The 56187-nt window shown below is 60.9% G+C and carries 57 protein-coding genes and 1 tRNA gene (2 of these 58 only partly in view); 29 read left to right on the top strand and 29 right to left on the bottom strand.

Annotation, left to right across the window (positions count from 1 at the left end):
* Positions 1–164 carry the 3' portion of a SlyX family protein gene (locus tag F7R20_RS09095; protein ID WP_003205050.1) on the top strand. 43 nt of this gene lie to the left of the window's left edge, so the window shows 164 of its 207 coding nt (coding positions 44–207); its start codon lies off the left edge, out of view; the stop codon is at positions 162–164.
* A 77-nt stretch (positions 165–241) separates the two neighbouring features.
* Here F7R20_RS09095 and F7R20_RS32060 read toward each other — a convergent pair whose 3' ends face one another.
* Positions 242–847: a cold-shock protein gene (locus tag F7R20_RS32060; RefSeq protein ID WP_003205048.1), complete on the bottom strand. Its 606-nt coding sequence runs from the start codon at positions 845–847 to the stop codon at positions 242–244.
* A gap of 394 nt (positions 848–1241) precedes the next feature.
* Between F7R20_RS32060 and F7R20_RS09085 the strand changes: the two genes are divergently transcribed.
* From F7R20_RS09085 to F7R20_RS08995, 19 genes are all read left to right on the top strand, one after another.
* Positions 1242–1712: a Dps family protein gene (locus tag F7R20_RS09085; protein ID WP_003205047.1), complete on the top strand. Its 471-nt coding sequence runs from the start codon at positions 1242–1244 to the stop codon at positions 1710–1712.
* Positions 1713–1920: 208 nt separating this feature from the next.
* Positions 1921–2262 carry a ribbon-helix-helix domain-containing protein gene (locus tag F7R20_RS09080; protein WP_003205045.1) on the top strand — a complete coding sequence of 114 codons (342 nt, stop codon included), beginning with the start codon at positions 1921–1923 and terminating at the stop codon, positions 2260–2262.
* Between the two features lie 221 nt (positions 2263–2483).
* Positions 2484–2705, top strand: a complete 222-nt coding sequence (locus tag F7R20_RS09075; RefSeq protein WP_003178589.1) for an FmdB family zinc ribbon protein — start codon at positions 2484–2486, stop codon at positions 2703–2705.
* Positions 2706–2780: 75 nt separating this feature from the next.
* Positions 2781–4556: an aspartate--tRNA ligase gene (aspS, locus tag F7R20_RS09070; protein WP_003205043.1), complete on the top strand. Its 1776-nt coding sequence runs from the start codon at positions 2781–2783 to the stop codon at positions 4554–4556.
* 120 nt (positions 4557–4676) lie between these two features.
* Complete coding sequence (locus tag F7R20_RS09065; protein ID WP_003205041.1) at positions 4677–5423, top strand: YebC/PmpR family DNA-binding transcriptional regulator; 747 nt, start codon at positions 4677–4679, stop codon at positions 5421–5423.
* Positions 5424–5586: 163 nt separating this feature from the next.
* A complete protein-coding gene (gene ruvC / locus F7R20_RS09060; RefSeq protein WP_003178595.1) occupies positions 5587–6111 on the top strand; it encodes a crossover junction endodeoxyribonuclease RuvC in 525 nt (174 codons plus the stop codon).
* Positions 6112–6226: 115 nt separating this feature from the next.
* Positions 6227–6835: a Holliday junction branch migration protein RuvA gene (ruvA, locus tag F7R20_RS09055; protein WP_003205039.1), complete on the top strand. Its 609-nt coding sequence runs from the start codon at positions 6227–6229 to the stop codon at positions 6833–6835.
* Positions 6836–7897 (top strand): Holliday junction branch migration DNA helicase RuvB, encoded by a 1062-nt coding sequence (gene ruvB, locus F7R20_RS09050; protein WP_003178599.1) that lies wholly within the window; start codon positions 6836–6838, stop codon positions 7895–7897.
* A gap of 127 nt (positions 7898–8024) precedes the next feature.
* Entirely contained in the window at positions 8025–8492 is a 468-nt protein-coding gene (gene ybgC / locus F7R20_RS09045) for a tol-pal system-associated acyl-CoA thioesterase (protein WP_003205037.1), read from the top strand.
* Positions 8482–9177, top strand: a complete 696-nt coding sequence (gene tolQ / locus F7R20_RS09040; RefSeq protein WP_003205035.1) for a protein TolQ — start codon at positions 8482–8484, stop codon at positions 9175–9177. The genes ybgC and tolQ overlap by 11 nt, the downstream gene beginning before the upstream one ends.
* 23 nt (positions 9178–9200) lie before the next feature.
* Complete coding sequence (tolR, locus tag F7R20_RS09035) at positions 9201–9653, top strand: protein TolR (protein WP_161796096.1); 453 nt, start codon at positions 9201–9203, stop codon at positions 9651–9653.
* Positions 9653–10732 carry a cell envelope integrity protein TolA gene (gene tolA / locus F7R20_RS09030; protein WP_003205033.1) on the top strand — a complete coding sequence of 360 codons (1080 nt, stop codon included), beginning with the start codon at positions 9653–9655 and terminating at the stop codon, positions 10730–10732. The genes tolR and tolA overlap by 1 nt, the downstream gene beginning before the upstream one ends.
* On the top strand, positions 10729–12030 hold the full coding sequence (gene tolB / locus F7R20_RS09025) for a Tol-Pal system beta propeller repeat protein TolB (RefSeq protein ID WP_003205031.1): 1302 nt from the start codon (positions 10729–10731) through the stop codon (positions 12028–12030). The genes tolA and tolB overlap by 4 nt, the downstream gene beginning before the upstream one ends.
* Positions 12031–12082: 52 nt before the next feature.
* Positions 12083–12580 (top strand): peptidoglycan-associated lipoprotein Pal, encoded by a 498-nt coding sequence (pal, locus tag F7R20_RS09020; RefSeq protein ID WP_003205029.1) that lies wholly within the window; start codon positions 12083–12085, stop codon positions 12578–12580.
* 6 nt (positions 12581–12586) lie between these two features.
* Positions 12587–13426 carry a tol-pal system protein YbgF gene (ybgF, locus tag F7R20_RS09015; protein WP_003205027.1) on the top strand — a complete coding sequence of 280 codons (840 nt, stop codon included), beginning with the start codon at positions 12587–12589 and terminating at the stop codon, positions 13424–13426.
* A 167-nt stretch (positions 13427–13593) separates the two neighbouring features.
* On the top strand, positions 13594–14241 hold the full coding sequence (gene queE, locus F7R20_RS09010; protein ID WP_003205025.1) for a 7-carboxy-7-deazaguanine synthase QueE: 648 nt from the start codon (positions 13594–13596) through the stop codon (positions 14239–14241).
* Between the two features lie 19 nt (positions 14242–14260).
* Positions 14261–14935, top strand: a complete 675-nt coding sequence (gene queC / locus F7R20_RS09005) for a 7-cyano-7-deazaguanine synthase QueC (RefSeq protein ID WP_161796660.1) — start codon at positions 14261–14263, stop codon at positions 14933–14935.
* Between the two features lie 63 nt (positions 14936–14998).
* Positions 14999–15074: transfer RNA gene (locus F7R20_RS09000), tRNA-Lys, on the top strand.
* Between the two features lie 244 nt (positions 15075–15318).
* Positions 15319–16002, top strand: a complete 684-nt coding sequence (locus F7R20_RS08995; protein ID WP_003205022.1) for a hypothetical protein — start codon at positions 15319–15321, stop codon at positions 16000–16002.
* 5 nt (positions 16003–16007) lie between these two features.
* On the opposite strand, the gene F7R20_RS08990 is transcribed toward F7R20_RS08995, so the two are convergent.
* The 5 genes from F7R20_RS08990 to F7R20_RS08970 all read right to left on the bottom strand — a co-directional run bounded on the left by F7R20_RS08990 (position 16008) and on the right by F7R20_RS08970 (position 21490).
* Positions 16008–17195 (bottom strand): cyanate transporter, encoded by a 1188-nt coding sequence (locus F7R20_RS08990; RefSeq protein WP_003205021.1) that lies wholly within the window; start codon positions 17193–17195, stop codon positions 16008–16010.
* Positions 17196–17427: 232 nt separating this feature from the next.
* Positions 17428–18339 carry a copper homeostasis membrane protein CopD gene (gene copD / locus F7R20_RS08985; protein WP_003205019.1) on the bottom strand — a complete coding sequence of 304 codons (912 nt, stop codon included), beginning with the start codon at positions 18337–18339 and terminating at the stop codon, positions 17428–17430.
* A 4-nt stretch (positions 18340–18343) separates the two neighbouring features.
* Complete coding sequence (gene copC, locus F7R20_RS08980; RefSeq protein WP_003205017.1) at positions 18344–18730, bottom strand: copper homeostasis periplasmic binding protein CopC; 387 nt, start codon at positions 18728–18730, stop codon at positions 18344–18346.
* Between the two features lie 53 nt (positions 18731–18783).
* Positions 18784–19704, bottom strand: a complete 921-nt coding sequence (locus F7R20_RS08975; protein ID WP_003205015.1) for a copper resistance protein B — start codon at positions 19702–19704, stop codon at positions 18784–18786.
* A gap of 10 nt (positions 19705–19714) precedes the next feature.
* Entirely contained in the window at positions 19715–21490 is a 1776-nt protein-coding gene (locus tag F7R20_RS08970) for a copper resistance system multicopper oxidase (protein ID WP_003205013.1), read from the bottom strand.
* Positions 21491–21806: 316 nt separating this feature from the next.
* Between F7R20_RS08970 and nadA the strand changes: the two genes are divergently transcribed.
* Positions 21807–22865 (top strand): quinolinate synthase NadA, encoded by a 1059-nt coding sequence (nadA, locus tag F7R20_RS08965; protein ID WP_003205010.1) that lies wholly within the window; start codon positions 21807–21809, stop codon positions 22863–22865.
* Between the two features lie 140 nt (positions 22866–23005).
* Here nadA and F7R20_RS08960 read toward each other — a convergent pair whose 3' ends face one another.
* From F7R20_RS08960 to F7R20_RS08925, 8 genes are all read right to left on the bottom strand, one after another.
* Positions 23006–23494 (bottom strand): RDD family protein, encoded by a 489-nt coding sequence (locus tag F7R20_RS08960; RefSeq protein ID WP_003205008.1) that lies wholly within the window; start codon positions 23492–23494, stop codon positions 23006–23008.
* A 94-nt stretch (positions 23495–23588) separates the two neighbouring features.
* A complete protein-coding gene (locus F7R20_RS08955; protein WP_003175786.1) occupies positions 23589–23801 on the bottom strand; it encodes a cold-shock protein in 213 nt (70 codons plus the stop codon).
* Positions 23802–24195: 394 nt separating this feature from the next.
* Complete coding sequence (gene gcvT / locus F7R20_RS08950) at positions 24196–25320, bottom strand: glycine cleavage system aminomethyltransferase GcvT (protein ID WP_003205006.1); 1125 nt, start codon at positions 25318–25320, stop codon at positions 24196–24198.
* 39 nt (positions 25321–25359) lie between these two features.
* Entirely contained in the window at positions 25360–26736 is a 1377-nt protein-coding gene (locus tag F7R20_RS08945; protein WP_003205004.1) for an L-serine ammonia-lyase, read from the bottom strand.
* Positions 26737–26925: 189 nt separating this feature from the next.
* Entirely contained in the window at positions 26926–29775 is a 2850-nt protein-coding gene (gcvP, locus tag F7R20_RS08940; protein ID WP_003205002.1) for an aminomethyl-transferring glycine dehydrogenase, read from the bottom strand.
* Between the two features lie 10 nt (positions 29776–29785).
* Positions 29786–30169 (bottom strand): glycine cleavage system protein GcvH, encoded by a 384-nt coding sequence (gene gcvH, locus F7R20_RS08935; protein ID WP_003205000.1) that lies wholly within the window; start codon positions 30167–30169, stop codon positions 29786–29788.
* A gap of 335 nt (positions 30170–30504) precedes the next feature.
* A complete protein-coding gene (locus F7R20_RS08930; protein WP_003204998.1) occupies positions 30505–32013 on the bottom strand; it encodes a sigma-54-dependent transcriptional regulator in 1509 nt (502 codons plus the stop codon).
* 132 nt (positions 32014–32145) lie between these two features.
* On the bottom strand, positions 32146–33051 hold the full coding sequence (locus tag F7R20_RS08925; protein ID WP_003204995.1) for a LysR family transcriptional regulator: 906 nt from the start codon (positions 33049–33051) through the stop codon (positions 32146–32148).
* A gap of 113 nt (positions 33052–33164) precedes the next feature.
* Here F7R20_RS08925 and F7R20_RS08920 point away from each other — a divergent pair, with 113 nt between their 5' ends.
* Both F7R20_RS08920 and F7R20_RS08915 read left to right on the top strand, forming a co-directional pair.
* Complete coding sequence (locus F7R20_RS08920; protein ID WP_003204993.1) at positions 33165–34043, top strand: MBL fold metallo-hydrolase; 879 nt, start codon at positions 33165–33167, stop codon at positions 34041–34043.
* 145 nt (positions 34044–34188) lie between these two features.
* On the top strand, positions 34189–34803 hold the full coding sequence (locus F7R20_RS08915; RefSeq protein WP_003204990.1) for an NAD(P)-dependent oxidoreductase: 615 nt from the start codon (positions 34189–34191) through the stop codon (positions 34801–34803).
* 121 nt (positions 34804–34924) lie between these two features.
* Here the strand turns inward: F7R20_RS08915 and F7R20_RS08910 are convergent, their stop codons facing one another.
* The 11 genes from F7R20_RS08910 to F7R20_RS08855 all read right to left on the bottom strand — a co-directional run bounded on the left by F7R20_RS08910 (position 34925) and on the right by F7R20_RS08855 (position 47420).
* Complete coding sequence (locus F7R20_RS08910; protein ID WP_161796659.1) at positions 34925–35254, bottom strand: GlpM family protein; 330 nt, start codon at positions 35252–35254, stop codon at positions 34925–34927.
* Between the two features lie 28 nt (positions 35255–35282).
* A complete protein-coding gene (gene aauR / locus F7R20_RS08905) occupies positions 35283–36611 on the bottom strand; it encodes a two-component response regulator AauR (RefSeq protein WP_003204987.1) in 1329 nt (442 codons plus the stop codon).
* On the bottom strand, positions 36608–38512 hold the full coding sequence (aauS, locus tag F7R20_RS08900) for a two-component sensor histidine kinase AauS (RefSeq protein ID WP_003204985.1): 1905 nt from the start codon (positions 38510–38512) through the stop codon (positions 36608–36610). Before aauS ends, aauR begins: the two co-directional genes overlap by 4 nt.
* A 77-nt stretch (positions 38513–38589) precedes the next feature.
* Positions 38590–39324: an amino acid ABC transporter ATP-binding protein gene (locus F7R20_RS08895; RefSeq protein WP_003204983.1), complete on the bottom strand. Its 735-nt coding sequence runs from the start codon at positions 39322–39324 to the stop codon at positions 38590–38592.
* On the bottom strand, positions 39321–39992 hold the full coding sequence (locus F7R20_RS08890; protein WP_003204981.1) for an amino acid ABC transporter permease: 672 nt from the start codon (positions 39990–39992) through the stop codon (positions 39321–39323). The genes F7R20_RS08895 and F7R20_RS08890 overlap by 4 nt, the downstream gene beginning before the upstream one ends.
* Positions 39992–40738: an amino acid ABC transporter permease gene (locus tag F7R20_RS08885; RefSeq protein ID WP_003204979.1), complete on the bottom strand. Its 747-nt coding sequence runs from the start codon at positions 40736–40738 to the stop codon at positions 39992–39994. The genes F7R20_RS08890 and F7R20_RS08885 overlap by 1 nt, the downstream gene beginning before the upstream one ends.
* A 190-nt stretch (positions 40739–40928) precedes the next feature.
* Entirely contained in the window at positions 40929–41843 is a 915-nt protein-coding gene (locus tag F7R20_RS08880) for a glutamate/aspartate ABC transporter substrate-binding protein (RefSeq protein ID WP_003204977.1), read from the bottom strand.
* Between the two features lie 448 nt (positions 41844–42291).
* Positions 42292–43830 carry a glycerol-3-phosphate dehydrogenase gene (glpD, locus tag F7R20_RS08870; protein WP_003204975.1) on the bottom strand — a complete coding sequence of 513 codons (1539 nt, stop codon included), beginning with the start codon at positions 43828–43830 and terminating at the stop codon, positions 42292–42294.
* 315 nt (positions 43831–44145) lie between these two features.
* Complete coding sequence (locus F7R20_RS08865) at positions 44146–44901, bottom strand: DeoR/GlpR family transcriptional regulator (RefSeq protein ID WP_003204973.1); 756 nt, start codon at positions 44899–44901, stop codon at positions 44146–44148.
* Between the two features lie 85 nt (positions 44902–44986).
* A complete protein-coding gene (gene glpK / locus F7R20_RS08860) occupies positions 44987–46492 on the bottom strand; it encodes a glycerol kinase GlpK (RefSeq protein WP_003204972.1) in 1506 nt (501 codons plus the stop codon).
* A gap of 76 nt (positions 46493–46568) precedes the next feature.
* A complete protein-coding gene (locus tag F7R20_RS08855; RefSeq protein WP_003204970.1) occupies positions 46569–47420 on the bottom strand; it encodes an MIP/aquaporin family protein in 852 nt (283 codons plus the stop codon).
* 321 nt (positions 47421–47741) lie between these two features.
* Here F7R20_RS08855 and ybaK point away from each other — a divergent pair, with 321 nt between their 5' ends.
* Both ybaK and F7R20_RS08845 read left to right on the top strand, forming a co-directional pair.
* Positions 47742–48212, top strand: a complete 471-nt coding sequence (gene ybaK / locus F7R20_RS08850; RefSeq protein WP_003204968.1) for a Cys-tRNA(Pro) deacylase — start codon at positions 47742–47744, stop codon at positions 48210–48212.
* A 174-nt stretch (positions 48213–48386) separates the two neighbouring features.
* Complete coding sequence (locus F7R20_RS08845; protein ID WP_003204966.1) at positions 48387–49169, top strand: PhzF family phenazine biosynthesis protein; 783 nt, start codon at positions 48387–48389, stop codon at positions 49167–49169.
* Between the two features lie 177 nt (positions 49170–49346).
* Here F7R20_RS08845 and F7R20_RS08840 read toward each other — a convergent pair whose 3' ends face one another.
* Both F7R20_RS08840 and argF read right to left on the bottom strand, forming a co-directional pair.
* Positions 49347–50456: an ABC transporter ATP-binding protein gene (locus F7R20_RS08840; RefSeq protein WP_003204965.1), complete on the bottom strand. Its 1110-nt coding sequence runs from the start codon at positions 50454–50456 to the stop codon at positions 49347–49349.
* Complete coding sequence (argF, locus tag F7R20_RS08835) at positions 50453–51373, bottom strand: ornithine carbamoyltransferase (protein WP_003204963.1); 921 nt, start codon at positions 51371–51373, stop codon at positions 50453–50455. The genes F7R20_RS08840 and argF overlap by 4 nt, the downstream gene beginning before the upstream one ends.
* A 403-nt stretch (positions 51374–51776) precedes the next feature.
* Between argF and F7R20_RS08830 the strand changes: the two genes are divergently transcribed.
* The 3 genes from F7R20_RS08830 (at position 51777) to grxD (ending at position 54735) form a co-directional block, all read left to right on the top strand.
* A complete protein-coding gene (locus F7R20_RS08830; RefSeq protein WP_003204960.1) occupies positions 51777–52064 on the top strand; it encodes a hypothetical protein in 288 nt (95 codons plus the stop codon).
* Positions 52065–52195: 131 nt separating this feature from the next.
* Entirely contained in the window at positions 52196–54304 is a 2109-nt protein-coding gene (locus F7R20_RS08825) for a molybdopterin oxidoreductase family protein (RefSeq protein ID WP_003204958.1), read from the top strand.
* 89 nt (positions 54305–54393) lie between these two features.
* Positions 54394–54735 (top strand): Grx4 family monothiol glutaredoxin, encoded by a 342-nt coding sequence (gene grxD, locus F7R20_RS08820; RefSeq protein ID WP_003204956.1) that lies wholly within the window; start codon positions 54394–54396, stop codon positions 54733–54735.
* Positions 54736–54902: 167 nt separating this feature from the next.
* Here grxD and bfr read toward each other — a convergent pair whose 3' ends face one another.
* Both bfr and F7R20_RS08810 read right to left on the bottom strand, forming a co-directional pair.
* Positions 54903–55376: a bacterioferritin gene (gene bfr / locus F7R20_RS08815; RefSeq protein ID WP_003204954.1), complete on the bottom strand. Its 474-nt coding sequence runs from the start codon at positions 55374–55376 to the stop codon at positions 54903–54905.
* Between the two features lie 208 nt (positions 55377–55584).
* Entirely contained in the window at positions 55585–55803 is a 219-nt protein-coding gene (locus F7R20_RS08810) for a bacterioferritin-associated ferredoxin (RefSeq protein WP_003204952.1), read from the bottom strand.
* Positions 55804–56116: 313 nt separating this feature from the next.
* Here F7R20_RS08810 and F7R20_RS08805 point away from each other — a divergent pair, with 313 nt between their 5' ends.
* Positions 56117–56187, top strand: partial view of a peroxiredoxin gene (locus F7R20_RS08805; RefSeq protein ID WP_003204949.1) — the start only. It continues 532 nt past the right edge of the window; 71 of the gene's 603 nt are visible here — the first part of the coding sequence; its start codon is at positions 56117–56119; its stop codon lies off the right edge, out of view.

The raw sequence follows: 56187 nt of genomic DNA, 5'->3' as shown, positions 1-56187 counted from the left end.
CGTTTCAGGATGACACCATCCAGGCATTGAACGACGTGCTTGTGGAGCAGCAGCGGATCGTCGAGCGTCTGCAGCTGCAGATGGCGGCGTTGCTCAAGCGCCAGGAAGAAATGGCCGGGCAGTTCGAGTCGTTCGAAGAAGAGGCGCCGCCTCCTCACTACTGACCAGGCCCGACTCTCGTTTGACGGGCAATAAAAAACCGCGAGCAGCCAGGCTGCATCGCGGTTTTTTTATGCTGGGATCAGCGGCGCGGCAGCGCGGCGATCACATCTTCGGCCTGCAGGCCCTTGTCGCGGTTCATCACGGAGAACTCCACGCGCTGGCCTTCCACCAGGACGCGATGGCCTTCGCCACGAATGGCCCGGAAATGCACGAAAATGTCATCGCCGGAGTCGCGGGAGATGAAGCCGAACCCTTTGGACGTATTGAACCACTTCACCGTGCCGGTATCGCGGTTGGACATGTCGTAGTTCTGCGCAGCGGCGGCCGGCGACGACTTCTTGTAGAAGCTGACGGCCAGGTGCAGTGCCACGGCGAGCAGTGCTGCACCCAGGCTGAACAGAATGGCCGGTTGACCGCCGATTTCCGGCATAGGCGCCAGCAGGGCCAGGGTTTGCAGGGCAACGGCCAGCACCAGCAGGGCACTGACCAGGTTTTGCAGTTGGTGACGTGGACCTTTGTTCCAGTAAGGGATAACAGGTGCGAGGGTCAGGTTGAGCAGGCCGAAAAAGGCCAGGTACAGTGCATCGGGGTGTTGCAGGTAAGGTGTGGCTTCGGAACCCAGGCTAGGGATGAAGGACAGCAGCAGGGCAGCTGCGCCCATTAGCAAGTGGACGATTTTCAACATTTTGATTGGCTCACGGTTAAGACAGATCACAAGGAAGAGCTGGTCGGGGGCGGTTCGCTTCGAAACAATGAGAGGCGTTGGACACGTACCCGAATCAGCCTATGCGCCACACCCGGGAAAATAAGCGTAGCGACACACTGCCTATTTAACAGCAAAGCCCCGGCCTTCTCAAACTCGTTACGGACACGTACCGCGCTGTTCGTCGGCCAGAAAAGACCCGCCGGTGCTTGAAGGTGCCAGGCAAACGGCGTTGAATTCCTCGGGGCGTCGGAACCGCTCGCTGTCCCGGCTTGTCGGTTCAGGAGGGCTGGCGATCTGTCGCAGGCCATAGGCGGCCAAAACCACTAGAGTTTGGGGCGTTGTCGAATTCATCACCGTCAGGAGATCAACCAACATGGCAATTGATATCGGTATCAGTGAAGAAGACCGCAAGTCCATCGTCGACGGGCTTTCGCGCCTGCTGTCGGACACCTATGTGCTGTATCTCAAGACCCACAATTTCCACTGGAACGTCACGGGGCCGATGTTTCGGACCCTGCACCTGATGTTCGAGGAGCAATACAACGAGCTGGCCCTGGCGGTGGACCTGATTGCCGAGCGAATTCGCGCCCTGGGTTTCCCGGCCCCGGGGGCCTACTCGGTGTACGCGCGCCTGTCTTCTATTAAGGAAGAGGAAGGCGTGCCTGGCGCCGAAGACATGATCCGGCAACTGGTCGAGGGCCAGGAAGCGGTGACGCGTACGGCCCGGGGCATCTTTCCTTTATTGGACAAGGTCAGTGATGAGCCCACCGCCGACCTGCTGACCCAGCGCATGCAAGTTCACGAAAAGACCGCGTGGATGCTGCGGGCGTTGCTGGAGGGTTAGTAACCTCAGGCAGGTGATGACGTGGCGCGGGCAGCATTCCCAGCGCGCGGCGTGTAGGACGGCGTAATTCATCGCCTGCCTGCTGTTGGCTTGTCCTACGTCCATGGTCATAAAGTCGTCTGGAACTGGCGATGCCGTTGAGCTTCCATAGAGCCACAGATGGAGTGTTCCAACTGAGAGGTTCGTATGGCAAAGGAGTGTCAACGGTATGATTCAAGGAAAAGAACCGGGGGAGGGTTTGCGTGGGCGCTTTCAGTCCATCAGCGTCGATCCGTTCGTCAGGGGGTTCGATATGCAGCTGGTGCGCCCCCTGGCCCGATCCATTCGTCTGAACGGGTTCGCCACCTGTCTGCGGCTGGAACAGGTCTATTGGGATATCCTCGGTGACATGGCCCAGCTCAACAGCTGTTCCATCAGCACGTTGCTGTCCCATGTCGACAGGGAGGTGCACCTGCGCCATGGCGGGGTGCGCAATTTCAGCGCGCTGGTGCGTGTGGTCTGCGTGGTGCACAGTTTGAAGGAGACCGGGATGGATCATGGTGCGGCGTAGGAGCTGCCGAAGGCTGCGATCTTTGGATCTTGATCTTGCGCTTGCGACTCAAGTGTCTGGGGCAAGATCGCAGCCTCGTTGCACTCGTCAGCTCCTACACAGCATCCGGAAATGGCCTGTGCGGTCTTACGGCTGCACAGGCCGCATTTAATGGATATAATCCCGCTCTTTGCCGCAAAGCCCAGCCTTTGCGCGAGTAACCTGATCGCCGAGACAACCCCATGCCGATGTACGACTATCAATGTGCTTCCTGTGGTCATCAGATGGAAGCCATTCAAAAGATCAGCGCGGCACCGCTGGTCGACTGCCCTGCCTGTCAGGCGCCAGAACTGAAAAAGATGCTGTCCATGCCTGGTTTCCGCCTCGGCGGCACAGGCTGGTATGAAACCGACTTCAAGACCGGCGCCAAGAAGAATTTGGCCGGTGGCGACAAAGCTGATTGAGTTGAACACGCGCGAGTGCTTGCACGGGCAGGTCCTCCAACCGAATTTCGAATTACGAGAAGTGAAACCACTACCATGATGCGCAGCCATTATTGCGGCCAACTGAACGAAAGCCTGGAAGGTCAGGAAGTTACTCTTTGCGGATGGGTCCATCGTCGCCGTGACCATGGCGGGGTGATTTTCCTCGATATCCGTGATCGTGAAGGCCTGGCCCAGGTGGTGTTCGATCCGGACCGCGCTGACACCTTCGCCACCGCCGACCGCGTGCGCAGCGAATATGTGGTCAAGATCACCGGCAAGGTGCGTCTGCGTCCGGCCGGTGCTGGCAACGCCAACATGGCGTCCGGCATGATCGAAGTGCTGGGTTACGAGCTGGAAGTGCTCAACGAATCGGAAACCCCGCCGTTCCCGCTCAACGAATACTCCGACGTGGGCGAAGAAACCCGCCTGCGCTACCGCTTCATCGACCTGCGTCGCCCGGAGATGGCCGAGAAGCTGCGCCTGCGTTCGCGCATGACCACCAGCATCCGTCGTTACCTGGACGAGAACGGCTTCCTCGACGTCGAGACGCCGATCCTGACCCGCGCCACGCCGGAAGGCGCCCGCGACTACCTGGTGCCGAGCCGTACCCACCCCGGCAGCTTCTTCGCCTTGCCGCAATCGCCACAGTTGTTCAAGCAACTGCTGATGGTGGCCGGGTTCGATCGCTACTACCAGATCGCCAAGTGCTTCCGCGACGAAGACCTGCGTGCCGACCGTCAGCCTGAGTTCACTCAGATCGACATCGAGACCAGCTTCCTCGACGAAAAAGACATCATGGGCCTGACCGAAGGCATGATCCGCAACCTGTTCAAGGAAGTGCTGGGTCTGGAATTCGGCGAGTTCCCGCACATGACCTTCGAAGAGGCCATGCGCCGCTACGGTTCCGACAAGCCAGACCTGCGTAACCCGCTGGAGCTGGTGGACGTGGCTGACCAGCTCAAGGACGTCGAGTTCAAGGTGTTCAGCGGCCCGGCCAACGACCCGAAATGCCGTATCGCGGCCTTGCGCGTTCCTGGCGGCGCCAGCATGCCGCGCAAGCAGATCGACGACTACACCAAGTTCGTCGGCATCTACGGTGCCAAGGGCCTGGCCTACATCAAGGTCAACGAGCGCGCCGCGGGTGTTGATGGCCTGCAATCGCCGATCGTGAAAAACATCCCTGAAGCCAACCTCAATGTGATCCTCGATCGCGTGGGCGCGGTTGACGGCGACATCGTGTTCTTCGGTGCCGACAAGGCCAAGATCGTCAGCGAAGCCCTGGGCGCGCTGCGTATCAAGCTGGGTCACGACCTGAAGCTGCTGACTTGCGAATGGGCGCCAATGTGGGTCGTTGACTTCCCGATGTTCGAAGAAAACGACGACGGCAGCTTCTCGGCGCTGCACCACCCGTTCACCGCGCCGAAGTGCTCGCCGCAAGAGCTGGAGGCCAACCCGGCCACCGCTCTGTCGCGCGCTTACGACATGGTCCTGAACGGCACCGAACTGGGTGGCGGTTCGATCCGTATCCACCGCAAGGAAATGCAACAGGCAGTGTTCCGCCTGCTGGGCATCAACGAAGCCGAGCAGGAAGAGAAGTTCGGCTTCCTGCTCGACGCCCTGAAGTACGGTGCACCGCCCCACGGTGGCCTGGCCTTCGGCCTGGACCGTCTGGTGATGCTGATGACCGGCGCCCAGTCGATCCGTGAAGTGATCGCGTTCCCGAAAACCCAGAGCGCGGCCGATGTCATGACCCAGGCGCCGGGTGTGGTGGATGCCAAGGCATTGCGCGAGTTGCACATTCGTCTGCGTGAACAGCCAAAGGCTGAGTAAGGCTGGCACCTGAGAGGGCGCATCTTCGGATGCGCCTTTTCATTGGGGTCGATATTTCTGATTGCCGGCCACTGTGTACGCGCAGGGCGGGCAATGTTCCAAAGAGAAACGGAGCGAGTTATGGCAGGTCATTCCAAGTGGGCGAACATCAAGCACCGCAAAGAACGTCAGGATGCCAAGAGAGGCAAGATCTTCACCAAGTGGATCCGTGAGCTGACGGTCGCGGCCCGCCAGGGTGGCGGCGACCCGGGTTCCAACCCGCGCTTGCGCCTGGCCCTGGACAAGGCGCTGGGTGCCAACATGAGCCGCGATATCATCGATCGGGCCGTCGCCCGTGGCGCCGGTGCGACCGAGGCTGACAACGTTGAAGAGCTGACCTACGAAGGTTATGGCCCTGGCGGCGTGGCGGTGATGGTCGAATGCATGACCGACAACCGCAACCGTACTGCCGCCGCCGTGCGTCACGCCTTCAGCAAATGCGGTGGCAACCTGGGCACCGATGGTTCGGTGGCTTACCTGTTCGAGCGCAAGGGGCAGATCAGCTTCGCGCCGGGCCTCGATGAAGATGCCCTGACGGAAGCGGCCCTGGAGGCCGACGCCGATGACGTGGTCAGCCACGAAGACGGCTCGTTCGACGTGTTTACTTCGTTCGCCAGCTTCTATGCCGTGCGCAACGCCCTGGAGGCGGCCGGTTTCAAGCCCGCCGACGCAGAGATCGTCATGCAGCCGACCACCAGTGCCGAACTGGACCTCGAAGGCGCCGAGAAGGTGCTCAAGCTGATCGACATGCTTGAAGACCTGGACGATGTGCAGAACGTCTACTCTAACGCTGACATTCCGGAGTCGGTGGCTGAACAGCTGGGCTGAGAAAGCCAGTTCAAATATTGACGATTGCCAATGATCAACCTGTGGGAGCGAGCTTGCTCGCGATAGTGATACATCAGTCAACACTGTGCTTGCTGATCCGACGCCATCGCGAGCAAGCTCGCTCCCACAGGTCTGGATAACTCCCCTTCAAACCGCAGGCGCTATGACTTTAATCCTTGGTATCGACCCTGGTTCGCGCATCACCGGCTACGGTGTGGTTCGCGATACCGGGCGCGGCTGCGTGTACGTCGCGTCTGGTTGCATCCGCACCGGGGCGGGTGAACTGCACGAGCGCTTGCAGATCGTTTATCGCGGCGTGCGTGAGGTCATCCAGACCTACGGCCCGGTCACCATGGGCATCGAAAAGGTTTTCATGGCGCGCAACGCCGACTCGGCCCTGAAGCTGGGGCAGGCCCGGGGCGCGGCAATCGTTGCTGGCGCCGAGGAAAACCTGGAGATCGCCGAGTACAGCGCGACCCAGGTCAAGCAGGCGGTCGTCGGAACCGGGGCGGCGAACAAGGAGCAGGTGCAAATGATGGTGATGCACCTGTTGAAACTGGTCAGCAAGCCGCAGATCGATGCCTCCGACGCCCTGGCCATTGCCATTTGCCATGCCCATACCCGTTCCAGCCTGTTGCCTCACGGCCTGGGAACCGCACGCAGTCGTGGCGGGCGCCTGCGTCTCTGATAGCATCAGCGCAATCTTTCGTGAGCCCGAGCATCTTGCGCCTGTGTCGTCGGCCTTCCTGCCCGGGCTGTTACTCGCCAGCCAGCAGGCTGGCCAACACCCAAGGATCTGAAACGTGATTGGACGCTTGCGCGGCACCCTGGCTGAAAAACAGCCGCCGCACCTGATTCTGGATGTAAATGGCCTGGGCTATGAGCTGGAAGTGCCCATGACCACGCTGTATCGCTTGCCGTCGGTCGGCGAGCCGCTGACCCTGCACACCCATTTGGTCGTGCGCGAGGATGCGCAGTTACTCTATGGCTTCGTCGGCAAGCGCGAGCGAGACTTCTTCCGCGAGCTGATCCGTCTCAATGGCGTCGGCCCGAAACTGGCCCTGGCCTTGATGTCGAGCCTGGAAGTCGATGAATTGGTCCGTTGCGTGCAGTCCCAGGACACCTCGGCCCTGACCAAGGTGCCGGGTGTGGGCAAGAAAACCGCCGAGCGCCTGCTGGTCGAACTCAAGGACCGCTTCAAGGCCTGGGAGGCGGTGCCGGCTATGTTCGCCCTGGTGCCGAACCAGCCGGACGCGCCTGCGCCTGCGGTCAGCGCCGAAAGCGATGCGGTCACCGCGCTGATCTCCCTGGGCTACAAGCCGCAGGAAGCCAGCAAGGCGATTTCCGCCATCAAGGAAAAAGGCCTGAGCACTGAAGACATGATTCGCCGTGCCCTGAAGGGAATGATTTAAGTGATTGAAGCTGACCGCCTGATCGCCGCCACGGGCGCGCCCCGTGACCGCGAGGAAATCCAGGACCGCGCGATTCGTCCTGTCAGCCTGGCCGACTACATCGGCCAACCGACCGTGCGCGAGCAGATGGAGTTGTTCATCCAGGCCGCCCGTGGGCGCAGCGAGTCGCTGGACCACACCTTGATCTTCGGTCCGCCGGGCCTGGGCAAGACTACCCTGGCCAACATCATTGCCCAGGAAATGGGCGTCTCGATCAAGAGCACGTCCGGGCCGGTCCTCGAGCGGCCGGGTGACCTGGCGGCGCTGCTGACCAATCTTGAGCCCCATGACGTGCTGTTCATCGACGAAATCCATCGGCTGTCGCCGATCGTCGAGGAAGTGCTGTATCCGGCCATGGAAGATTTCCAGCTTGACATCATGATCGGTGAAGGGCCGGCGGCACGCTCGATCAAGCTCGACCTGCCGCCCTTCACCCTGGTGGGCGCCACCACCCGCGCTGGCATGCTGACCAACCCGTTGCGGGACCGCTTCGGTATCGTCCAGCGCCTGGAGTTCTACAACAACGCCGACCTGGCGACGATTGTCAGTCGTTCGGCGGGCATCCTCGGGTTGCCGCTGGACCCGGACGGTGCGTATGAGATCGCCCGGCGTGCCCGGGGTACGCCGCGGATCGCCAACCGCCTGCTGCGCCGGGTCCGGGATTTTGCCGAAGTCCGCGCCAAGGGCCACATCACCAAGCCGATTGCCGACCTGGCGTTGAACCTGCTGGACATCGACGAGCGCGGTTTCGACCATCAGGACCGGCGCCTGCTGCTGACCATGATCGAGAAATTCGACGGTGGCCCGGTGGGCGTGGACAGCCTGGCGGCGGCCATCAGCGAAGAGCGCCACACCATTGAAGATGTGCTGGAACCGTACCTGATCCAGCAGGGCTACATCATGCGTACCCCTCGCGGGCGCGTGGTGACCCGTCATGCTTATTTGCATTTTGGCTTAAACATCCCGACACGAATGGGTGAGATGCCGGTGGTAGACGAATTCCTCGATGCCGTGGACGATTGAACGAGCTCTGTACGCCGACTTTTTTCCAGTTCGTGCTGTCCCAGACCACGCCTGGAGCGTCAATGCGTTCGAGAATGAAAAAACAGTTGCCTGGCCGATTGGCAACCTGAGGAGTAAGCACTAGAGTATGCGCGCGCAAAACGGGCTGGAGTCGTTCGCACATCGCTGTCGCGTTTATTACGAGGACACCGATGCTGGCGGCATCGTCTACTACGTCAATTACCTCAAGTTTATGGAACGGGCTCGAACCGAACGGCTGCGGGAACTGGGTTTTGCCCAATCCGCGCTGGCAGGGGAGGACCTGTTATTCGTCGTGCATTCCAGCGAAGCGCGCTACCACGCGCCGGCGCGACTGGACGACGAACTGGTGGTAAGTGCCGATGTCATCGAATTGAACCGTGTCAGCCTGCGTTTCAAGCAGCAGGTCAGGCGGGCTACGGATAACGTGCTGCTCTGTGAAGGGCAGTTTTTGGTGGCCTGTGTGCGCACCCATAGTTTGAAACCCCGGGCCATTCCCGAAGCTCTACGTGCGGCCTTTGCCGGCGTGAGCGGCGCGGGTACACACTCAGAGCAGGAGATAAAGCGTGGAAGCTAACGTCGTCGACCATACCTCCATGTGGAGCTTGGTCAGCAATGCCAGCGTCGTGGTGCAGTTGGTAATGCTGATCCTGGTAGCCGCATCGGTGACCTCATGGATCATGATTTTTCAGCGCAGCAACATGCTGCGCGCCGGTCGCCGTGCCCTGGAGAGCTTCGAAGAGCGCTTCTGGTCCGGCATCGACCTGTCCAAGCTCTACCGTCAGGCCGGGAGCAACCCGGACCCGGATTCGGGCGTGGAGCAGATCTTCCGTGCCGGCTTCAAGGAATTCTCCCGTCTGCGCCAGCAGCCAGGCGTTGACCCGGAAGCGGTGATGGAAGGCGTGGCTCGTGCCATGCGCGTGGCCATCTCCCGCGAGGAAGAAAAACTCGAACAAGGCCTGTCGTTCCTCGCCACCGTTGGTTCGGTCAGCCCGTACATCGGTCTGTTCGGCACCGTGTGGGGGATCATGAACTCCTTCCGTGGCCTGGCCTCTGCCCAGCAAGCGACCCTGGCCACCGTGGCCCCGGGTATTGCCGAGGCACTGGTCGCCACCGCCATCGGCCTGTTCGCGGCCATTCCGGCCGTGATCGCCTACAACCGCTTCGCTGCCCGTAGCGAAGCGCTGACCAGCCGTTACTACACCTTCGCCGATGAATTCCAGGCGATCCTGCACCGCAAAGTGCACACCAGCGAAGAATAAGCAGGTATTTCCCCATGGCTTTAATCGCTCGAGCCCGAAACAAGCGCAAGCCGGTTGCCGAGATGAACGTGGTGCCCTACATCGACGTGATGTTGGTGCTGCTGGTCATCTTCATGGTGACCGCGCCGATGCTCAATCAGGGCGTGAAGGTCGATCTGCCCAAGGTTTCCAGCGAAGCCTTGCCGCAGGACAACAACACCCAGGTACTGACCATTTCGATCAAGGCTGACAAGACCTACTACTGGAACCTTGGCAGCGAAGTCGACACCGAGAAGCAGCAGGACCGGGCCATGACCTTGCCGCAGATGACCGATGCGGTGACCAAGATCATTCGTGTCGGCAACGACGCCGGCAAGCGCACGCAGGTCTTCATTCGCGGTGACAAGACCGTCGACTACGGTGCCGTGATGGGCGCCATGGGTGGCCTGCAGAAAGCCGGGGTCGGTAATGTTGGCTTGATCACTGAGGCGCCCTGATGCAGCAACAGCGAGAGCCGTCCGCCTCGGAAAGCTACTTCTGGCCTAGTGTCCTGGCAATCGGTCTGCACGTACTGGTGTTCGGCATGCTGTTCGTCAGTTTTGCCATGACCCCTGAGCTGCCGCCGGCCAAGCCGATCGTGCAGGCGACGTTGTACCAGCTCAAGTCGAAAAGCCAGGCGACCACCCAGACCAACCAGAAGCTTGCCGGTGAGGCGAAGAAATCCGCCGCGCGCCAGACTGAAGTCGAGCAGATGGAGCAGAAGAAGGTCGAGCAGGAAGCGATAAAGGCCGCGGAACAAAAGAAAGAGGAAGCGGCTCAAAAGGCCGAGGAAGCCAAGAAGGCCGATGAGGCGAAGAAAGCTGACGAGGCGAAAAAGGCTGACGAAGCCAAGAAAGCCGACGAAGCGAAGAAAACCGCCGAGGCCAAAAAGGCAGAAGAGAAACAATTGGCTGATATAGCCAAGAAGAAGGCCGAAGAAGAAGCCAAGAAAGCCGCTGAAGAAGAGGCCAAGAAAGCGGCCGCTGAAGAAGCGAAGAAAAAGATCGTCGAGGACGCGAAGAAGAAAGCGGCCGAAGACGCCAAGAAGAAAGCTGAAGCTGAAGAGGCGAAAAAGAAAGTCGCCGAAGACGCGAAGAAGAAAGCCGCCGCCGACGCCGCCAAGAAAAAGGCCCAGGACGCAGCGCGTAAATCCGCCGAAGACAAAAAGGCCCAGGCCTTGGCAGATCTGCTTTCCGACACGCCGGAGCGCCAGCAGGCATTGGCTGATGAGCAGGGCGATGAAGTCGCCGGCAGCTACGATGATTTGATTCGCGCACGAGCGGCAGAAGGCTGGGCTCGTCCCCCTTCGGCGCGCAAAGGCATGACGGTAGTATTGCAAATCGGCATGTTGCCCGACGGTACGGTTACCTCGGTCAGCGTCGCCAAGTCCAGTGGTGACGGTCCGTTCGACGCTTCGGCGGTCGCAGCGGTCAAGAACATTGGGCGATTGACGGAAATGCAAGGAATGAAACCGAGCGACTTTGCTCCCTATCGTTCATTCAAGATGACATTCACACCTGAGGATCTAGCCTTGTGAGAAACCTTCTTCGATCAATGCTGGTCGTTATCTGCTGCCTGGCAGGGATAGCGGTAGCAGAGGAAAAGAACATCCTGGTCACCAGCGGCAGCGACCGGGCGACCCCGATCGCCGTCGTACCGTTCGGCTGGCAGGGCGGTAGCGTCCTGCCGGACGACATGGCGGAAATCATCGGCAACGACCTGCGCAACTCGGGTTACTACGCGCCGATTCCGAAGCAGAACATGATCAGCCTGCCGACCCAGGCCAGCGAAGTCATCTACCGTGACTGGAAGGCCCTGGGCGCCCAGTACATCATGGTCGGCAGTATCGTTCCGGCTGGCGGTCGCCTGCAGGTGCAGTACGCCCTGTTCAACGTCGCCACCGAGCAGCAAGTGCTGACCGGCAGCGTGTCGGGCAGCGTCGATCAGTTGCGCGACATGTCGCACTACATCGCCGACCAGTCGTTCGAGAAACTCACCGGCATCAAGGGCGCGTTCTCTACCCGCATGCTCTACGTGACGGCCGAGCGCTTCTCCGAAAACAACACCCGCTACACCCTGCAGCGCTCCGACTATGACGGTGCCCGTGCAGTGACCTTGCTGCAATCGCGCGAGCCAATCCTGTCGCCGCGCTTCGCCCCCGATGGCAAGCGCATCGCCTATGTCTCGTTCGAGCAGAAGCGTCCGCGCATTTTCGTGCAGCACATCGACACCGGTCGTCGTGAGCAGATCACCAACTTCGAAGGCCTGAACGGCGCGCCAGCCTGGTCGCCGGACGGTTCGCGCCTGGCGTTCGTGCTGTCCAAGGACGGTAACCCGGACATCTATGTGATGAACCTGGCTTCGCGTTCGATCTCCCGCGTCACCAATGGCCCGGGCATCAACACCGAACCGTTCTGGGGCAAGGATGGCTCGACCATCTACTTCACCTCCGACCGTGGCGGCAAGCCACAGATCTACAAGACCAGTGCTGGTGGTGGCGGTGCCGAACGCGTGACGTTCGTCGGTAACTACAACGCCAACCCTAAACTGTCGGCGGACGAAAAGACCCTGGTAATGATCCATCGCCAGGATGGTTTCACTAATTTCAAGGTGGCGGCCCAGGATTTGCAGCGCGGTAGCGTAAAAATCCTCACTGATAGCACTCTGGACGAGTCACCCACTGTTGCGCCCAACGGCACCATGGTAATCTACGCCACCCGCCAGCAGGGCCGGGGAGTCTTGATGCTCGTGTCCATTAATGGACGCGTGAGGCTCCCGCTTCCTACCGCTCAAGGCGAAGTCAGAGAACCGTCCTGGTCCCCTTACCTGAACTGACGCGGCGCTATACGTTTTACTTAACACACTGGGGTTCATTAGGAGTTTCACGATGGAAATGCTGAAGTTTGGTAAATTTGCTGCGCTGGCTCTGGCCATGGCTGTAGCTGTAGGTTGCTCGTCCAAAGGCGGCGACAATGCCGGTGAAGGCGCTGTTGATCCAAACGCTGGTTACGGCGCTAACACCGGTGCAGTTGACGGCTCCCTGAGCGAAGAAGCTGCTCTGCGCGCAATCACCACCTTCTACTTCGAATACGACAGCTCGGACCTGAAGCCAGAAGCCATGCGCGCTCTGGACGTTCACGCCAAAGACCTGAAGTCGAACGGCGCTCGCGTTGTTCTGGAAGGCAACACCGACGAACGTGGTACTCGTGAGTACAACATGGCACTGGGCGAGCGTCGTGCGAAAGCCGTTCAACGCTACCTGGTACTGCAAGGTGTTTCCCCAGCTCAGCTGGAACTGGTTTCCTACGGCGAAGAGCGTCCAGTTGCTACCGGCAACGACGAGCAGTCCTGGGCTCAAAACCGTCGCGTCGAACTGCGTAAGTAATTCGTCATGCGAACGTGCCGTCGTGCTGTAACTGTTCTGGCTCTCAGCCTCGCGCCGCTTGCGGCGTGGGCTGCGGTTCCTGTGGTCGATAACGATGCCGGCTATAACAATAGCGGGAGCAGCTATCCGCCTGCAGGTTACGGTACGAACGGCGCCTATGCCGGGGGAGGGGTTTCGGCCCCTGTCTCGGCACAGGGCGAGCTGTTCAACCAGCTCCAGCAAATGCAGGATCAGCTTTCGCGCCAGCAAGGCGTGATCGAAGTTCTGCAGAATGATATTTCGCGCATGAAGCAGGAAAACCTGGAGCGATACCAGGATCTTGATCGGCGCATAGGAACCGGCGTTGCACCTGCACCTGCCGCGACTCCTGAGAATTCTCCTGCCGGTGGCGACTTGAACGCCCCCGGTGCAGCCGCAGGCGCGGGGGCAACTGCTCCTGCAGCACCTGCCGCCGGTGGCGAGCCGGCTGATCCGGCGAAGGAAAAGCTCTATTACGATGCTGCCTTCGACCTGATCAAGGCCAAGGATTTCGACAAGGCCAGCCAGGCCTTTGCCGCCTTCCTGCGCAAATACCCAAACAGCCAGTACGCGGGCAATGCCCAATACTGGCTGGGTGAAGTGAACCTGGCCAAAGGCGACCTGCAAGGTGCCGGCCAGGCATTCGCCAAGGTTTCGCAACTGTATCCCAAGCACGCCAAGGTGCCGGATTCGCTGTACAAGCTGGCTGATGTAGAGCGCCGCCTCGGTCACACCGACAAGGTAAAAGGCATTCTGCAGCAGGTGGTGGCCCAATATCCGGGTACATCCGCCGCCCAGTTGGCCCAGCGTGATCTGCAACGCATGTAAGTCGGCTTGACCTGTTTTGAAGAAACCCGCGCCTGTCGCGGGTTTTTTCGTTAGAATTCACGCCCTTTTTTATGAAACACGCTTTTTGGGATCTGCGCGTTGGCGGGGTTCCTTGAAGTGCCTGACGGAGGCGGACAGCCTGTTTAGCTGTTACGCCCGTGGCGACTATGCAAGACACATTGAGAATCACCGAAGTTTTTTACTCGTTGCAGGGTGAAACGCGGACGGCTGGGCTGCCCACAGTATTTGTGCGCCTCACCGGTTGCCCGTTGCGCTGCCAATACTGCGACAGTGCCTACGCGTTCAGCGGCGGCACCTTGCGAACCCTCGACGATATCCTTGAGCAAGTGGCCAGTTATCGTCCGCGTTATGTCTGCGTCACGGGTGGTGAGCCATTGGCGCAACCCAATGCCATCCCCTTGCTCAAGCAGTTGTGCGATGCCGGTTACGAGGTTTCCCTGGAAACCAGCGGCGCCCTGGATATCTCGGCCGTCGACCCGCGCGTCAGTCGCGTCGTGGACCTGAAGACTCCAGGCTCCAAGGAAGCGCACCGCAACCGTTACGAGAATATCGAGTTGCTGACCCCCAACGATCAGGTCAAGTTCGTGATCTGTTCGCGGGAAGATTACGACTGGGCCGTGTCCAAGCTGATCCAGTACGGGCTCGACCAGCGGGCCGGCGAAGTGTTGTTGTCGCCGAGCCATCACGATTTGAGCGCCCGGGACCTGGCGGACTGGGTGGTGGCGGATAACCTGCCGGTGCGCCTGCAACTGCAGCTGCATAAATATCTTTGGAACGACGAGCCGGGGCGCTGATATGACTGAACATTCGAACATTGCCGAAAAACGTGCGGTCATCCTGTTGTCCGGCGGCCTGGATTCGGCCACCGTCGTGGCCATGGCCCGTGCCGAGGGGTACCGCTGCTACACCATGAGTTTCGATTATGGCCAGCGCCACCGCGCTGAACTGCACGCTGCCGAGCGAGTGGCCCGGGACCTGGGCGTGGTGGAACACAAAGTGATCGGCCTGAACCTCAATGGCATTGGTGGCTCGGCCTTGACCGACAGTTCCATCGACGTGCCGGAGGCGCCTAGCGAAGGCATCCCGGTGACCTATGTGCCGGCGCGTAACACCGTATTCCTGTCCTTGGCATTGGGCTGGGCCGAAGTGCTGGGCGCTCGGGACATTTTCATCGGCGTCAATGCCGTGGATTACTCCGGTTACCCGGATTGCCGCCCGGAGTTCGTCGAAGCCTTCGAGCGCATGGCGAACCTGGCGACCAAGGCCGGTGTAGAAGGGCAGGGTTTCCGCATCCTGGCGCCGTTGCAGAATCTCAGCAAGGCCGACATCGTCAAGGCCGGTGTGAAGCTTGGCGTGGACTACGGGCTCACTGTTTCCTGCTATCAGGCCGACGATCAGGGCCGTGCTTGCGGCAAATGCGACAGCTGCCGCCTGCGCGCAGAAGGCTTCGCTGCGGCGGGTGTGAGCGATCCAACCCGTTATTTTTGATTTATTTCAAATTAGGTGTTGAATAGTCCTTAGAAATCAGTATTATACGCGCCACCACACAGCGGGTCGTTAGCTCAGTTGGTAGAGCAGTTGGCTTTTAACCAATTGGTCGTAGGTTCGAATCCCACACGACCCACCATTTTTTGCAGTTTTAAAAGTCTGGAAGGCCCACGAAAGTGAGGATTTCCGGATTTTTTTTTGCCTGCGAGAAAGTGGCCGGACAAGTCCCGAATCTGACTGGTGTGGCGCCAGTCCTTGGGAGATTACGCCATTAACCTGGAAAAGCCGGCCTCAACTCCTAGACTGTTGAAGCCCGCTCCTTGTTCAAGCGCAGCGTGCACCTCGTTATAAAACGCGAGAGGTTCGATCAAGGAGGATTCGACATGAAGCTGCGAATTACCCAGTTTGCTCCATTCGATCAGGGCAAGGATATCAAGGCTGATATCAAGGGCGGATGGTGTGCCGGGGTAACCGCCACGGTCGGCATTGCCGTCGGCTCCTATGATGTGGAAGGGCAACCCGATTTTGGGCATTGGGTCGAGCATGTCGCTTTTGTAAAAGCCAAGGCGGCGTTGCTGAAGATCAATTCCAACCTCAACACGGCCGAAACGCTGCAGGCCGTCCTGGGCCGATACCAGCAAACCCGTGACGTCTGCGGTGACCTGCATAAGTCCAAGTTTGAAGCGCGAGGCTGTAAAGTCCTCCTGAGCTTGTCGGGATGGTTTCCAGTGCTGGGTTATGCGTCCTACTTGAAAAACTCCAAATGGCTGACCAACCATATTGGCTACATCATCCGAGGCGGGGACAAGCTGGTGTTGTTCGACCCCAATTACGGTATCGGTTTATTCACCATTGAAGATGCGCTGCCGCTGAACCTGAACGAGCTGACCAAGGCGATCGGCATCCTTGCCTGGAAGAGTGGCCTTGCCAGTTACCTGCTGTCCTACACGGCGGCGACTTCCGTTGTTGACGAAGATCCCTTGCAACTGCGCTTCTCGACCGATACCGAGGAGAAAATCCGAGCCTTGGAAGAGTACAGCAGTCGTTTTTTCACCGGGACAAAGTAGTAGCGTTAGCGGATATGTCGCCCATAACCCTTTGGGTCAAACCGCAATACCATCACCATCATCAACACCATGACCGCCGTGAGCGACCACCAGGCCCACTCAAAACTCCCCAATTGGTCGCGGATCATCCCGGCAATCAATGGCGAGAGGCCGGCGATGAGATAGCCGACACCCTGCACGAACGCGGTAAGGCCGCCGGCCCGGCGTGGGTTGTCCAGGTGGTCGAGGGAGACGATCAGGCTCATGGGGAATAGGCCGCCGATACCCAGCCCCAGCAGGCAGGCCCAGAGCAGGCTGAAGCGTTCCGGGCTGAGGATCAGGCCGCAGAAGCCGCCGATGATCAGGGCCAGCAGGACGGCCAGGACCAGGCGTTTATCCCGGCTGCGGTTGGCAATCGCCGGAGTGACCAGGCCGGATAACACTTCCATTGCCGTGAGGAACCCCAGCAACAGGCCAGCGTGCTGTTCGCTCCAGCCCTTTTCCACGTAGTACGGTGCCAGCCAGGCCAGCACGCAGGTGTAGGAGGCGGTGCCCAGGCCAAAGAAAATCGCCAGGAGCCAGGCCCGGGCGTTGCTGGAAAACGCTTCGTGATGCCGGGACGCTCCGTCGGGCAAGGGCGTGATGTTCGAGCGCTGGGCATACCAGCAGCCCAGGGCGACCAGTGCCAACAATGCCCAGATTGCCAGGCCGACGCGCCAACTGCCCGTCTGGGTCAGGACAAAGGGTGAAAACGATGCGGCAATCGCCGCCCCACCCATGATGGAGGTGACGTACAAGCCCATGAACAGCGAGACGTTGTCGGCGAAGCGCGACTTGATCAGTGCCGGCATCACAGCCTGGATCAAGGCGATCCCGAGCCCGGCCACGATCGCACTGGCGATCAACCCGGCGGCGCTGTCCAGATACAAGCGCGAGGCCGTGGCGATGCCAATGATCAACAGCGATAGCACGATGGTGCGGTGTTCACCGATGCGCAGGGCGATGCGCATGCCCAAGAACATCGCCAGGCCCATCGCCATGACGGGCAACATGGTCAGCAGCGAGGCGGTACTGAAACTCAAGGGCACCTCGCCGCGAATAGCTGACAACAACGGCCCGACCGCTGCCATCGAGGGCCGCAGGTTCAGCGCCACCAAGACGATGCTGACCATCAGCCAGATGGCGTGGGTGCTTGAGGTTCGAATATTTTCCATGGAGCCGCCTTTGCTGGGCAAAGGGGCATTTAGGCTGGCTCCGGACGTTGTGGGCAAATTGAAAATTGGACAGAGGTATTTAAAAATTCGATAGCGCTACGGAGCTTGTCCGAGAGCCCAATGCCCATCCCTTGTGGGAGCGAGCTTGCTCGCGATGGCGGCAATACCTGCACATCAGTACGAGCTGACCCACCGCTATCGCGAGCAAGCTCGCTCCCACAGAGGGGAAGGTTTAATCCGGCATCGGGCTCAGTGTCCCCAGCCATGCCACCAACCCAAGGATGGCCACCGCCACAGCGAACTCCAGGACCATGCTGCGCCGCAGGGCTGTCACCGCGACCCTGTGCTCGCCGGTGTGTCGGGCCTGCTCCAGCAATGGGCTCAGGTGAAAGCGGTTCAGCGCGGCGAACACCAGCATGGCCGCGAACAAGACGAGTTTGAGCGCCAACAACTGACCATAGGTGCTGTCCAGTAGTCCTTCGACGCTTGGGCCGACGATGAACAGATAATTGACCACCCCTGTCACGGTGATGAGCACCACGATCACCGCCCCGGCGGTTTCAAACCCGATCAATGTCCGAGCCAGTACCGCCAACTGCGGTTCGGCCTGGCGAAGCAGCAGGGCAAACGCGGCCAAGGCCCCGACCCAGCCACCCGCTGCCCAGAGGTGCAGGAAGTCGGTGATGAAGTGCCAGTTGCGGCGTGCGCCTTCGTCCATGGCGCCGTGTCCTGCCCAGGCCAGCGTCGCCAAGGCCACGGCCCCGCCCAGCATGACCAGGCCCAGGCTGGCAGTCGGCCAACGTTTATTGAGCGTCACGGCGACAACGGCCACCAGCAGCGCCGCCATCCGCAGTGTCCAACTCGAGCCGACGTCGGTCTCCAACACCATCATTTCAATGTGCGGCCACAGCTCGGCCCAGTCCGCAACGCCGCTCATGGCCCAGGCCATGCACGCCATGGCGGCGAGGGAGAGCAACCCGCCCAGCACCGCCGTGGTCACTAGCAGTGGCGTGAAAGGCAGTTGCGCGCCTGACACCCGTTCCTGGCCTCGCAGGCTATAGAGCCCGAACGCGGCCAGGCCGAACAACAACATCAAATCCAGGTACAGGGCAAAGCGCAGCGCAATGTTGATCGAGTCGCTCATCAACTCACTTCACCTTGAACGTGACGTTACCGGTGATCGGGTGAGTGTCGGACGACACCGCGCGCCATTGGACCTGATAGGTGCCGGCGGTGAGGGGACCATTCGGGACAATGACCATGGTTTTCGGGTCATCGCTGCCGGAGACCTTGGCTGGCATAGGCATGGGCGAATGCGCCGCCATGCCGGGCATCTCGGTCATCATCAGCTTGGCACCGGAAAACTTGGTCATCAGGTTTTCGGAAAAATGCAGCTCGATCTTTGCCGGTGCCGCACCTTCGGCGCCTTCGGCAGGGGTAGAGGACAGCAGTTTCGGGTGGGCCTGGGCCAGGCCACTGACCAACAGGCCGGTGGACAAGGCGACAGCAACAACAGCGGTTTTGATGAATGACATGCAAGGACTCCTACAGCTTGGTTTTTTAGTTTTGAGTGAAACAGGTCAGTGGCTCAGAACCACATGCGCACGCCCAACACCAGGCGGGCTTCGCTGCGGTCTTCGCCTTCTTCACGGGCGTAATCGGCGGTGTTGCCGTAGACCCGATTCCAGGTGACGCCAATGTAGGGTGCGAATTCGCGGCGTATTTCATAACGCAACCGTACGCCGAGTTCGGTGTCCGACAGCCCTGAGCCGACGCCGCGGGCAGGATCGTTCTTGCCATAGAAGTTGACCTCGGCGGTGGGCTGCAGGATCAACCGATTGGTCAGCAAGATGTCGTAGTCGCCTTCCAGCCGCGCCGCGCTCTGGCCACCTTCGCCGATGAACGCGGTGGCCTCGGCTTCGAAGTTGTACAGCGCCATGCCTTGCACGCCGAAGGCGGCCCAGGTTTGTGGATCGCCCGGCTTGAAGTCCTGGCGTACGCCGGCCACCACGTCCCACCAAGGACTGATGGCGTGGCCCCACAGGGCCTGAAGTTCCGCCTCTTCGGTCTTGCCGTTGAGGCGTTCACCTTCGGAGCGCAGCCACAAACGGTCGATGTCGCCACCGATCCAGCCGGAGGCATCCCAGCTCAGGGCGCTGCCGTCATCGGCGTCTTGCCACTCCAGCTGGTCGATGAGGAAAAACGAATTGATGGCGCTGTCATGCATCGCGTGTCCGCCATGATCCTCGTAGACGGCGGCGCGGTCGGCGGCGGTCAGTTCCGGGATCGGCGTGCGACTGGTGGTCGGCGCTGATTGCATGGGTTCCATGCCCTGCATCGAGTCCATGCCTTGCATCGAATCCATACCTTGCATCTGGCTATGGTCCATCCCGGGCATCTGGCTGTGATCCATGCCTTGCATGTCGTTGCCCGCCGCCCAGGCCGAGGTGGTGGCGCCGAGGGTCAGGCTGGCAATGAGTGCCATGGGGTAGTGAAAAACAGTGGTCATGGTCGGCTCCTCATTCCTGCACCCGAACTTCACGGAACATCCCCATCTCCATGTGAAACAGCAGATGACAGTGGTACGCCCAGCGCCCGAGGGCATCGGCGGTGACGCGGTAGCTGCGCTTGGCACCCGGTGGCACGTCGATGGTGTGCTTGCGCACCATGAACTGGCCGCTCTCGTCCTCCAGGTCGCTCCACATGCCGTGCAGGTGGATGGGGTGGGTCATCATGGTGTCGTTGATCAGCACGATGCGCAGTCGCTCGCCGTACTTGAGCAGCAGCGGCGCGGCGTCGGAAAATTTCACGCCGTTGAACGACCAGGCGAATTTTTCCATGTGCCCGGTCAGGTGCAGCTCGATCGTACGGCCCGGCTCGCGGCCGTCGGGGTCGGGGAAGGTGCTGCGCAGGTCTGAGTAGGTGAGCACTTTGCGGCCGTTGTTACGCAGCCCCATGCCCGGGTCGTCGAGCTTGGGCTTGACGGTCATGGCCTGCATGTCCACCAGGGGGTTGTCTTTCTCGGTGTCGGGATGCGACAGCATGCCGTCCATGCCCTGCATGGCACCGTGATCCATCCCGGCCATGTCGCCCATGCCCTGCATCTGGCTATGATCCATACCTTGCATCTGGCTGTCGTCCATCCCGGCCATGCCCTGCATCGAGCCGTGGTCCATGCCACCCATGCCCATGTCGTCCATGGTCACCAATGGCCGCGGGTCCAGGGGCGGCACCGGTGCCGACAACCCGGCCCTGGCCGCGAGGGTGCCGCGGGCATAGCCGGTGCGGTCCATGGACTGGGCGAACAGGGTGTAGGCCTCCTGGGTTGGTTCGACAATGACGTCATAGGTTTCGGCCACGGCGATCCGGAACTCATCGACGCTCACCGGTTTGACGTATTGGCCGTCGGACGCCACCACCGTCATCTTCAAGCCGGGAATACGCACGTCGAAATAGCTCATGGCCGAGCCGTTGATAAAGCGCAGGCGAAGACGTTCGCCAGGCTTGAACAGGCCGGTCCAGTTCATGTCCGGCGCCTGGCCGTTCATGAGGTAGGTGTAGGTGGCGCCACTGACATCGGCCAGGTCAGTGGGATTCATCTTCATCTCGGCCCACATCTTGCGGTCGGCCACGGTGCTGGCCCAGCCGTTCTTGCCCACATCGTCAATGAAGTCGCCGACGGTGCGTTTGTTGTAGTTGTAGTAGTCCGACTGTTTCTTGAGCTTGCGAAGGATGTTGCCGGGGTCCTCATCGGTCCAGTCGGTGAGCATCACCACATAGTCCCGTTCGTACTGGAAGGGCTCCGGTTCCCGGGCGTCGATCACCAGCGGGCCGTAGACCCCGGATTGTTCCTGGAAGCCGGAATGGCTGTGGTACCAGTAGGTGCCGTTTTGCCGGACCTTGAACTGATACACGTACATGCCGTCGGGTTCGATGCCCTTGAAACTCAACCCCGGAACGCCGTCCATGTTGGCTGGCAGCAGGATGCCGTGCCAGTGGATGGACGTGGTGTCCTTCAAGCGATTGCGCACCCGCAGGGTCACGGTGTCGCCTTCACGCCAGCGCAGCAGCGGGCCGGGGATGCCACCGTTGATGGTCTGGGCGGTGCGTGGCTTGCCGGTGAAATTGACCGGGCTTTCGCCGATGAACAGATCGAACTCGGTGCCGCTCAGGACGTTGGGCTGGCCCGGGCCGGTGACCGCCCAGACAGGCGCGCGCCACAAGCCCAGGCCGCCGAGGATGCCGCCGGCAGTCAGGCCCTTTACGAAGGTTCGCCGGGAAGTTTTTGTTTGCATACGATGGAAGTCCGTCAGTCGATTCGCAGCGAACACGGGGGCAATCCCCCGGTGTCGCTTTGAAAAGAAGATGACATAAGCCGGCCGGGCAGGTGATTACATTTCGGTCAGCTTGCTCTTGCTGGGGCGCGCGTCCGGTTCCAGGGTCGGGCACAGGTCAGAATGATCTTTTGCATCGACGGGATATTCTGTAGCCTTGCCGGCTTCACGCTGTCCCGTGCCTGATTGATACCCACTTTCCCGGCGGTACCCGAGTGGTCCGGAGCCGGGTGTATACTCGACTTTCGCGCTAAACGCGCTTGCAGGTCTTGCGAACATGACGCAAATTTCCGAACGCCTTCTGGTCCAGGCCCACCTCGACGCCAAGCAGCCCAAGCCGCTGACCGCCGAGCAAGAGGCCTGGTACCGCGCCGCCATCGCCGCCGAGCTCAAGGCTCAGGACGCGGTGCTGGTCGCGCACTTCTACTGCGACCCGATCATCCAGGCCCTGGCCGAAGAGACCGGTGGTTGCGTGTCCGACTCCCTGGAAATGGCCCGCTTCGGCAATGCCCACCCGGCCAAGACCGTGGTGGTAGCGGGGGTCAAGTTCATGGGCGAGACCGCCAAGATCCTCAACCCCGAAAAACGTGTGTTGATGCCCACCCTGGAAGCCACCTGCTCCCTGGACCTGGGCTGCCCGGTGGACGAATTCTCAGCGTTCTGCGACCAGCATCCGGAGCGCACCGTGGTGGTGTATGCCAACACTTCGGCGGCAGTGAAGGCCCGGGCCGACTGGGTGGTGACGTCCAGTTGCGCGCTGGAAATCGTCGAGAGCCTGATGGACAACGGCGAGACGATCATCTGGGGCCCGGACAAGCACCTGGGCACTTACATCCAGCGCAAGACCGGCGCCGACATGCTGCTCTGGGACGGTGCCTGCATCGTCCACGAAGAGTTCAAGTCCAAGCAGTTGGAGGACATGAAGGCGCTGTACCCGGACGCCGCGATCCTGGTGCACCCGGAGTCGCCGACGTCGGTGATCGAACTGGCGGATGCCGTGGGCTCCACCAGCCAATTGATCGCCGCGGCCCAGACCCTGCCGAACAAGACGCTGATCGTCGCCACTGACCGGGGTATTTTCTACAAGATGCAGCAGCTGTGCCCGGACAAGGTCTTCATCGAAGCCCCTACCGCCGGCAACGGCGCGGCGTGCCGCAGTTGTGCACACTGCCCTTGGATGGCGATGAATACCCTGGAGCGCACGCTCAAGAGCTTGCAGGAGGGCGCCAACGAGATCTTCGTCGACCCGGCGCTGATCCCCCAGGCGATTCGCCCGCTCAAGCGCATGCTCGACTTCACTCAGGCGGCGCGGATGAAGCTGGCGGGCAATGCCTGATTGAAGGCGAGAGGCTTGATCGTTCCCACGCTCTGCGTGGGAATGTAGCCAGGGACGCTCCGCGTCCCAAAAAGCCGAACGCGGAGCGTCCGCAGAGGCGTTCCCACACAGAGCGTGGGAACGATCAAGGATGAACGAAGTTATTTGGTCTTCTTGGGAATCCGCACCAACTGCGTATCCGAGTAGATGTCATGCCAACTGCGCTTGCGCTTGTCGAACAGCGCCCAGATGAAGCCCAGCCCCACCAGCAGCAATGACGCAATCGCTACCACGAACCGCAACAGCGCCTGCCACAGGCTGATGGCAGTGCCATCGGCGTTCTGTACACGGATGCACCACACCTGCATGCCCAGCGTCTGGCCGTTGTGGGTCCAGAACTTGGCGAAGAAGCCGAACAGCACGAACAGCAGTACGGTGGACAGCAGCGGGTCACCGTCCAGTGCGCCGGCTTCGGTCAGGGCGCGCATTTTTTCTTCGCCGATGATCGCCATCTGGATCATCTTGTAGGCACCGCTGGTGACGATCAGCAGCGCCGTGCACAGCAAGAAGTCATAAAACATCGCTGCCAGGCGACGGCCCAGGCCGGCGGGAGGAAAGTCGCCCTGGGGAGTGAGCAGGTGTTTCGACATGACGGCCTCAGTTGAAAAAGAAGCCATTTTACGGATTTACGCCCATAAAAAAGCCCCTGATATCAATCAGGGGCTTTTTTAGTGTGCGAAAGCCTTAGGCTTCTGCTTGAACCTCGTCAGCCTGCATGCCTTTCTGGCCTTGCACAGCAACGAAAGTGACTTTCTGGCCTTCTTTCAGGCTCTTGAAGCCGTTGCCCTGGATGGCGCGGAAATGCACGAACAGGTCCGGACCGCTTTCAGGCGTGATAAAACCAAAACCCTTCTCGTCGTTGAACCACTTGACGGTACCGCTCTGACGTTGAGACATTTTCTTATTTCCTTTGACGCTAAAATTGATGACAGCCTCTTTCGCATGAAAGAGTACTGGGCTGGGTTGCAGGAAAGTAAGAGACGTCGAACGGGATGTAGCGAACTTCATAAGCTACTGCCCAGGTCACGATTCCAAGCGACCCATGCAAACACAGTGACCAAACTCTACGCCAACTACGAATGAAAAAACAACCCCCCGGGGAAGCCCGTATTTACTCAGCTCGCAGGCATTTACATACATCGCCGGGCGGGGCTTATTCGATAGGCTAGTTCAATTGTTAACGACCGTTATAAGCGCCATTGAATGTCTAAGGATATGCACCTTTTTATGGCGGTTGCGTTACACATTAGTGCACGTATAACGCAATCGCGTTACTTATAGAAACAGTCAATCAACCGCGGTAGTAGCGTTGTGGGACGAATGGCATTTTGCTTACAAGTAAAGGCACCTTTTTCCCACGCACGATGGCCCAGACTGGCGTATCCAGCGCGACATAGGCGCTGTCCAGGTAACCCATCGCCAACGGACCGCCCAGGGTCGGGCCGAAACCGCCGCTGCACACCGTCCCGATAATCTCGCCCGCTTCGTTGACGATCTCTGCGCCTTCGCGCACCGGTGTGCGTTCCTGGGGCAGCAGGCCGACGCGTTTGCGCTTCACGCCGCCCTGTTGTTGGGCGAACACGGTTTCAGCGCCGGGGAAACCGCCAGCGCGAGCGCCGTCGGCACGACGTACTTTGGAAATCGCCCACAACAGGCTGGCTTCGATCGGCGTGGTCTCGGTGTTCATGTCGTGGCCATAGAGGCACAGGCCGGCTTCCAGGCGCAGGGAGTCACGGGCACCGAGGCCGATGGCCGCGACTTCCGGCTCGGCCAGCAGGGCGCGGGCCAGTTTTTCCGCATCGGCGGCGGGTACCGAGATTTCGAAACCGTCTTCACCGGTGTAGCCCGAACGGCTGACAAAGCAGTCCACGCCCAGCAGCGTGACGCGCTGGAACTGCATGAAGGTCATCTTCGCCACGTCCGGCGCCAGGCGTGCGAGCACGGTGACGGCAGCCGGGCCTTGCAGGGCGAGCAGGGCACGGGCTTCGAACAGCGCCTCGATGCTGCACTGCGCACCAATGTGGGCCCGCAGGTGAGCCAGGTCCTGGTCCTTGCAAGCCGCGTTGACCACCAGGAACAGTTCGTCATTGCCCAGGTTGGCGACCATCAGGTCGTCGAGGATGCCGCCGTTCTCGTTGGTGAACATGGCGTAGCGCTGCATGCCCACCGGCAGGTCGATGATGTCCACCGGCACCAGGGTTTCCAGGGCCTTGGCGGCGCCTGCGCCGGTCAGGCGGATCTGGCCCATGTGGGACACGTCGAACAGCCCGGCCTGATCACGGGTGTGCTGGTGTTCCTTCATCACCCCCAGAGGGTACTGCACCGGCATGTCGTAGCCGGCGAACGGCACCATGCGGGCACCGAGTTCGAGGTGCAGCGCGTGCAGCGGGGTCTTCAGCAGTTGTTCGGTGGACATATCAGCTCCTGGAAAAAATGTGGAAGTGAGGCAAGCGCATCAGCATTCGATGATGTTGACCGCCAGACCGCCGCGGGCGGTCTCCTTGTATTTGCTTTTCATGTCGGCGCCGGTCTGGCGCATGGTGCGGATGACTTTGTCGAGGGAGACGAAGTGATGCCCGTCGCCGCGCATGGCCATGCGTACCGCGTTGATGGCCTTCACCGAGCCCATGGCGTTGCGTTCGATGCACGGCACCTGCACCAGGCCGCCGATCGGGTCACAGGTCAGGCCGAGGTTGTGTTCCATGCCGATCTCGGCGGCGTTTTCCACTTGCTGCACGCTGCCGCCGAGCACTTCGCAGAGGGCGCCGGCGGCCATGGAACAGGCCACGCCCACTTCACCCTGGCAACCGACTTCAGCGCCGGAGATGGAGGCGTTTTCCTTGTACAGGATGCCGATGGCGGCGGCGGTCAGCAGGAAACGCACCACGCCATCCTCGCTGGCCCCGGGGATAAAGCGCATGTAGTAATGCAGCACGGCCGGGATGATCCCCGCCGCCCCGTTGGTGGGTGCGGTGACGACGCGCCCGCCATAGGCGTTTTCTTCGTTGACCGCCAAGGCATACAGGTTGACCCAGTCCAGTACTGACAGTGGGTCGCGCAGTGCGGCTTCCGGGTTCTTGCACAGCTGGCGGTGCAACGCCGCGGCCCGGCGCTTGACCTTCAGCCCGCCTGGCAGAATCCCTTCGTTGCGACAGCCGGCGGCCACGCAATCCTGCATCACCTGCCAGATTTTCAGCAGGCCGGCACGGGTCTCGGCTTCGGGGCGCCAGGCGCTTTCGTTGGTCAGCATTACCTGGCTGATGGACAGGCCATAGGTGCTGCAATGACCCAGCAGGTCCTTGGCACTCTTGAACGGGAAGGTCAGGGGCGTGGCATCTTCGACGATGCGGTCGGCGCCGGCCGCGTCTTCATCGACGACAAAGCCGCCGCCGACCGAGTAGTACTCGCGGCTGCGCACTTGCAGCCCGGCGGCATCAAAGGCGCGGAAGATCATGCCGTTGGGGTGGAAGGCCAGCGGCTTGCGGATCATCGCCAGGTGCAGCTTTTCATTGAATTCGATGGAGTGTTCGCCGAGCAGGTTCAGGCGACCGCTGCTGCGGATCGCTTGCAGGCGGGCGTCGACGGTTTCGGTGTCCACGGTGTCGGGATGCTCGCCTTCCAGGCCCAGCAGCACGGCCTTGTCGCTGCCGTGGCCCTTGCCCGTGGCGCCGAGCGAGCCGTAGAGCTCGACCTTGACGCTGGTGGTGCAATTGAGCAAGTCATCGCGACGCAGCCCCTCGGCGAAACGGGCAGCGGCACGCATCGGGCCGACGGTATGGGAGCTGGAAGGGCCGATACCGATCTTGAACAGGTCGAACACGCTTAACGACATGGTGTTTCTCCGGTTTCTTTTTATGAGGATCGACGGTGGTTTAAGGTCTGACATGGATCCTTGTGGGAGCGAGCCTGCTCGCGATAGCGGAGTGTCAGGCAACATCTCTATTGGCTGTTACGCCGCTATCGCGAGCAGGCTCGCTCCCACAGGGGATTCGGAGGGCTGGTAGATCGCCCTCCGTTCAGGTCAAGCGTAGCTTTCGATCGACGGGCAGGCGCAGACCAGGTTGCGGTCGCCGAACACGTTGTCGACCCGGCCCACGGGCGGCCAGTACTTGCCTTCGATCAACGACGCCACCGGGTACACCGCCTGTTCGCGGCTGTAAGGGTGGGTCCACTCACCGACGATTTCCGCCGCGGTGTGCGGGGCGTTTTTCAGTGGGTTGTCGTCTTTGTCCAGGCTGCCGTTTTCCACCGCGCGAATTTCTTCGCGGATGCAGATCATGGCGTCGCAGAAGCGGTCCAGTTCTTCCTTGGATTCGCTTTCGGTCGGCTCGATCATCAACGTGCCGGCCACCGGGAACGACATGGTCGGCGCGTGGAAACCGAAGTCGATCAGGCGCTTGGCCACGTCATCGACGCTGATGCCGCTGCTGTCCTTGAGTGGACGCAGGTCGAGGATGCATTCATGGGCCACCAGACCGTTACTGCCGGAGTAGAGCACCGGGTAGTGCTCTTCCAGGCGACGGGCGATGTAGTTGGCGTTGAGGATCGCCAGTTGCGAGGCGCGCTTGAGGCCGGCGCCGCCCATCATGCGGATATACATCCAGGTGATCGGCAGGATGCTCGCGCTGCCGAATGGCGCCGCGCACACCGCGCCTTCCTTGCGTTCCATGTTGGCGTGGCCCGGCAGGAACGGTGCCAGGTGCGACTTGACGCCAATCGGGCCGACGCCCGGGCCGCCACCGCCGTGGGGAATGCAGAAGGTCTTGTGCAGGTTCAGGTGCGACACGTCGCCGCCGAACTTGCCTGGGGCGCAGAGGCCGACCATGGCGTTCATGTTGGCGCCGTCGATGTACACCTGGCCGCCGTTGTCATGAATGATGCCGCAGATTTCGCGGATGCCTTCTTCGAACACACCGTGAGTGGACGGGTAGGTGATCATCAATGCGGCGAGGTGTTCGCGGTGCTCGATGGCCTTGGCCCGCAGGTCTTCGATGTCGACGTTGCCGCGGGCATCGCAGGCGGTCACGACCACGCGCATGCCGGCCATGTGGGCGGTGGCCGGGTTGGTGCCGTGGGCCGAGGACGGGATCAGGCAAATGTCGCGACGGTCTTCGCCACGGCTCTGGTGATAGGCACGGATCGCCAGCAGGCCAGCGTATTCGCCCTGGGAACCGGCGTTGGGTTGCAGCGACACTGCGTCATAGCCGGTGGCGGCGCAGAGCATGGCCTCCAGCTCGTCGGTCAGTTGCTGGTAGCCAGCGCTCTGCTCGGCCGGGGCGAATGGGTGCAGGGCGCCGAACTCGGCCCAGGTCACCGGGATCATTTCGCTGGCGGCGTTGAGTTTCATGGTGCAGGAACCCAGCGGGATCATGGTGCGATCCAGGGCCAGGTCCTTGTCGGCGAGCTTGCGCAGGTAGCGCATCAGCTCGGTTTCGGAGTGGTAGCGGTTGAACACTGGGTGGCTGAGGATCGCCGATTGGCGCACCAGCTCGGCCGGGATACGGCTTTGCACGCTGGCGGCCAGTGCCGCGAAGTCCGGCAGTGCCTTGCCGTCGGCCAACAGCTTCCACAGTGCTTCAACGTCAGCCTGGCTGGTGGTCTCGTCCAGGGACAGGCCCAGGCGTTCAGCGTCCACCACACGCAGGTTGATGCGCTGTGCGCGGGCCTTGTCGTGCAGGGCAGCGGTTTGCGCGCCGGTGCGCAAGGTCAGGGTGTCGAAGAAGCTCTCTTGCTCGACGCTCAGCCCTAGCGCGCCCAGGCCCTTGGCGAGGATCGCGGTCAGGTGATGGATGCGATTGGCAATTTGCACCAGGCCCTTGGGACCGTGGTACACGGCGTACATGCTGGCGATGTTGGCCAGCAGTACCTGGGCGGTGCAGATGTTGCTCGTGGCTTTCTCGCGGCGGATGTGTTGCTCGCGGGTCTGCATCGCCAGGCGCAGGGCCGGCTTGCCGAAACGGTCCACGGAAACGCCAACCAGACGGCCCGGCATGTCGCGCTTGAAGGCGTCCTTGGTGGAGAAATACGCCGCGTGCGGGCCGCCGAAGCCCAGCGGCACACCGAAGCGCTGGGCGCTGCCGATGGCTACGTCGGCGCCGAATTCACCTGGCGGGGTCAACAGGGTCAGGGCCAGCAGGTCCGCGGCCACGGCCACCAGGGCATTGGCGGCGTGGAAGCGTTCGGTCAGTTCGCGGTAGTCGAACAGGTCACCGTTGCTGGCCGGGTATTGCAGCAGCGCGCCGAAGAAGCCGCTGACGTCGCTTAGTTCGCGCTCATCGCCGACCACCACGTCGATGCCCAGGGGCTCGGCGCGGGTGCGCAGTACGTCGAGGGTTTGCGGGTGGCTGTGTATGGAGGCGAAGAACGCGTTGCTGCCCTTGTTCTTGCTCAGGCGCTTGCAGAAGGTCATGGCTTCGGCGGCGGCGGTGGCTTCGTCGAGCAAGGAGGCGTTGGCGATCGGCAGGCCGGTAAGGTCGCTGATCAAGGTCTGGAAGTTCAACAGCGCTTCGAGACGGCCCTGGGAAATTTCTGGCTGGTACGGGGTGTAGGCGGTGTACCAGGCCGGGTTTTCCAGCAGATTGCGCAGGATCGGTGACGGCGTATGGCAGTTGTAGTAGCCCTGGCCGATGTAGGTCTTGAACAGTTGGTTCTTGGCGGCGATGGCCTTGATCGAGGCCAGTGCATCGGCTTCGCTCTGGCCGTCGCCCATGTCCAGCACGCTGGTGCCCTTGATGCTTTCCGGGATGACGCTGGCGCTCAGGGCTTCAAGGGAGTCGTAGCCCAGGCGCTCGAGCATGGCTTGCTCGTCGCTGGCACGCGGGCCGATGTGGCGGGCGATGAATTCGTTGGCAGTGCCGAGATTAACGGTCATGTGGCGCTCCTCAGGCTTCGGCGTTGGCTTTGATCAGGCGGTCGTAAGCGTCCTGATCCAGCAGTTGGCCAACGGCAGCGGCGTTGACTGGCTTGAAACGGAAAAACCAGCCATCGCCCAGGGGATCTTCGTTGACCAGTTCCGGATTGCTTTCCAGGGCCGGGTTCACTTCGAGCACTTCACCGTCCAGTGGCATGTAGACACCGCTGGCCGCTTTCACCGATTCCACGGTGGAGGCTTCGGCACCCTTGTCATAGCTTTGCAGTTCCGGTAACTGAACATAGACCACATCGCCCAAGGCGTTCTGGGCAAACGCAGTAATACCGACAGTAACGCTGCCGTCGGCTTCGGTGCGCAGCCATTCGTGATCTTCAGTGAAACGCAACTCGCTCATGGAAACTCCTGGGGCCAGATTCGTCTGGTGGACGCGAAGAAGGCGCGGGGCTTGGCCCGGCCGAATGCTAATACCCATAGCAAGAATGCGGCCAATATTAATAAGTGCTTATATATCAACCACTTGACTGGTTTTTTCGAAGCTTGGCTCGACTTCGCTGTAGCGAAATCGCTACAGGTGGGAGGCTGGATAAAATCGTTGTGGGATCAAAGCCTTGCGCAGCGCTGCTTAGCGATGGGTGTAGCGATATCGTTCCACTGTAGCGCTTTCAGTACAGGTGGAGGTCGTTTTTGACGTGATTTCGACCACAACACAGAACCCTTGTGGGAGCGAGCTTATGGTTTCCCGGAAATCCCGTATTTACGCAACCGATGGGCAATCGCGGTGTGGGAAGTTTGCAGGCGGTTGGCGAGCTGGCGGGTGGAGGGGTAGTTGACGTAGAGGCTTTCGAGCAGGTGCTTCTCGAAGCTTTCCACGGCCTGTTCCAGGCTTTCGACTTCCACATCGCCCTGACGCGCCACGGAGGTGCCGGCGATGTCCAGGTCGCCGATATCCACCAGGCTGCTTTCGCAAATGGCGGCGGCGCGGAAGATCACGTTCTGCAATTGCCGCACGTTGCCCGGCCAGCGGTTGCCCAGCAGGGCCGGGTAAGTGCCGGGGGCCAGGCGGCAGACCGGGCGCTGGATCTGCGCGCAGGCCTGCTGCATGAAGTAACGCGCCAGCAGCAGGATGTCCTGGCCGCGTTCCCGCAGCGGCGGGACTTCGACATTGAGCACGTTCAGGCGATAGAACAGATCTTCGCGGAACGAGCCCTCGCTGACCATTTTCTCCAGGTTGCGGTGGGTGGCGCTGAGGATCCGCACGTTGACCTTGATCTCCCGGTCGCCACCCACCCGGCGGAAGCTGCCATCGTTCAGGAAGCGCAGCAGCTTGGCTTGCAGGTACGGCGACATTTCGCCGATTTCATCGAGAAATACCGTGCCCTGGTTCGCCAGCTCCATCAGCCCTGGCTTGCCGCCCCGTTGCGCCCCGGTGAAGGCGCCGGGGGCATAGCCGAACAGTTCGCTTTCCGCCAGATTCTCCGGCAATGCCGCGCAGTTCAGGGCCAGGAACGGTGCGCCATGACGGGTGCTGATGGCATGGCAAGCCCGGGCCACCAGTTCCTTGCCGGTGCCGGTTTCGCCCTGGATCAGCAGCGGTGCATCCAGCGCCGCGACCCGCTGGGCCCGGGCTTTGAGGGTGCGGATCGCCGGGGATTCGCCCAGCAGCGCGTCGAAACCTTCGGCGTGATCGTGATGCAGGGCCGACAGGCGCTCGCCGATGCGGTTCGGTTGATACAGCGTCAGCAGCGCGCCGGCGTCGGTGATGGGTGTGGCGTCCAGCAGCAAGGTCTGGCCGTTGAGGGTGATTTCCCGCAGCGGCAAGCGAAAACCGTTCTCCAGCAAGGCGTCCAGCAAGGCCTCGTCACCGAACAGCTCGGCCACGCTTTCCCCAGCCGGTTCACGACCGTACAGGGCAATCAGCGCCGGATTGGCCAGCAACACCTTGCCGGCACTGTCCAGGGCCAGTACCGGGTCGGTCATGGCCGCGAGCAACGCATCGAGCTGCAAGTGCCGACGCTGGCCCGGCAGGATGTCCACCACGGTGACCGCCTGCACGCCGCGCACGCTGAACAGCGCCTCGCGCAACTCGTCGAGCACTTGCGGGCTGAGGGTCGGGGCGTCGATGTAGACGTTGGGCGGCACCATCTCCACCGCATCCAGATTGAGATTGCGCCCACCGAGCAAGGCCAGGACTTCCTGGGTGATGCCGACGCGGTCGATAAAACTGACGTGGATACGCATGGGGCGATGGATTCTGGAACTCGGAGGGCCGCAAGTATGCCTTGGGGCGGGCTAATGGTGAAATCCTGGCGAAGAGACAAGAAATACACCGACCGCTCCCACAGTGGCGGTCGGCGGTGAGGCGGCTATCGTTTAGAGCCCCACATCCCACTCGGGCATCTCGGGAAACTTCAGCACCAGAAAATCCAGCAGGCTGCGCAGCGCCGACGGCATGTGTTTGCGTGAGGCGTACACCGCGTACATGTTCATCCGCCGCGGTTCGGCGTGAGGCAGCAGGCGGATCAGTTCGCCGTTCTTGATGTGAGCGCCGGCCTGGTAGCTGGGCAGCATGGCCACGCCGGCACCGGCTATCGTGGCCTGAAGCAATGTGCTGGCTTCGTTGGCGCTGATGTTGCCCTGCACCGGCACCGAGACCTGCTCGCCGTCCTGCTCGAAATGCCACAGGCTCTTGCCGACGTAGGAGTGGGTCAGGCAGTTGTGCCGGCTCAGCTCTTCCACGCGCAGCGGTGTCGAGTGTTCACGCAGATAGTGCGGCGAGGCGCAGATCACCGAGCGGCAGACCGTGAGGCGGCGGGCAATCAGGTTCGGGTCCAGGTCGTTGCTCATGCGGATCGCCAGGTCGATGCGCTCATCCACCAGGTTCACGGTGCGGTCGAGCATTTGCAGGTCGACGCTCACCCCTGGGTAGCGCTTGACGTATTCGGCCATGGCGCTCGCCAGTTGGGCCTGGCCGAACGAGGTGCTGGCGCTGATGCGCAGCATGCCCCGTGGCGCGTCGTCCGGGGTGCTGACGGCGGCTTGCATGTCGCCGGACAGCTCGAGCATCTGCCGGCAGCGCGGCAGGATCTCCGTGCCTGCGGCCGTCAGGCTCAGCTTGCGAGTGGTGCGGTGCATCAGCCGGGCACCGACCCAGTCCTCCAGCTCCGCCAGATACCGCGACACCACCGGCCGCGACAGGTCCAGATGCTCGGCCGCCGCCGACTGGCTGCCCAGGTCCACCACCGTGACGAACACCCGCATTGCTTGTAGACGATCCATGATCTGCCCGATTTCAGAAACAAACTATGTTCGATCATCGCATTTTTTGAAACGAGTCAGGTCACTAAGCTCCATCTCATTCCCTTTCGGGCTTTTGGACAACGGAGCACACCATGACCGGATTTATCCCCCTCAAGCGCCTGCTGCTGGCAACCGCCGCCCTGGCCTTCACCGCCCAGACCTGGGCCGCCGGCTTGACGCTGGACGTCTACAACCCCGGCGCGGCGGCGGTTTTCCCGGTGACCTCGGTGTTGGTCAGCGGTGAAAAAGAAGCGATCCTGGTAGACGCCCAGTTCGGCAAGACCCAGGCCGCACAGGTGGTGGAAAAAATCCGCGCCAGCGGTAAGCGATTGACCACGATCTACATCAGCCATGGCGATCCGGACTACTATTTTGGTTTGGAAACCCTCACCGCCGCGTTCCCTGAGGCCAAGGTGCTGGCGTCCGCGCCGACCGTCGCGCACATCAAGCAGACCATGGACGGCAAGCTGAAATATTGGGGACCGATCCTGAAGACCGATGCCCCGGCCAAAGCCATCGTGCCCCAGGTGCTCAAGGGCGACAGCCTGACCCTGGAAGGCCAGCGCTTGCAGATCGTCGGCCTCGATGGCCCACAGCCGGACCGCAGTTTCGTGTGGATTCCATCGATCAAGGCCGTGGTAGGCGGTGTGGTGGTGGCCGAGAACATCCACGTCTGGATGGCTGACACCCAGACACCGCAGTCCCACAAGGACTGGCTGGCGACCCTCGCCGGTATTGAAAAGCTGCAACCGAACACCGTGATCCCGGGCCACTACCTGGGTGAAAGCGCCCGGTCCCTGGCTCCGGTGACATTCACTGCCGGCTACATCAAGGCCTTCGATGAAGAAACCGCCAAGGCCAAGGATTCCGCCGCGCTGATCGCCGCCATGAAGCAACGCTACCCGAACCTGGGTGAAGACAGTTCCCTGGAGCTCAGTGCCAAGGTGGCAAAGGGCGAGATGAAGTGGTGACAACCCTGATTCCAGGGTATCGGATGCGCTTTTGTGGCGAGGGAGCAAGCTCCCTCGTTACAACGGTGTACATACCGCAAAGTTTTGTCATGTCCGTTTCGAGCACAGCTTTAATAGCCCCTATGTGTAATCACTGGAGAACACCATGAGCAAAATCGCAATCATCGGCGCCACCGGTCGCGCTGGCAGCCAATTGCTGGAAGAAGCCCTGCGCCGTGGTCACAGCGTGACGGCCATTGCCCGCAACACCGCGAAAATCGGTGAAAGGGCCGGAGTGGTCAGCAAGCAGCTGGATGTATTGGACAGCGAGGCGTTGACCGCGGCGGTGACCGATCACGATGTGGTGATCAGCGCGGCCCACTTTGCCACCGTGCCGGCCGACAAGGTCATCGCGCCGGTGAAAGCCGCCGGGGTCAAGCGTTTGCTGGTGGTCGGCGGGGCCGGTTCGTTGCTGCTCCCGGACGGCTCTCGTGTGATCGACAGCGATGGCTTCCCGGAGGAATACCTTGCCGAAGCCAGCGCCGGAGCGTTGTTCCTGGACGTACTGCGCCAGGAGCAGGACCTGGACTGGACCTTCCTTTCGCCTTCGGCAGAGTTCGTCGAAACCGAGCGCACGGAGCAGTTTCGTCTTGGCAAGGATCACTTGCTGTTCGACGCCGCCGGGCGCAGTTGGATCAGCTTTGCCGATTACGCCATTGCGATGATCGATGAAGTGGAAACACCGCAGTTTTCGCGGACGCGGTTTACCGTCGGCTACTGATCACTGGTTTGTGTAGGAGCTGTCGAGCAACGCGAGGCTGCGATCTTTCCTTGGACACTTGAGTCTCTAGCGAAAGATCAAAAGATCGCAGCCTCGCTTCGCTCGACAGCTCCTACAGGGATCAGCCGTGAACCCGCACCCAGACGCTGACCAGCACCGTCGCCGCCATCAACCACGCCACCGCCGCCACGGCCAGGGACGCCTCCAGGCGCATGCGGTCGACCATCACGTAAAGGGTCGCCAAGTAGACGAAGTACGGAATGATCGACCACATCCCAAACACGATGGTGGTCTTCAGGTCGTCCACCGAGCGGCCCTTGCCGACGATGTAATGGGCAATCAGGGCGAAGGTCGGGAACAGCGGCACCAGCCCGGCGATGTAATAGTTCTTGGTCTTGGCCAGCATCGCCAGGATGACCACCACGGCTGCACCGAGCGCCGCCTTGAAAATCAGATCCACAGGTTTCCCGCCCAGTTGATTAATGGCTCAAGCCATATTTTTTGACTTTGTCGAACAGCGTGGTCTTGGCCATGCCCAGTTCCAGGCTGGCCTGGGTCAGGTTGCCACCGCTGCGTTGCAGGGCGTCCACCAGCAGGTTGCGCTCGAAGGCTTCGACTGCTTCGGCGAAGGCCAGGCCCTGGTTGCCGCCGCTGGCACCGGAGCGCTTGAACGCCGGCAGGCCAAGGGCGTAACGCTCGGCGACGTTGCGCAGTTCGCGTACGTTGCCCGGCCAGTCGTGGCTCATCAGGTTCGACAGGGTCTGGTTGTCCAGCTCCGGTACCGTGCGATCGAAGCGCAGGGACGACTGCTGGAGAAAGTGCTTGAACAGTTGCAGGATGTCTTCGCGCCGCTCGCGCAGTGGCGGCAGTTCCAGGGTCACCACGTTGAGTCGGTAATACAGGTCGCTGCGGAACTGCCCGGTCCGGCCCATTTCGTCCAGGTCGGACTTGGTGGCGGCGATCACCCGGCAATCCACGGCCACGCTCTGGTTCGAACCCAGGCGCTCGAGGGTGCGTTCCTGCAACACGCGCAGCAACTTGATCTGCAAGGGCAGGGGCATGCTTTCCACTTCATCGAGAAACAGCGTGCCACCGTCGGCGTGCTCGATCTTGCCGATCCGCCGTTTGCCGGCTCCGGTAAAGGCATTGGCCTCGTGGCCGAAAATCTCGCTTTCGAACAGGTTCTCCGGCAGGCCGCCGCAGTTCAGCGCGACGAACTGCTTGTCGTGGCGTCGGCTGAAATCGTGCAGGCAGCGAGCGACCAGTTCCTTGCCGGTGCCGGTTTCTCCTTCGATCAGCACGTTGGCCGAGGTATCGGCGACGTTGGCGATCAGCGCGCGCAGGTGCTGCATGGCGGGCGAGCGGCCAATGATCCGGCCTTCCAGGGAATCGCGTTCGGCCAATTGCCGACGCAGCGATGACACTTCCCGGGCGAGGCTGCGCTGCTCCAGGGCACGGCGGGCGACGTCCACCAGGCGTTCAGGGGAGAAGGGTTTCTCCATGAAGTCATAGGCGCCTTTTTGCATGGCGCCGACGGCCATGGAGATGTCGCCGTGGCCAGTGATCAGCACCACCGGCAAGCTGCGGTCCCGTGCCTTGAGGCGGGTCAGCAGTTCCAGGCCGTCGATGCCCGGCAGGCGAATGTCGCTGATGACGATGCCGGCAAAGTTATCGTCGACGCGCTCCAGGGCCTCTTCGGCGCTGCCCACGCCGATGCAGGGAATGTCTTCCAGGGTCAGCGCCTGCTGGCAGCCCAGCAGGACATGGGGGTCGTCTTCGACGATCAGTACGCTCAGGTCGTTGTTCATAGCGGCTCGGCAGGTAAAAGGCTTACCAACGGTAAACTGAGGACAAACGTGGTTCCACTGCCCTCGACCGGATGCTCGACACCCAGGTATCCACCCGTGGCGGCGGCCAGGCTGGCGGAAAGCGTCAGGCCCAGGCCCAGGCCTTGTTCGCCGGGTTTGGTGGTGAAGAAGGGTTCGAACAGATGCTTGCGTGCTTGCGGGTCAATGCCATGGCCGTTATCCCGCACGCGCAGGCGATATTTGCCATCGCCGGCCTGGCCTTCGAGCCACAGCTGCGGTTCGGGTTGTGTCTGCATGGCGTCCACGGCATTGCCGATCAGGTTCACCAGGATCTGCTCCAGGCGCGTCTGGTCAATGTGCACCTGGACATCGTCGAAGCTTGAATGAATCTGGATGTTCAAGCTTTCAAGGCGGGCGCCCAGCAGTTGCAGCGCAGCCTCGACGCCTTTGCCGAGGCTGGCCTGGCCCTGGTCGTCGCCACGGCGGGCAAAGGAGCGCAGGCTGGCGGTGATCCGGCCCATGCGGTCGATCAAATCGTTGATGGTCTTGAGGTTGGCGCTGGCGATGTCCAGCTGGCCGCGTTCCAGGAAGCGCACGGTATTGCCGGACAAGGTGCGCAGTGCCGCCAGCGGCTGGTTGAGTTCGTGGGCGATGCTGGTGGACATCTGGCCGATGGCTGCCAGTTTACCGGCCTGGACCAATTCGTCCTGGGCCCGGCGCAAGGTCTCTTCGGCCTGCCGCCGCTCGCGGATCTGGCCCTTGAGTCGTTCGTTGCTGGCGCGCAGGTCGGTGGTGCGTTCGGTAATCCGACGCTCGAGCTGGTTGTTGGCTTGCTGCAAGGCTTCCCGGGCCGCGAGACGGGTGGCGATGACCTTGCGCCGTTCGTTCCAGGCGATCAACAGGAACGCCACCAGGGCGAAGGCCACGGCTACCAGGATGCCTTGGTTGATCGCCTGGCGACGCAGGTCTTCAAGTGGGGTCAGCAGGGTGAAATTCCACGGGGTATCGCTCAAGGGCCGGGTCTGCGACAAGTAGCTGATGGCGCGCTCGTCGGACACCAGTTCGCTGTTGGCCGGGAACGTCAGTTTCTCCATGCCTTCGGCCAGGCGTTCCCGGGCCAGGGGCACCAGTTCATTGAGCGGAAACCAGTAGTACTGCAGGCTGCGGGCCAGGCGTTCCTTGGTGTCGTCGCTCAGGGGACGAACCGACTTGAGCCGCCGCGCCGGGTCGCTGGACAGGATGATGATGCCGTTCTCGTCACTGACGAACGCCTCCAACCGCGCACGCTGCCAGCGTTCCTCCAGGGCTTCGAGGCGCACCTTGACCACGGCCACGCCGATGATCTTGCCTTGTTGCTCCAGGCCATGGGCCAGGTAGTAGCCAGGTTCGCCGTTGGTGCTGCCGATGCCGTAGAAGCGCCCCGGCTGGCCGCGCACGGCGTTCTGGAAATAGGCGCGAAAGGACAGGTCTTCGCCCAGGTAACTGTCGACATCGCGCCAGTTGCTGGTGGCCATCACCCGGCCGGTGGTGTCCATCACGTAGATGGCCCGGCTGCGGCTGCGGCGGTTCAGGCCTTCGAGGTATTCATTGACGGTCCTGCGGTGCTCGGGCGTCGGGTCGTCGAGCAGTTGCGAGACACTCGACTCAAGCTCCAGCAGGCTGGGCAGGTAGGTGTACTTGCTGATCTCGCTCTCGACCGCACGGGCGTGCAGCTCCAACTGGCGTTCGCCATTCTCGGCGAGGCCACGTACGCCATAGTGCTCGCTGATCCAGAAGCCGAGGTAACCCAGGCCGATCATCAGGGCGATGACCAGTGGCGGCAGGAACAGATGGCGGATCAGGCGGGGTTTCACGGCGAGTGATGGCGGCGCGGCGCGATAGAGGGTGGGGTCGCATTTCATCACAGAAGCCTTGGGTCAACCACAACACTTACTCAGAGTCACCACGGTCCCTTGTGGGAGCTTTCGCAAATGTGTTTTTAGTGCTGCAGGATTTTCTCAAGGAAATGCTGCGCGCGTTCGGAGCGGGCGCTGATGTCGCCGAAGAACTCTTCTTTCTTGCAGTCTTCGATGATCTGGCCCTGGTCCATGAAGATCACCCGGTTCGCCACTTTGCGGGCGAAGCCCATTTCGTGGGTCACGCACATCATGGTCATGCCTTCGTGGGCCAGTTGCACCATGACGTCGAGCACTTCGTTGACCATTTCCGGGTCAAGGGCCGAGGTCGGTTCGTCGAACAGCATCACCACCGGGTCCATCGCCAGGGCACGGGCAATCGCCACACGTTGCTGCTGGCCGCCGGAGAGCTGGCCCGGGTGCTTGTGGGCGTGGGCCGAGAGGCCGACCCGCTCAAGCAGTTGCAGGCCTTTCTTGGTGGCTTCTTCCTTGCTGCGGCCCAGCACCTTGATCTGCGCGATCGTCAGGTTTTCGGTGATGGTCAGGTGCGGGAACAGTTCGAAATGCTGGAACACCATGCCCACGCGCGACCGCAGTTTCGGCAGGTTGGTCTTCGGGTCGGCGATGGACGTGCCATCGACCACGATGTCGCCTTTCTGGAACGGTTCCAGGGCGTTCACGCATTTGATCAGCGTGGACTTGCCCGAACCCGACGGCCCGCACACCACCACCACCTCACCCTTGCTGACCTCGGTGCTGCAATTGGTCAGTACCTGGAAGTCCCCATACCACTTGTTGATGTTTTTGATAGAGATCATACGGCGAACCTTTTTTGCAGACGCTTGACCAGCTGCGAGGCGGCAAAGCTGACGGTGAAGTACACGAGACCTGCGATGATCAGGAACTCATTGGAGCGGCCGATGATGTCACCACTGGCCCGCGAAGCATTGAGGAAGTCCACCAGGCCAACCGTGTAGACCAGCGAGGTGTCCTGAAACAGGATGATGCTTTGTTGCAACAGCAGCGGGGTCATCTTGCGAAACGCCTGGGGCAGGATGATCAGGCGCATGGTCTGGCCGTAATTCATGCCCAGTGCCTGGGCGGCGCCCATCTGGCCCTTGGGAATCGACTGCACGCCGGCCCGGACGATTTCGCAGAAGTACGCCGCTTCGAACATCATGAACGCCACGATGCAAGAACCGAATGCCCCGATCGGCGTGTCTTCGCCGGTGATCCAGCGCAGCACGAACGGCACCGCCAGGTAGAACCAGGTGATCACCAGCAGCAGCGGGATCGAGCGGAAATAGTTGACATAGGCGCCAGCGAGATTGGAGACCAGCTTGTTATGGGACAGGCGCATCAGCGCCAGGATCGTGCCGAGGATGATCCCGCCGACCACGCCCAAGGCCATCAGCTTGAGGGTCATTACCATGCCGTTCCACAAACCGGGAATGGCCGGGATGATGCCAGTGAAGTCGAGTTCCATTATTTACCCCCCACGGAGATCAGGCCGGGCACCGCGACTTTCTTCTCGACCATGCGCATGAGCAGCATCAGGCTCATGTTCAGGGTGAAATAGATCAGCGTGGCCAGGGTGAAGGCTTCGAACAGGTTGGCGGAGAACTCGGCGGTCTGCTTGGTCTGCGCGAGCAACTCCATCAGGCCGATCAGCGAGGCCACGGAGGAGTTCTTGAAGACGTTGAGGAATTCCGAGGTAAGCGGCGGAATGATGATCCGGTAGGCCTGGGGCAGCAGCACGTTCCAGTAGATCTGTGGCAGCTTGAAGCCCATGGCGCGGGCGGCGGATTCCTGGCCGCGCGGCAGCGCCTGGATACCGGTGCGCACCTGTTCGCAAACCCGGGCGGCGGTGAACAGGCCCAGGCACACCACGACGCTCAGGTAGGCCGAGGTGGTCGGGTTCAGGTCCTGCTTGTACCACTCCTGCATATCGGCGGGCAGCAGGTCCGGCACCAGGAAGTACCAGATGAACAGCTGAACCAGCAGCGGCACATTACGAAAGAGTTCCACGTAGCAGGTAGCGATGCCCGACACCAGCCGGTTCGGCACGGTACGCATGACGCCTAGCACCGAGCCCAGCAGCAGGGCGATGATCCAGGCTACGACGGCGATGGCGATGGTCCAGCCCAAACCGGTCACGTACCAGTCGAGATAGGTCTCGCTGCCCACGCCGGTGGACTTGAAGAACACGCCCCAGTCCCAGTTGTAATTCATTAGGGTCTCCCCTCAGATCGTTCGATGTACAAATGCCCGCCTGGGGAAACTCCGTTCCCGCCCGGCTTGAAGGCCAGGCACACGCGATCGGCTCGACAGCCACCGGTTCGAGTGTTTCCAGATTTGCCAGCAGGGAGTGACCATCCCCTGAAAGGGCCGGGCCCCTTCAGGAGATAAGGTTAGTCAGAAATCAGGATTTCTTGTCGTCAGCCGCTTTATCGGTCGGCTTGGCGATCAGTGCCTTGAGTTCGTCGCTCATCGGGAAGTTCAGGTTCAGGCCTTTTGGCGGGATAGGTTGCATGAACCATTTTTCGTAGATCTTGTTGATCTCGCCCGAAGCGTAGGTGGCCTTGATGGCGTCATCGACAGCTTTTTTGAACGGCTCGTCGCCCTTGCGCATCATGCAGCCATAGATTTCGTAGGACTGCGGGGTGCCGGTCACGGCCCAGTCATCGGCTTTCTTGGCCTTGGCGGCTTCGCCAGCCAGCAGGGCGTCGTCCATCATGAACGCGACGGCACGACCCGATTCCAGCATCTGGAAGGATTCGCCGTGGTCCTTGGCGGAGATGACGTTCATGCCCATCTGCTTGTCGGCGTTCATCGCCTTGAGGATACGCTCGGACGTGGTGCCGGCGGTGGTCACGACGTTCTTGCCCTTGAGGTCGTCGAAATCCTTGTACTTGGAGTCTTTCTTGGACAGCAGCTTGGTGCCGATCTCGAAAATGCCGACGGAGAAGTCAACCTGCTGCTGACGCTCGACGTTGTTGGTGGTGGAGCCGCATTCCAGGTCCACGGTGCCGTTCTGCACCAGCGGGATACGGGTTTGCGAGGTGACCAGGTTGTATTTGACCTGCAGGTTGGGCAGGTCCAGGTCTTTTTTCAGCGCTTCGACGACTTTCATCTGGATATCGTGGGAGTAGCCAACCGGTTTGCCGGAAGCGTCCGCGATGTAGGAAAACGGAATGGAAGCGTCGCGATGGCCAAGCGTGACAACGCCGGACTCTTTGATCTTTTTCAGTGTGCCGGTCAGTTCGGCTGCGAAAACCGGAGTGCTGATCAGAGCGGCAGCAATGGCTGCGCCCAGGAGATGGGGAACGATACGCATCGATGTTTCCTCGACATTGTTTTTTTTATTTCGGCCGGTTTGTCGGCCCTGAGTACTTCGAAGTGCCTGGCAGCTCCTGTTGTGTTGGCGTACAGGCATTCGTCTCCAAGAGTGTAGAGCATGACTCGTGCCAGGCCAGTTGCGTCTGTTTAAGATGTTGTTTTTAAATATAATTAATGTTTTGTTTCGGGTTTTTTGCGACCTGTTTCATCCGGTTAACCGAACTGACTGATGGGTTCTGTTCGGAAAACCGAATGGCTTGAGGCCGCATCAATTCATTGTGGGAGCGAGCTTGCTCGCGAATGTGGTGTGCCAGCCACATAGATGTTGAATGTGCAGGTGTCATCGCGAGCAAGCTCGCTCCTACAGGGGGGCGGCAGTGTGTTCCAGAATGCAAAAAGCCCCTGAATCGCAGGATTCAGGGGCTTTGGGTTCTGCGGGCTAGCGTTCAGGCCGCTTCGATCTTGCGGCGGTTGTGCTCGACCTTGTCCAGGTACTGCTGCAGTTTCTCCTGCTCGAGCGGGGTAGTGAACAAGCCCAGCTTGCTGCGGCGCCACAGGATGTCCTGGGCATCGACGGCCCACTCGTCGCTGCACAGGTAGTCGACTTCGCGGGTATAGAGACCGGCGCCGATGTGCTCGCCCAGGTCACCCAGGTTGTGCACGCCTTCGAGCATGCGCCAGGTGCGGCTGCCATAGGTGGTGGCCCAGCGGCGGGCGATGTCGGTTGGGAGCCAGTCGAACTTGTCGCGGATCGCCGAGCACAGCGCCTGCGGGGTGGTCATGTTTTCGCCGCCGGGGAGGGCCTCTACGGCGGTCCAGCTCGGACGCATCTGGGTGAAGTACGGGGCCAGTTGCGCCATCGCCGATTCGGCCAGTTTGCGGTAGGTGGTCAGCTTGCCGCCGAACACCGACAGCAAGGGGGCTTCTTCACCGCCACCCGACAGCGCCAGGGTGTAGTCGCGGGTCACGGCCGATGGGTTGTCGGATTCGTCGTTGCACAGCGGACGCACACCGGAATAGCTGTGCAGGATATCGCCGCGGCTGATCTGCTTCTTGAAGTGGGCATTGACCACCTTCAACAGATAATCGGTTTCGCCCTCGGTGATCGCCACTTTGGCCGGGTCACCGGTGTATTCGCGGTCAGTCGTGCCGATCAGGGTGAACTGGTTCAGGTACGGAATGGTGAACACGATGCGCTGGTCTTCGTTTTGCAGAATGTGCGCATGTTCGCCTTCGTAGAGTTTCGGCACGATCAGGTGGCTGCCCTGGATCAAGCGGATGCCGTAGGGCGATTCCAGCTTCAGGTCATCGCGAATGAACTTGGCGACCCACGGGCCGGCGGCGTTGACCAGTGCCTTGGCGCGGATCGAAAACAGGCTGCCGTCGGCACGTTCCAGGTGCAAGTGCCACAGGCCTTTGCTGCGGCGGGCGTTCACGCAACGCGTGCGGGTGTGGATATGCGCGCCTTTTTCCCGGGCGGCCATGGCGTTGAGTACTACCAGTCGCGCATCGTCGACCCAGCAGTCGGAATATTCGAAACCTTTGGTAATCTCGCTTTTCAATGCACTGTCGGCACCGAACTTCAGGCTTTTCGAGCCGGCGAGCTGCTCACGCTTGCCCAGGTGATCGTAGAGGAACAGGCCGGCGCGGATCATCCAGGCCGGGCGCAGATGCGGGCGGTGAGGCAGCACGAAGCGCATTTGCTTGACGATGTGCGGGGCCTTGGTCAGCAGCACTTCGCGCTCGGCCAGCGCTTCGCGCACCAGACGGAATTCATAATGTTCGAGGTAGCGCAGGCCACCGTGGATCAGCTTGCTGCTGGCCGACGAGGTGTGGCTGGCCAGGTCGTCCTTTTCGCAAAGGAACACCGAAAGACCGCGACCGGCAGCGTCCGCGGCAATCCCCACGCCGTTGATACCGCCACCAATGACGGCGACGTCGTAAACCTCGGCGAGAGGGGGCGTAGGCAAGGTAGAAGTGGGCATCGGCTGGCCTCGGGCTCTTTTTCGAAATATTTGAATTCGAACATAAATGTTCATTTGCGAAAATACTAGCCCATAAAGACGGCAACAGCCAGTCAACTTCGATTGAAAATACTGATCAAGGGAAGCTGAAAGGAAAATTTTCGAACATGGAAGGAAGGAGAGAAGGTGCTTGGGCACGCTTTTGTGGCGAGTGAGTGGTGGGAGCAAAGCTTGCTCGCGGAACAGACGCCTCGTTCTATGTAGAAACTGTGTTGCCTTCATCGCGGGCAAGCCCTGCTCCCGCAGCAGCCTTGCCACAAGGTATTGAGGAGATCGTCAGACCACTTCCAGCCGAATCTTGTGCTGGCTCAGCAATTGCGCCAAAGCCGGCACCGGTTGCTGGTCGGTCACCAGGCAGTCGATCAAGCTGATGGGCCCCAGGCGGACCATGGCGTTGCGCCCGAATTTGCTGGAGTCCGCCGCCAGCAGCACTTGCCGGGCGTTGGCGATGATGGCTTGGGAGACCCGCACTTCCTGGTAGTCGAAGTCCAGCAGGCTGCCGTCTTCATCGATCCCGCTGATGCCCACCAGGGCGAAGTCGACCTTGAACTGGTTGATGAAGTCGACGCTGGCCTGGCCTACCACGCCGCCGTCACGTCGTACGTTGCCGCCGGCGATCAGGACTTCGAAGTCGTCCTTGGCGCTGAGGATCGACGCCACATGCAGGTTATTGGTAATGACCTTCAGATGGTTGTGATTGAGCAGCGCCCGGGCAATGGATTCGGTGGTGGTGCCGATGTTGATGAACAGCGAGGCATGATCGGGGATCTGGGCGGCGATGGCTTCGGCGATGCGTTGCTTCTCGTCGCGCATCTGATCGGCGCGCATGGCGTAGGCGGTGTTTTCCACGCTTGAATCGTAGGCGGCGCCGCCGTGGTAGCGACGCAGCAGGTTCACTTCCGCCAGTTGATTGATATCGCGGCGAATGGTTTGCGGGGTGACGACGAATAGCTGCGCCATTTCCTCGATGCTGACATAGCCGCGTTCGCGGACCAGTTCGAGGATTTGCTGCTGGCGGGGAGGCAGATTCATGGGGCTTCCTTTGGGCTGCCGTACAAAATTTGCCCATGATGCCGCAGGAATCCACTCCCGACCAGTTTCAGAACCTTATCAGGCTTTATTCAGCGTCTTCATGGGGTTCCCAGTCACGGGTGCGACTGACCGCCTTCTGCCAGCCGGCGTAGAGTTTTTCCTTCGCCTGTTCGTCCAGCTGCGGTTCGAATTCGCGCTCGATCACCGCTTTGCCGCGCAGTTCTTCCAGGCTGCCCCAGAAGCCGCACGCCAGGCCGGCCAGGTACGCAGCACCCAGGGCGGTGGTTTCACGCATTTTCGGGCGTTCGACCCGGGTACCCAGGATGTCGGCCTGGAACTGCATCAGGAAGTTGTTCGCCACCGCGCCACCGTCGACGCGCAGGGCCTTGAGGCGTTCACCCGAATCCTGTTGCATGGCGTCGAGTACGTCGCGGGTCTGGTAGGCAATCGACTCCAGCGCCGCGCGAATGATGTGATCGACGCGTACGCCGCGGGTCAGGCCGAACAGCGCGCCACGGGCATAGGGGTCCCAATACGGTGCGCCCAGGCCGGTGAAGGCGGGCACCAGGTACACGCCGTTGCTGTCCTTGACCTTGTTGGCAAAGTATTCGGTATCCAGCGCGTCGTTGATGATCTTCAGCTCATCGCGCAGCCACTGGACCGTGGAGCCGCCGTTGAACACCGCGCCTTCCAGGGCGTAGGCCACTTCGCCGCGCGGGCCGCAGGCGATGGTGGTGAGCATGCCGTGATTGGATTTGACGGCCTTGCTGCCGGTGTTCATCAGCAGGAAGCAGCCGGTGCCGTAGGTGTTTTTCGCCTGGCCTGGCTCCACGCACATCTGGCCGAAAAGGGCCGCCTGCTGGTCACCGGCAATGCCGCCGATGGCGATGCCGCTCTTGGTGCGGCCATAGATCTCCGAGGACGATTTCACTTGCGGGAGCATTTCGCGGGGGATGTCGAGGATGTCGAGCATCTTCGCGTCCCATTCCAGCGAGTGAATGTTGAAGAGCATGGTGCGCGAGGCGTTGGTGTAGTCGGTGACGTGGACCTTGCCACCGGTGAATTTCCAGATCAGCCAGCTGTCGACGGTGCCGAACAGCAGTTCACCGTTGCGTGCACGCTCGCGGCTGCCTTCGACGTTGTCCAGGATCCACTTGAGCTTGGTGCCGGAAAAGTACGGGTCGGTGACCAGGCCGGTGGTTTGGCTGATGTATTGCTCGTGGCCATCGCGCTTGAGCTGCTGGCAGATTTCGGTACTGCGGCGGCATTGCCAGACGATGGCGTTGTAGATCGGCCGGCCAGTGGTCTTGTCCCAGACCACGGTGGTTTCACGCTGGTTGGTGATGCCGATGGCGGCCACCTGGTCATGGTGCAGGCCAGCCTGGGCGAGGGCTTCGACCATGACCGCGCTCTGGGTGGCGAAGATTTCCATCGGGTCGTGTTCGACCCAGCCGGCCTGTGGGTAATGCTGGGCGAATTCGCGCTGGGCGGTGCAGACCACGTTGGCGTCACGGTCGAAGATGATCGCGCGCGAGCTGGTCGTACCCTGGTCGAGGGCAATGATGTAGTTCTTGTTCTGTATGTCGGTCATGTCGATTGCCTTGGGACGTAAATTAGGGAAGAAGCCACGGCGCAGGCTCGAATGGCAGGAGCCAGCGTCGACTGTTTCAGGACGTTCTGGGCTTGCCGTCAATGGCCGGTTCTGCATCCTTTGTAGCAGTTATGGCGCTGGGCAGGTGGCGGGCAATCAACCCGCGATAGGCCGCAGCACCGAGGCACGCACCCACAATCGGGGCAAAAATCGGAACCAGGAAGTACGGGATGTCGCGTCCGCCCGTGAGGGAAATTTCACCCCAGCCGGCGAAGAAAGTCATCAGTTTAGGACCGAAGTCCCGCGCCGGGTTCATCGCAAAGCCTGTCAGCGGCCCCATGGAGCTGCCGATCACCGCAATCAGCAGGCCGATCAGCAGTGGTGCCAGTGGGCCACGGGGTAAACCATTGTTGTCATCGGTCAGGGACATGATCACGCCCATCAGGATGGCCGTAATGATCACCTCCACGAGGAAGGCTTGGCCGGTGGACAGCGCTGCGTGCGGGTAGGTGGAAAACACCGACGCCAGTTCGAGGCTGGCTTCGGTGCCCCGAATCATGTGCCGGGACTGTTCGAAATCGAAGAATAGGTTGCTGTACAGCGTGTAGACCAGAAGTGCGCCGCAGAAAGCACCGGCCACTTGGGACAGCATATAGAAAGGCAGTTTGCGCTTTTCGAAGTCAGTGAAAATACACAGGGCAATGCTGACGGCGGGGTTGAGATGGGCGCCGGAAATGCCCGCGCTCAGATAGATCGCCATGCTGACGCCGACGCCCCAGATGAGGCTGATTTCCCACAAGCCGAAGCTGGCACCCGCGACCTTGAGCGCCGCGACACAACCAGTTCCGAAAAAAATCAGCAGGGCAGTGCCCAGGAATTCAGCCAGGCATTGGCCGGACAGGGACGGCTGTTGTAAAGCAGTTGTCATTCAAACCTCGGTTTTTTGTTGTTTTGCTGCGCCTTCGATAAAGCTCGATTGCGCGATCTCCACCGAGGCAGGATCCCCATCCTGATCTCGGGTTGCTGCTTGAGACCTGCGATATGACTTTCAGTTTCGAAAAAATATAGACAAGAAACGCTGATGTCAAAGGTCGAAAGTGAACCATCGGTCACATTTCAACTATTCGTGGCGTGAATGACTCTTCCACTGACGGTGGGTCACCGTACTCGCGACCCCGTCCCAAGCCTTTTCGCTGGCGATGGCTTAGAATCCGGCCACTCTTTTTTCATTTCCTTGTCAGGAGCAGTCATGACACCCGCGTTGGATCTGCTTAAGAAAGTGCGCGCCGAACATCGCATCCACAGTTACGAACACGATCCCAAGGCCGCGTCCTACGGTTTGGAAGCGGCGGAAAAGCTCGGCCTGGATCCGGCGCAGGTGTTCAAGACGTTGTTGGCGGCCAGCGAAAAGGGTGAACTGTTGGTGGCGGTGGTGCCTGTGGCCGGAAGCCTGGACTTGAAAGGCCTGGCCCATGCCGCCGGGGTGAAAAAGGTCGAGATGGCCGACCCAGCCGCCGCGCAGCGTTCGACCGGTTATTTACTTGGCGGCATCAGCCCGCTGGGGCAGAAGAAGCGCCTGCGCACTTTTATCGACAATTCCGCACAGCCGCTCGCCAGTATGTTTGTCAGTGCGGGACGGCGCGGCTTGGAAGTCGAGTTGGCGCCTTCGGTATTGAAGGAGCACACCGGGGCGACGTTTGCTGACATTGGACGTGCTTGATTAACGGCTGCGCAGCCGAGCGGGAGCAAGCGTTCTCGCCACAAGGGTGTGAAAGGCTAAGCTAGGAGTCAGAGCTTCCATCCCATGCTGTAGGGTGAAAATTCTACTGATCTGTCACTGGTTAAGCTGTGCCGCTGCACCGCATGCTGGCGCATCAAAAAAAGGAGAAGTGCCATGCAGCTTGCGTTTCATCAGGTCGATGCGTTCAGTGACCGGCCGTTCGGCGGTAACCCGGCGATGGTCTATAGACTCGACGGCTGGCTTGCCGATGACTTGATGCAGAAGATCGCCGCCGAACATAACCAGGCTGAAACCGCGTTTCTGGTGCGTGAAGGCCAGCATTGGCATATCCGCTGGTTCACGCCTGCCACCGAAGTCCCGCTGTGCGGGCACGCTACGTTGGCCAGCGCTTATGTACTGTTCGAGGTCTACCACGAAACGGTCGAGCGACTGGATTTCATCTGCAAGTCCGGTTCGTTGAGCGTTACGCGCGAAGGTGATCGGTTGTGGCTGGATTTTCCGGCTGTCGTGCCTGCCGAGTTGGGCACGTCCTTGGCCGTCCAGAGTGCCTTGGGTGTCGAAGCGGTGGACGTGCTGAGTTCCAACGAACTGTTCGTGGTGCTGGAATCGGAGCAAGCGGTACTCGATTGCAAGCCGGACATGGCGGCCCTGGCAAAACTGCCTTGGCCGGGCGCTATCGTGACCGCGCCGGGGAGCAAGCATGATTTTGTCTCGCGCTATTTTGCCCCGGCGATTGGCATCAACGAGGACCCAGTGACCGGCTCGACCCACTGCAGCCTGATTCCCTATTGGTCCAAGCGCTTGGGCAAGCAAGGGCTGACGGCTTACCAATGCTCGGCCCGGGGCGGGGCGTTGTTCTGCCGGTTGGAGGGGGAGCGGGTGAAGATCGGCGGGAATGCGACGTTGGTGGCCAGTGGGACGTTGATGCTGGGTTGACTCTGCACTCAAGCCAATGAGACCAACTGTGGGAGCGAGCTTGCTCGCGATAGCGGTGGTTCAGCGTACATCGATGCTGAATGTGCCTATGCCATCGCGAGCAAGCTCGCTCCCACAGGATTTATGGATGACAGCTGATTTGTGCCTGCTGCAAATTCCCTTGTGGGGCGGGAGCTATCAGCTGGCGGTGCTATAGCGCCGCACACCGCTGTCCACCGGCGGGATGTGCGCCGCGGTGCTGCCCGAGGCTTGGAACAGCACCAGGTGTTCAGCCGCCACGCGGATGCCGACACTGTCCCCGAGCTGATGGTCGGCGTGGCTGGGGAAGATCGATTCCAGTTGCGCGCCTGTGGGCAATTGCAGGCGATACAAGGTTGAAGCGCCCAGGAAGGTCTTGCCGACAATGCTGGCGGTGAGCGGGCTGTCCGGTGCGTAGACGATATCGTCTGGGCGCAGCAACACATCCACCGCACCGCCGATGGGCCAGGTGTAGGCCCGGTTACCGCGCAGGGTGCCCAACTCGGTTTGCACCGATTCCGGGCTGTCGAGCCGGCCGCGAATGAAGTAGCCCTGGCCAATGAAGCTGGCGACGTATGGCGTCAGAGGTTCGTGATACAGGTTGTAGGGCGTGTCCCACTGTTCCAGTCGACCTTCCTTGAATACCCCGACATGGTCACTCACGGCGAAGGCTTCTTCCTGATCGTGTGTGACCAGGATCGCGCTGGTGCCGCGGGCCTTGAGAATATCCCGCACTTCATGGCTGAGCTTGCGTCGCAACTCGCCATCGAGGTTGGAGAACGGCTCATCGAGCAATAGCAGTTGTGGTTCTGGTGCCAGCGCGCGGGCCAGGGCCACGCGTTGTTGCTGGCCGCCGGACAACTCATGGGGAAAGCGCTTGCCCAGGTGCTTCAGATTGACCAGTTCCAACAACTCTTCGACGACGCGATCCTTGTCCGGATGCTTGCGAATGCCAAAGGCGATGTTCTCGGCCACGCTCAGGTGGGGAAACAGGGCATAGTCCTGGAACACCATGCCGATACGGCGTTTTTCCGGGGCGAGGGTGAAACCGGCGCGGGAGATGGTTTCCCCGGCCAATTGGATTTCACCCTCGTGCACCGGTTCGAAGCCGGCGATGGCGCGCAACGTCGTGGTCTTGCCGCACCCGGACGAACCGAGCAGGCAACCGATATCGCCGGCATTGAGGTGCAGGTTGAGGTTCTGCACGACCCGCTGGTTTTGGTAGCCGCAGGCCAGGTTATGCAAATTCAGCAGCAGCGAATGGCTCATGCGTGGTGATACGCCGGCTCGACAAGGAACTCGAGCAGTGCCTTTTGCGCGTGAAGTCGATTTTCTGCCTGGTCCCAGGCCACCGAGCGCGGGTCGTCCAGCAAGTCGAAGCTGATCTCCTCGCCACGGTGGGCCGGCAGGCAGTGCATGAACAGCACGTCGGCATCCGCCAGGTCGAGCAAGGCCCGGTTGACCTGTAGCGGCGCGAACAGCTTGAGGCGCTTGGCGGTTTCTTCTTCCTGGCCCATGGAGGTCCAGACGTCGGTGCTCACCAGGTGCGCACCGGCCACGGCCTGTTTCGGATCACGCACGATGGTCACCCGGTCCCCGGCCTTGGCGAGCAGCTCGGCATTGGGGTCATAACCTTCAGGGCAGGCAATGCGCAGCTGGAAGTCGAATTGCAGCGCCGCTTCTATATAGCTGTTGCACATGTTGTTGCCATCGCCGATCCAGGCCACGGTCTTGCCCTGGATCGAGCCGCGATGCTCGAGGAAGGTCTGCATGTCGGCCAGCAACTGGCAGGGGTGCAGGTCATCGGACAGGCCATTGATGACGGGTACGCGGGAATGGGCCGCGAACTCGGTCAGGGTGCTGTGGGCAAAGGTACGGATCATCACTGCATCCAGCATGCTAGACATGACGATGGCGCAATCGCTGACCGGTTCGCCACGGCCCAGTTGGGTGTCGCGGGGCGACAGGAAGATCGCCTGGCCGCCCAGCTGGATCATGCCGGCTTCGAAAGAGATGCGGGTGCGGGTCGATGACTTCTCGAAGATCATCCCCAACACGCGGTTTTTCAAGGGCTCGAACAGTACGCCGCGGTTACGCAGGTCCTTGAGCTCCACGCCTCGACGGATCACGCCGAGCAACTCATCGGGCGTGAAATCCATCAGGGAGAGAAAGTGCCTTGCGCTCATGATTGACTACCTTTTTGTAACTGACCGCAGATGCTCAAAGCCTTGTTTATTCAAAAAACGGGCGAGACCTGCGGCAAAAGCCGCACGGGGCGACGAAATAGGGGAAGGCGCGATCTTATAATTAAATGTCGCGTCTTACCAATAGGGCTACGGTTTTTGGGGATTTCAGCGAGACCATCACGCGAATGCGATGGCATATTTGTGGCCGGTTTCCTGACAGCAGCGACCCATTTGTACACTGGCGTTGCTTGGCTTGGCAATCAAGCGCGGCGGGCGCGCGATGGATGAGGGGCGGTTTGCGCCGTGGCCCCCCAGTCTTTCGCCGGTCTGGTGGTGGTCGTGAAACATTTCCTAATGCAAAGGCCTGAGTTATAAATGAGCCTCAGCGGCACAGGAGCCCGAAATGGATTCGAAAGAGCAACAACTGATGGAACTGCTGGGGCTGACTGCACGATCGCTGACGCACCTGACGGCTTCGGTGACTTCCATGTCATTCGAATTGCTGCGCAGCGATGACGAGGTGACCAAGGCCGCGGGCCGTCGGATGATCGATCGCATGGCCACTATCAGCAGCGGCCTCGACGAGCATTGGCGGCTGATTGGCGAGCTAACGGGTGTGCCCATTGCCCAGGAGCAGGTGGAAACCGTCGAAGAAATCCAGATGCTGGCACCGCCTCCCGACCAGCCTTGACGCCCTCTCATCGGTGGGCCTGATGCCCGGCAATTCACAGGACGAACGTCGCTGGCGCTGCCGGGAATCACGCGCCATAGTTTTGTTCCCGCGGCCGAAAGCGCCCGCCACGAATAAAACAGAGACTGGCCATGACCAAGACTCTCCACCACCGTGCGTGCCACTTGTGTGAAGCCATCTGCGGCTTGACCCTCGAAACCACCGAAACCGACGGCCAGGGCCTGGTGATCACCTCGATCAAGGGCGATGCGCTGGACACCTTCAGTCGCGGTCACATTTGCCCCAAGGCGGTGGCGCTGCAAGATATCCAGAACGACCCAGACCGGCTGCGCCAGCCCATGCAGCGCGTTGGCAATGAATGGCAACCGATTGCCTGGGACGACGCCTTCGCGTTGGTGGCCGAGCGCCTGGCGGACATCCAGGCGCGCCATGGCCTGAACGCGGTGGCGGTCTACCAGGGCAACCCCAGCGTGCATAACTATGGGCTGATGACCCACAGCAACTATTTCCTGGGCCTGTTGAAAACCCGCAGCCGTTTCTCGGCGACTTCGGTGGACCAACTGCCCCATCACCTGACCAGCTACTTGATGTACGGTCACGGCCTGCTGCTGCCGATTCCGGACATCGACCACACCGACTTCATGCTGATCCTGGGCGGCAACCCGCTGGCGTCCAACGGCAGCATCATGACCGTGCCGGACGTGGAGAAGCGCCTCAAGGCGATCCAGGCCCGTGGCGGCAAGGTGGTGGTGGTCGATCCGCGCCGCAGCGAAACGGCGGCCATTGCCAACCAGCACGTCTTTGTACGCCCCGGCGGTGATGCTGCGCTGCTGTTTGGTTTGCTCAATACATTGTTCAGCGAAGGCCTGACCCGTGACAGCCACCTGCCGGTGGACGGCCTGGACGAGGTGCGCGAGGCCGTCGCCACTTTCACAGCTGAAGCCATGAGCCCGCTCTGTGCGGTGCCTGCAGCGCAGATCCGGCAATTGGCCCGCGACTTCGCCGCCGCGCCGTCAGCGGTGTGCTACGGGCGGATGGGGGTGTCGACCCAGGCGTTTGGCACGCTGTGCCATTGGCTGATTCAATTGATCAACCTGGTCACCGGCAATCTTGATCGGGTAGGCGGGGCGCTGTGCACCGAGCCAGCGGTGGACCTGGTCGCTACCACCTCGGGCGGGCATTTCAACCGTTGGCAGAGCCGGGTGTCCGGGCGTCCCGAGTACGCAGGGGAGTTGCCGGTGTCGGCCCTGGCCGAGGAAATGCTCACCGAAGGCGAAGGCCAGATTCGTGCGCTGGTCACCGTGGCCGGCAACCCGGTGCTGTCCACACCCAACGGGCGGCAACTGGAGCAGGCCCTGGACGGGCTGGAGTTCATGGTCAGCCTCGATTTGTACATCAACGAAACCACGCGTTACGCCGACCTGATCCTGCCCTCGACCTCGGCCCTGGAGAACGATCATTACGACACCACGTTCAACCTGTTCGCGGTGCGCAACGTGACCCGTTTCAACCGGGCGATCCTGCCCAAGCCCGAGGGTGCGCTGCACGATTGGGAAATCTTCGTCGGCTTGGCCAAGGCCTTTGCCACCCGAACCGGCAAGGAGCTCAAGCCGACCATGCCGCCGGCGCAGATGATCGATTTCGGCCTGCGTAGCGGGGCGTATGGCGACGCCTCGCCGCACAAGCTGTCCCTGACGACCCTGTTCGATCATCCCCATGGCATCGACCTCGGTGCGCTCAAGCCCAACCTGGCTGCACGCCTGAAAACCGAAAACCAGCGGGTGCAGGCTGCGCCAGCGGTGATACTCGCCGATCTTGCGCGCTTCGCTGCGTTGCAGGCGCCAAAACCGGACGAATTGCTGATGATTGGCCGCCGCCATGTGCGCAGCAATAACTCCTGGATGCATAATTTTCATCGACTGGTGAAGGGCAAGCCGCGTCATCAGTTGTTGATGCACCCGGATGACCTCGCCAGTCGTGGCCTGGTCGACGGGCAACGGGTGACCGTCAGTTCGCGGGTGGGCGTCATTGAAGTCGAGGTGCTGGGCAGCCTGGACATGATGAAAGGCGTGGTCAGCCTGCCCCACGGCTGGGGCCATGCCCGGCCGGGCGTGCAGATGACCATCGCCAGCGGACAACCGGGCTCCAGCGCCAACGACCTGACCGATGATTGTCAGCTCGATGAGTTGTCCGGCAACGCGGCACTCAACGGCGTACCGGTGAAGGTGGCGGCTGCGTAAAATTGTCTCTGGAGCAGGTTCGGCTTTCCGTTACAATGCGTCACCGTGTCGACAACTTAAGTCGCAAAAGTTTTAAGCCGAGGTGCTCCATGGATATCATCGAAACGATTAAAGACCAGATTGCCAACAACACCATCCTGCTTTACATGAAAGGCTCGCCGAACGCGCCACAGTGCGGTTTCTCGGCCAAGGCTGCTCAGGCTGTGATGGCGTGTGGCGAGAAGTTTGCCTACGTGGACATCCTGCAGAACCCGGAAATCCGCGCCAACCTGCCCAAGTACGCCAACTGGCCAACCTTCCCACAGCTGTGGGTGGGTGGTGAACTGATCGGCGGTAGCGACATCATGACCGAGATGGCTGCTGACGGCTCTCTGCAGGCCACGATCAAGGAAGCGGTAGAAAAAGCGGCGGCGAACAAGACCGAAGCCTGATCCATGAGGTTCTGTTCACTACACCGGTTGTGGTGAACACGAACCCTTGTGGGAGCGAGCAAGCTCGCTCCCACAGTGGATTTAGGTGGGCCTGGAAACCCAGGTAATAAAAAGCCCCGCCTCTCGAAAGAGGGCGGGGCTTTTTAGTGGCTTGCTTTCGGGGAAGCTTACTCTTCACCCATCTGCGATTGCAGGTAGTTCTCAAGACCGACTTTGTCGATCAGGCCCAATTGGGTTTCCAGCCAGTCGATGTGCTCTTCCTCGGATTCGAGGATGTCTTCCAGCAGTTCACGGCTACCGAAGTCGCCAACGCTTTCGCAGTGGGCGATAGCGGCCTTCAGGTCGGTGTGGCCGGTGCGCTCGATACGCAGGTCGCACTCAAGCATTTCCCGGGTATGTTCGCCGATGTGCAGCTTGCCCAGGTCCTGGACGTTCGGCAGGCCTTCGAGAAACAGGATGCGCTTGATCAGCTTGTCCGCGTGCTTCATCTCGTCGATCGATTCGTGGTACTCGTGCTTGCCCAGCTTGTTCAGGCCCCAATCCTCGTACATGCGTGCATGCAGGAAGTATTGGTTGATCGCGACCAGCTCATTGGCAAGGATCTTGTTGAGATGCTGGATGACTGTAATGTCGCCTTTCATGATGAGGCCTGCCCTGTAATAGCTGTGTATTAGGCAGAGTTTGAGCCGCGCATTTACGAGTGTCAAACCTAAGTTATTGAATAATAAATGAAAATTAATCGGAATAAGAATGTTTGTGTTCCGCGTCTGGAGGCTAAGCATTTGATTTGCAGGCATAAAAAAACCGGACACTGGGTCCGGTTCCTTGAAAATTGTTTATTACGTGCTGTTACGCGGCGCTAAATTCTACCGGGTAGGGGATCGAGGCCTGTGCCGTTTGCACTTTGGCGAGGGTTTCACGAACCACTTCCTTGGCCAGGCAGGCACATTTGCCGCATTGGCTGGCTACGCCGGTGGTCTGGCGGACTTCGCGATAGCTGCAGCAACCTTCGTAGATCGCTTCGCGGATTTGCCCGTCGGTGACGCCAGTGCAGAGGCATACATACATAAGTGAGAACCGTCGCTGGTTGTGACTCAATTGAGACGGATCTTAATGTTAACGAGAATGATTGTCAAAGTGGTTTCTCAAGGTCTTGCGCCTGAGCGTTGCCAGGCTGACGAACGGTTTGTCCAAGACAATTGAGGCTGCATGAAACCGGACGGCGATTTTTCGATGTCACCGAAAAACCGTTGAAGACAGTCCAAATGCGCGGTGTATGATGGTCGGCCCTTGCAAGCGGGTTCGTGTCACAGGGCTGTCGCCTGAGGGTGACAGGCTGGCCCGGACCATGTTTTCACGCTATTACATCAGGAGATACCCAATGAGCGTACTCGTAGGCAAACAAGCCCCAGACTTCACCGTTCCAGCCGTCCTCGGCAACGGCGAAATCGT

The organism is Pseudomonas brassicacearum subsp. brassicacearum, from assembly GCF_008801605.1.
GTDB classification, from domain to species: Bacteria; Pseudomonadota; Gammaproteobacteria; order Pseudomonadales; family Pseudomonadaceae; genus Aquipseudomonas; species Aquipseudomonas brassicacearum.
The sequence above is the reverse complement of the archived record's forward strand: the minus strand, read 5'-3'. Positions and strand labels throughout refer to the sequence as shown.

Excerpts from the sequence above, each read along its gene's own strand:
- F7R20_RS08995 (WP_003205022.1), top strand. The coding sequence starts at position 15,319 with ATGAAGCTGCGAATTACCCAGTTTGCTCCATTCGATCAGGGCAAGGAT.
- aauS (WP_003204985.1), bottom strand. The coding sequence starts at position 38,512 with ATGAAATGCGACCCCACCCTCTATCGCGCCGCGCCGCCATCACTCGCC.
- ybgF (WP_003205027.1), top strand. The coding sequence starts at position 12,587 with ATGCGAACGTGCCGTCGTGCTGTAACTGTTCTGGCTCTCAGCCTCGCG.
- F7R20_RS08865 (WP_003204973.1), bottom strand. The coding sequence starts at position 44,901 with ATGAATCTGCCTCCCCGCCAGCAGCAAATCCTCGAACTGGTCCGCGAA.
- glpD (WP_003204975.1), bottom strand. The coding sequence starts at position 43,830 with ATGCCCACTTCTACCTTGCCTACGCCCCCTCTCGCCGAGGTTTACGAC.
- F7R20_RS08810 (WP_003204952.1), bottom strand. The coding sequence starts at position 55,803 with ATGTATGTATGCCTCTGCACTGGCGTCACCGACGGGCAAATCCGCGAA.
- F7R20_RS09075 (WP_003178589.1), top strand. The coding sequence starts at position 2,484 with ATGCCGATGTACGACTATCAATGTGCTTCCTGTGGTCATCAGATGGAA.
- argF (WP_003204963.1), bottom strand. The coding sequence starts at position 51,373 with ATGAGCGCAAGGCACTTTCTCTCCCTGATGGATTTCACGCCCGATGAG.
- ybaK (WP_003204968.1), top strand. The coding sequence starts at position 47,742 with ATGACACCCGCGTTGGATCTGCTTAAGAAAGTGCGCGCCGAACATCGC.
- F7R20_RS08915 (WP_003204990.1), top strand. The coding sequence starts at position 34,189 with ATGAGCAAAATCGCAATCATCGGCGCCACCGGTCGCGCTGGCAGCCAA.
- nadA (WP_003205010.1), top strand. The coding sequence starts at position 21,807 with ATGACGCAAATTTCCGAACGCCTTCTGGTCCAGGCCCACCTCGACGCC.
- F7R20_RS08975 (WP_003205015.1), bottom strand. The coding sequence starts at position 19,704 with ATGACCACTGTTTTTCACTACCCCATGGCACTCATTGCCAGCCTGACC.
- F7R20_RS08955 (WP_003175786.1), bottom strand. The coding sequence starts at position 23,801 with ATGTCTCAACGTCAGAGCGGTACCGTCAAGTGGTTCAACGACGAGAAG.
- F7R20_RS08970 (WP_003205013.1), bottom strand. The coding sequence starts at position 21,490 with ATGCAAACAAAAACTTCCCGGCGAACCTTCGTAAAGGGCCTGACTGCC.
- grxD (WP_003204956.1), top strand. The coding sequence starts at position 54,394 with ATGGATATCATCGAAACGATTAAAGACCAGATTGCCAACAACACCATC.
- F7R20_RS08885 (WP_003204979.1), bottom strand. The coding sequence starts at position 40,738 with ATGAATTACAACTGGGACTGGGGCGTGTTCTTCAAGTCCACCGGCGTG.
- tolA (WP_003205033.1), top strand. The coding sequence starts at position 9,653 with ATGCAGCAACAGCGAGAGCCGTCCGCCTCGGAAAGCTACTTCTGGCCT.
- F7R20_RS08920 (WP_003204993.1), top strand. The coding sequence starts at position 33,165 with ATGACCGGATTTATCCCCCTCAAGCGCCTGCTGCTGGCAACCGCCGCC.
- gcvP (WP_003205002.1), bottom strand. The coding sequence starts at position 29,775 with ATGACCGTTAATCTCGGCACTGCCAACGAATTCATCGCCCGCCACATC.
- F7R20_RS08895 (WP_003204983.1), bottom strand. The coding sequence starts at position 39,324 with ATGATCTCTATCAAAAACATCAACAAGTGGTATGGGGACTTCCAGGTA.
- F7R20_RS09085 (WP_003205047.1), top strand. The coding sequence starts at position 1,242 with ATGGCAATTGATATCGGTATCAGTGAAGAAGACCGCAAGTCCATCGTC.
- ybgC (WP_003205037.1), top strand. The coding sequence starts at position 8,025 with ATGCGCGCGCAAAACGGGCTGGAGTCGTTCGCACATCGCTGTCGCGTT.
- bfr (WP_003204954.1), bottom strand. The coding sequence starts at position 55,376 with ATGAAAGGCGACATTACAGTCATCCAGCATCTCAACAAGATCCTTGCC.
- F7R20_RS08990 (WP_003205021.1), bottom strand. The coding sequence starts at position 17,195 with ATGGAAAATATTCGAACCTCAAGCACCCACGCCATCTGGCTGATGGTC.
- glpK (WP_003204972.1), bottom strand. The coding sequence starts at position 46,492 with ATGACCGACATACAGAACAAGAACTACATCATTGCCCTCGACCAGGGT.
- F7R20_RS08930 (WP_003204998.1), bottom strand. The coding sequence starts at position 32,013 with ATGCGTATCCACGTCAGTTTTATCGACCGCGTCGGCATCACCCAGGAA.
- ruvC (WP_003178595.1), top strand. The coding sequence starts at position 5,587 with ATGACTTTAATCCTTGGTATCGACCCTGGTTCGCGCATCACCGGCTAC.
- F7R20_RS08830 (WP_003204960.1), top strand. The coding sequence starts at position 51,777 with ATGGATTCGAAAGAGCAACAACTGATGGAACTGCTGGGGCTGACTGCA.
- F7R20_RS08880 (WP_003204977.1), bottom strand. The coding sequence starts at position 41,843 with ATGCGTATCGTTCCCCATCTCCTGGGCGCAGCCATTGCTGCCGCTCTG.
- F7R20_RS09065 (WP_003205041.1), top strand. The coding sequence starts at position 4,677 with ATGGCAGGTCATTCCAAGTGGGCGAACATCAAGCACCGCAAAGAACGT.
- F7R20_RS08845 (WP_003204966.1), top strand. The coding sequence starts at position 48,387 with ATGCAGCTTGCGTTTCATCAGGTCGATGCGTTCAGTGACCGGCCGTTC.
- pal (WP_003205029.1), top strand. The coding sequence starts at position 12,083 with ATGGAAATGCTGAAGTTTGGTAAATTTGCTGCGCTGGCTCTGGCCATG.
- gcvH (WP_003205000.1), bottom strand. The coding sequence starts at position 30,169 with ATGAGCGAGTTGCGTTTCACTGAAGATCACGAATGGCTGCGCACCGAA.
- F7R20_RS08960 (WP_003205008.1), bottom strand. The coding sequence starts at position 23,494 with ATGTCGAAACACCTGCTCACTCCCCAGGGCGACTTTCCTCCCGCCGGC.
- F7R20_RS08890 (WP_003204981.1), bottom strand. The coding sequence starts at position 39,992 with ATGGAACTCGACTTCACTGGCATCATCCCGGCCATTCCCGGTTTGTGG.
- F7R20_RS08925 (WP_003204995.1), bottom strand. The coding sequence starts at position 33,051 with ATGGATCGTCTACAAGCAATGCGGGTGTTCGTCACGGTGGTGGACCTG.
- queE (WP_003205025.1), top strand. The coding sequence starts at position 13,594 with ATGCAAGACACATTGAGAATCACCGAAGTTTTTTACTCGTTGCAGGGT.
- copD (WP_003205019.1), bottom strand. The coding sequence starts at position 18,339 with ATGAGCGACTCGATCAACATTGCGCTGCGCTTTGCCCTGTACCTGGAT.
- F7R20_RS08945 (WP_003205004.1), bottom strand. The coding sequence starts at position 26,736 with ATGTCGTTAAGCGTGTTCGACCTGTTCAAGATCGGTATCGGCCCTTCC.
- F7R20_RS32060 (WP_003205048.1), bottom strand. The coding sequence starts at position 847 with ATGTTGAAAATCGTCCACTTGCTAATGGGCGCAGCTGCCCTGCTGCTG.
- aspS (WP_003205043.1), top strand. The coding sequence starts at position 2,781 with ATGATGCGCAGCCATTATTGCGGCCAACTGAACGAAAGCCTGGAAGGT.
- F7R20_RS08825 (WP_003204958.1), top strand. The coding sequence starts at position 52,196 with ATGACCAAGACTCTCCACCACCGTGCGTGCCACTTGTGTGAAGCCATC.
- gcvT (WP_003205006.1), bottom strand. The coding sequence starts at position 25,320 with ATGTCCACCGAACAACTGCTGAAGACCCCGCTGCACGCGCTGCACCTC.
- F7R20_RS09080 (WP_003205045.1), top strand. The coding sequence starts at position 1,921 with ATGATTCAAGGAAAAGAACCGGGGGAGGGTTTGCGTGGGCGCTTTCAG.
- copC (WP_003205017.1), bottom strand. The coding sequence starts at position 18,730 with ATGTCATTCATCAAAACCGCTGTTGTTGCTGTCGCCTTGTCCACCGGC.
- F7R20_RS08840 (WP_003204965.1), bottom strand. The coding sequence starts at position 50,456 with ATGAGCCATTCGCTGCTGCTGAATTTGCATAACCTGGCCTGCGGCTAC.
- F7R20_RS08855 (WP_003204970.1), bottom strand. The coding sequence starts at position 47,420 with ATGACAACTGCTTTACAACAGCCGTCCCTGTCCGGCCAATGCCTGGCT.
- aauR (WP_003204987.1), bottom strand. The coding sequence starts at position 36,611 with ATGAACAACGACCTGAGCGTACTGATCGTCGAAGACGACCCCCATGTC.